58 protein-coding genes and 3 tRNA genes (1 of these 61 running past the window's edge) are annotated in these 55739 nt (G+C 63.4%); 31 read left to right on the forward strand and 30 right to left on the reverse strand.

What is annotated here, in order from left to right; translation table 11 throughout:
- A partial coding sequence (locus tag ACQUSY_RS04420; RefSeq protein WP_428903460.1) for an IS3 family transposase occupies positions 1-85 on the forward strand: 85 nt, incomplete at its 5' end.
- 81 nt (positions 86-166) lie between these two features.
- Here ACQUSY_RS04420 and ACQUSY_RS04425 read toward each other — a convergent pair.
- Together ACQUSY_RS04425 and ACQUSY_RS04430 are read right to left on the reverse strand one after the other, a co-directional pair.
- A complete protein-coding gene (locus ACQUSY_RS04425; protein WP_428903304.1) occupies positions 167-1021 on the reverse strand; it encodes a DUF3027 domain-containing protein in 855 nt (284 codons plus the stop codon).
- On the reverse strand, positions 1011-1394 hold the full coding sequence (locus tag ACQUSY_RS04430; protein WP_428903305.1) for a cold-shock protein: 384 nt from the start codon (positions 1392-1394) through the stop codon (positions 1011-1013). The genes ACQUSY_RS04425 and ACQUSY_RS04430 overlap by 11 nt, the downstream gene beginning before the upstream one ends.
- Before the next feature lie 102 nt (positions 1395-1496).
- Here ACQUSY_RS04430 and ACQUSY_RS04435 point away from each other — a divergent pair, with 102 nt between their 5' ends.
- From ACQUSY_RS04435 to ACQUSY_RS04460, 6 genes are all read left to right on the forward strand, one after another.
- On the forward strand, positions 1497-1781 hold the full coding sequence (locus tag ACQUSY_RS04435) for a hypothetical protein (RefSeq protein ID WP_428903306.1): 285 nt from the start codon (positions 1497-1499) through the stop codon (positions 1779-1781).
- Positions 1782-1790: 9 nt separating this feature from the next.
- Entirely contained in the window at positions 1791-3503 is a 1713-nt protein-coding gene (locus ACQUSY_RS04440) for a helicase-associated domain-containing protein (RefSeq protein ID WP_428903307.1), read from the forward strand.
- Positions 3504-4348: 845 nt separating this feature from the next.
- Positions 4349-5992, forward strand: coding sequence for a DNA repair helicase XPB (locus ACQUSY_RS04445; protein ID WP_428903308.1), 1644 nt, complete (start codon positions 4349-4351; stop codon positions 5990-5992).
- Between the two features lie 55 nt (positions 5993-6047).
- Complete coding sequence (locus ACQUSY_RS04450; RefSeq protein WP_428903309.1) at positions 6048-6734, forward strand: response regulator transcription factor; 687 nt, start codon at positions 6048-6050, stop codon at positions 6732-6734.
- A 66-nt stretch (positions 6735-6800) separates the two neighbouring features.
- Positions 6801-8525, forward strand: a complete 1725-nt coding sequence (locus ACQUSY_RS04455; RefSeq protein ID WP_428903310.1) for a sensor histidine kinase — start codon at positions 6801-6803, stop codon at positions 8523-8525.
- 120 nt (positions 8526-8645) lie between these two features.
- The gene (locus ACQUSY_RS04460; protein ID WP_428903311.1) at positions 8646-8936 is read left to right on the forward strand and encodes a WXG100 family type VII secretion target; all 291 of its coding nucleotides are present in this window, start codon (positions 8646-8648) and stop codon (positions 8934-8936) included.
- A 59-nt stretch (positions 8937-8995) separates the two neighbouring features.
- Here ACQUSY_RS04460 and ACQUSY_RS04465 read toward each other — a convergent pair whose 3' ends face one another.
- From ACQUSY_RS04465 to ACQUSY_RS04485, 5 genes are all read right to left on the reverse strand, one after another.
- Positions 8996-9964, reverse strand: coding sequence for a prenyltransferase/squalene oxidase repeat-containing protein (locus ACQUSY_RS04465; RefSeq protein WP_428903312.1), 969 nt, complete (start codon positions 9962-9964; stop codon positions 8996-8998).
- A 135-nt stretch (positions 9965-10099) separates the two neighbouring features.
- Complete coding sequence (groL, locus tag ACQUSY_RS04470) at positions 10100-11716, reverse strand: chaperonin GroEL (RefSeq protein ID WP_428903313.1); 1617 nt, start codon at positions 11714-11716, stop codon at positions 10100-10102.
- A 144-nt stretch (positions 11717-11860) separates the two neighbouring features.
- The gene (locus ACQUSY_RS04475) at positions 11861-12412 is read right to left on the reverse strand and encodes a LytR C-terminal domain-containing protein (RefSeq protein WP_428903314.1); all 552 of its coding nucleotides are present in this window, start codon (positions 12410-12412) and stop codon (positions 11861-11863) included.
- Positions 12390-12686 (reverse strand): DUF3263 domain-containing protein, encoded by a 297-nt coding sequence (locus ACQUSY_RS04480; RefSeq protein ID WP_428903315.1) that lies wholly within the window; start codon positions 12684-12686, stop codon positions 12390-12392. Before ACQUSY_RS04480 ends, ACQUSY_RS04475 begins: the two co-directional genes overlap by 23 nt.
- Positions 12687-12727: 41 nt before the next feature.
- Positions 12728-13711, reverse strand: coding sequence for a DUF2332 family protein (locus ACQUSY_RS04485; RefSeq protein ID WP_428903316.1), 984 nt, complete (start codon positions 13709-13711; stop codon positions 12728-12730).
- A gap of 72 nt (positions 13712-13783) precedes the next feature.
- Between ACQUSY_RS04485 and msrB the strand changes: the two genes are divergently transcribed.
- Together msrB and ACQUSY_RS04495 are read left to right on the forward strand one after the other, a co-directional pair.
- Entirely contained in the window at positions 13784-14200 is a 417-nt protein-coding gene (gene msrB, locus ACQUSY_RS04490; protein ID WP_428903317.1) for a peptide-methionine (R)-S-oxide reductase MsrB, read from the forward strand.
- Positions 14197-14727: a nitroreductase family protein gene (locus tag ACQUSY_RS04495; protein ID WP_428903318.1), complete on the forward strand. Its 531-nt coding sequence runs from the start codon at positions 14197-14199 to the stop codon at positions 14725-14727. Before msrB ends, ACQUSY_RS04495 begins: the two co-directional genes overlap by 4 nt.
- A 46-nt stretch (positions 14728-14773) precedes the next feature.
- Here the strand turns inward: ACQUSY_RS04495 and ACQUSY_RS04500 are convergent, their stop codons facing one another.
- The 3 genes from ACQUSY_RS04500 to ACQUSY_RS04510 all read right to left on the reverse strand — a co-directional run bounded on the left by ACQUSY_RS04500 (position 14774) and on the right by ACQUSY_RS04510 (position 17097).
- Positions 14774-15730 carry a DMT family transporter gene (locus ACQUSY_RS04500; protein WP_428903319.1) on the reverse strand — a complete coding sequence of 319 codons (957 nt, stop codon included), beginning with the start codon at positions 15728-15730 and terminating at the stop codon, positions 14774-14776.
- A gap of 161 nt (positions 15731-15891) precedes the next feature.
- Positions 15892-15964, reverse strand: a tRNA-Thr gene (locus ACQUSY_RS04505).
- A gap of 32 nt (positions 15965-15996) precedes the next feature.
- Complete coding sequence (locus tag ACQUSY_RS04510) at positions 15997-17097, reverse strand: thioredoxin domain-containing protein (RefSeq protein WP_428903320.1); 1101 nt, start codon at positions 17095-17097, stop codon at positions 15997-15999.
- Positions 17098-17391: 294 nt separating this feature from the next.
- On the opposite strand from ACQUSY_RS04510, the gene ACQUSY_RS04515 reads away from it, so the two are divergent.
- The 6 genes from ACQUSY_RS04515 to ACQUSY_RS04540 all read left to right on the forward strand — a co-directional run bounded on the left by ACQUSY_RS04515 (position 17392) and on the right by ACQUSY_RS04540 (position 23403).
- Positions 17392-18498 carry an ABC transporter ATP-binding protein gene (locus tag ACQUSY_RS04515; RefSeq protein WP_428903321.1) on the forward strand — a complete coding sequence of 369 codons (1107 nt, stop codon included), beginning with the start codon at positions 17392-17394 and terminating at the stop codon, positions 18496-18498.
- A gap of 69 nt (positions 18499-18567) precedes the next feature.
- Positions 18568-19881 carry a DUF4032 domain-containing protein gene (locus ACQUSY_RS04520; RefSeq protein ID WP_428903322.1) on the forward strand — a complete coding sequence of 438 codons (1314 nt, stop codon included), beginning with the start codon at positions 18568-18570 and terminating at the stop codon, positions 19879-19881.
- Positions 19882-19967: 86 nt separating this feature from the next.
- Positions 19968-20927, forward strand: a complete 960-nt coding sequence (locus ACQUSY_RS04525; protein WP_428903323.1) for an ABC transporter ATP-binding protein — start codon at positions 19968-19970, stop codon at positions 20925-20927.
- Positions 20927-21685 carry an ABC transporter permease gene (locus tag ACQUSY_RS04530; protein WP_428903324.1) on the forward strand — a complete coding sequence of 253 codons (759 nt, stop codon included), beginning with the start codon at positions 20927-20929 and terminating at the stop codon, positions 21683-21685. The genes ACQUSY_RS04525 and ACQUSY_RS04530 overlap by 1 nt, the downstream gene beginning before the upstream one ends.
- A gap of 18 nt (positions 21686-21703) precedes the next feature.
- Positions 21704-22798 (forward strand): sensor histidine kinase, encoded by a 1095-nt coding sequence (locus ACQUSY_RS04535; RefSeq protein WP_428903325.1) that lies wholly within the window; start codon positions 21704-21706, stop codon positions 22796-22798.
- Positions 22795-23403 (forward strand): response regulator transcription factor, encoded by a 609-nt coding sequence (locus ACQUSY_RS04540; protein ID WP_428903326.1) that lies wholly within the window; start codon positions 22795-22797, stop codon positions 23401-23403. The genes ACQUSY_RS04535 and ACQUSY_RS04540 overlap by 4 nt, the downstream gene beginning before the upstream one ends.
- Before the next feature lies 1 nt (position 23404).
- On the opposite strand, the gene ACQUSY_RS04545 is transcribed toward ACQUSY_RS04540, so the two are convergent.
- The 3 genes from ACQUSY_RS04545 to cysS form a co-directional block, all read right to left on the reverse strand.
- Entirely contained in the window at positions 23405-24043 is a 639-nt protein-coding gene (locus tag ACQUSY_RS04545) for an NAD(P)-dependent oxidoreductase (protein ID WP_428903327.1), read from the reverse strand.
- 87 nt (positions 24044-24130) lie between these two features.
- On the reverse strand, positions 24131-25132 hold the full coding sequence (rlmB, locus tag ACQUSY_RS04550; protein WP_428903328.1) for a 23S rRNA (guanosine(2251)-2'-O)-methyltransferase RlmB: 1002 nt from the start codon (positions 25130-25132) through the stop codon (positions 24131-24133).
- Positions 25125-26507 (reverse strand): cysteine--tRNA ligase, encoded by a 1383-nt coding sequence (gene cysS, locus ACQUSY_RS04555; RefSeq protein WP_428903329.1) that lies wholly within the window; start codon positions 26505-26507, stop codon positions 25125-25127. The genes rlmB and cysS overlap by 8 nt, the downstream gene beginning before the upstream one ends.
- A gap of 78 nt (positions 26508-26585) precedes the next feature.
- Here cysS and ACQUSY_RS04560 point away from each other — a divergent pair, with 78 nt between their 5' ends.
- On the forward strand, positions 26586-27074 hold the full coding sequence (locus ACQUSY_RS04560) for a GNAT family N-acetyltransferase (RefSeq protein ID WP_428903330.1): 489 nt from the start codon (positions 26586-26588) through the stop codon (positions 27072-27074).
- A 3-nt stretch (positions 27075-27077) separates the two neighbouring features.
- Here the strand turns inward: ACQUSY_RS04560 and ispD are convergent, their stop codons facing one another.
- Positions 27078-28247, reverse strand: a complete 1170-nt coding sequence (gene ispD / locus ACQUSY_RS04565) for a 2-C-methyl-D-erythritol 4-phosphate cytidylyltransferase (protein WP_428903331.1) — start codon at positions 28245-28247, stop codon at positions 27078-27080.
- Positions 28248-28322: 75 nt separating this feature from the next.
- The gene (locus tag ACQUSY_RS04570; RefSeq protein ID WP_428903332.1) at positions 28323-28805 is read right to left on the reverse strand and encodes a CarD family transcriptional regulator; all 483 of its coding nucleotides are present in this window, start codon (positions 28803-28805) and stop codon (positions 28323-28325) included.
- Between the two features lie 148 nt (positions 28806-28953).
- On the opposite strand from ACQUSY_RS04570, the gene ACQUSY_RS04575 reads away from it, so the two are divergent.
- Entirely contained in the window at positions 28954-29442 is a 489-nt protein-coding gene (locus ACQUSY_RS04575) for a DNA modification methylase (RefSeq protein WP_428903333.1), read from the forward strand.
- 57 nt (positions 29443-29499) lie between these two features.
- Here ACQUSY_RS04575 and ACQUSY_RS04580 read toward each other — a convergent pair whose 3' ends face one another.
- Both ACQUSY_RS04580 and ACQUSY_RS04585 read right to left on the reverse strand, forming a co-directional pair.
- Positions 29500-30186 carry a response regulator transcription factor gene (locus tag ACQUSY_RS04580; protein ID WP_428903334.1) on the reverse strand — a complete coding sequence of 229 codons (687 nt, stop codon included), beginning with the start codon at positions 30184-30186 and terminating at the stop codon, positions 29500-29502.
- Entirely contained in the window at positions 30183-31499 is a 1317-nt protein-coding gene (locus ACQUSY_RS04585; RefSeq protein ID WP_428903335.1) for a sensor histidine kinase, read from the reverse strand. The genes ACQUSY_RS04580 and ACQUSY_RS04585 overlap by 4 nt, the downstream gene beginning before the upstream one ends.
- A 188-nt stretch (positions 31500-31687) precedes the next feature.
- Between ACQUSY_RS04585 and phoU the strand changes: the two genes are divergently transcribed.
- Positions 31688-32359 carry a phosphate signaling complex protein PhoU gene (gene phoU, locus ACQUSY_RS04590; protein ID WP_428903336.1) on the forward strand — a complete coding sequence of 224 codons (672 nt, stop codon included), beginning with the start codon at positions 31688-31690 and terminating at the stop codon, positions 32357-32359.
- Between the two features lie 63 nt (positions 32360-32422).
- Here phoU and ACQUSY_RS04595 read toward each other — a convergent pair whose 3' ends face one another.
- Positions 32423-33175, reverse strand: coding sequence for a phosphoglyceromutase (locus ACQUSY_RS04595; protein WP_428903337.1), 753 nt, complete (start codon positions 33173-33175; stop codon positions 32423-32425).
- 75 nt (positions 33176-33250) lie between these two features.
- On the opposite strand from ACQUSY_RS04595, the gene ACQUSY_RS04600 reads away from it, so the two are divergent.
- Complete coding sequence (locus tag ACQUSY_RS04600) at positions 33251-34069, forward strand: class I SAM-dependent methyltransferase (protein WP_428903338.1); 819 nt, start codon at positions 33251-33253, stop codon at positions 34067-34069.
- On the forward strand, positions 34066-35475 hold the full coding sequence (locus ACQUSY_RS04605) for a phytoene desaturase family protein (protein WP_428903339.1): 1410 nt from the start codon (positions 34066-34068) through the stop codon (positions 35473-35475). The genes ACQUSY_RS04600 and ACQUSY_RS04605 overlap by 4 nt, the downstream gene beginning before the upstream one ends.
- A 62-nt stretch (positions 35476-35537) precedes the next feature.
- On the opposite strand, the gene ACQUSY_RS04610 is transcribed toward ACQUSY_RS04605, so the two are convergent.
- The 5 genes from ACQUSY_RS04610 to ACQUSY_RS04630 form a co-directional block, all read right to left on the reverse strand.
- Positions 35538-36959, reverse strand: a complete 1422-nt coding sequence (locus ACQUSY_RS04610; protein WP_428903340.1) for an HNH endonuclease signature motif containing protein — start codon at positions 36957-36959, stop codon at positions 35538-35540.
- Between the two features lie 97 nt (positions 36960-37056).
- Positions 37057-37197: a hypothetical protein gene (locus ACQUSY_RS04615; protein WP_428903341.1), complete on the reverse strand. Its 141-nt coding sequence runs from the start codon at positions 37195-37197 to the stop codon at positions 37057-37059.
- A gap of 46 nt (positions 37198-37243) precedes the next feature.
- Complete coding sequence (gene ygfZ, locus ACQUSY_RS04620) at positions 37244-38344, reverse strand: CAF17-like 4Fe-4S cluster assembly/insertion protein YgfZ (protein ID WP_428903342.1); 1101 nt, start codon at positions 38342-38344, stop codon at positions 37244-37246.
- On the reverse strand, positions 38344-38937 hold the full coding sequence (locus ACQUSY_RS04625; RefSeq protein WP_428903343.1) for a nitrobindin family protein: 594 nt from the start codon (positions 38935-38937) through the stop codon (positions 38344-38346). Before ACQUSY_RS04625 ends, ygfZ begins: the two co-directional genes overlap by 1 nt.
- 156 nt (positions 38938-39093) lie before the next feature.
- Positions 39094-39342: a hypothetical protein gene (locus ACQUSY_RS04630; RefSeq protein ID WP_428903344.1), complete on the reverse strand. Its 249-nt coding sequence runs from the start codon at positions 39340-39342 to the stop codon at positions 39094-39096.
- A gap of 151 nt (positions 39343-39493) precedes the next feature.
- Between ACQUSY_RS04630 and ACQUSY_RS04635 the strand changes: the two genes are divergently transcribed.
- From ACQUSY_RS04635 to pstB, 7 genes are all read left to right on the forward strand, one after another.
- Positions 39494-40180 (forward strand): response regulator transcription factor, encoded by a 687-nt coding sequence (locus ACQUSY_RS04635; RefSeq protein ID WP_428903345.1) that lies wholly within the window; start codon positions 39494-39496, stop codon positions 40178-40180.
- A gap of 43 nt (positions 40181-40223) precedes the next feature.
- The gene (locus ACQUSY_RS04640) at positions 40224-42392 is read left to right on the forward strand and encodes an RNA degradosome polyphosphate kinase (protein WP_428903346.1); all 2169 of its coding nucleotides are present in this window, start codon (positions 40224-40226) and stop codon (positions 42390-42392) included.
- Complete coding sequence (locus ACQUSY_RS04645; protein ID WP_428903347.1) at positions 42389-43327, forward strand: NUDIX hydrolase; 939 nt, start codon at positions 42389-42391, stop codon at positions 43325-43327. Before ACQUSY_RS04640 ends, ACQUSY_RS04645 begins: the two co-directional genes overlap by 4 nt.
- Positions 43328-43446: 119 nt before the next feature.
- Positions 43447-44580: a phosphate ABC transporter substrate-binding protein PstS gene (gene pstS / locus ACQUSY_RS04650; protein ID WP_428903348.1), complete on the forward strand. Its 1134-nt coding sequence runs from the start codon at positions 43447-43449 to the stop codon at positions 44578-44580.
- A gap of 67 nt (positions 44581-44647) precedes the next feature.
- On the forward strand, positions 44648-45601 hold the full coding sequence (gene pstC / locus ACQUSY_RS04655; protein ID WP_428903349.1) for a phosphate ABC transporter permease subunit PstC: 954 nt from the start codon (positions 44648-44650) through the stop codon (positions 45599-45601).
- On the forward strand, positions 45601-46725 hold the full coding sequence (gene pstA, locus ACQUSY_RS04660) for a phosphate ABC transporter permease PstA (RefSeq protein ID WP_428903350.1): 1125 nt from the start codon (positions 45601-45603) through the stop codon (positions 46723-46725). The genes pstC and pstA overlap by 1 nt, the downstream gene beginning before the upstream one ends.
- A gap of 37 nt (positions 46726-46762) precedes the next feature.
- Positions 46763-47542 carry a phosphate ABC transporter ATP-binding protein PstB gene (gene pstB, locus ACQUSY_RS04665; protein WP_217338127.1) on the forward strand — a complete coding sequence of 260 codons (780 nt, stop codon included), beginning with the start codon at positions 46763-46765 and terminating at the stop codon, positions 47540-47542.
- Between the two features lie 138 nt (positions 47543-47680).
- Here pstB and ACQUSY_RS04670 read toward each other — a convergent pair whose 3' ends face one another.
- Together ACQUSY_RS04670 and ACQUSY_RS04675 are read right to left on the reverse strand one after the other, a co-directional pair.
- Complete coding sequence (locus ACQUSY_RS04670) at positions 47681-48565, reverse strand: aminodeoxychorismate lyase (RefSeq protein WP_428903351.1); 885 nt, start codon at positions 48563-48565, stop codon at positions 47681-47683.
- A 272-nt stretch (positions 48566-48837) separates the two neighbouring features.
- Entirely contained in the window at positions 48838-49512 is a 675-nt protein-coding gene (locus tag ACQUSY_RS04675) for a fasciclin domain-containing protein (RefSeq protein WP_428903352.1), read from the reverse strand.
- Between the two features lie 149 nt (positions 49513-49661).
- Between ACQUSY_RS04675 and ACQUSY_RS04680 the strand changes: the two genes are divergently transcribed.
- Genes ACQUSY_RS04680 through ACQUSY_RS04690 form a run of 3 tightly spaced genes read left to right on the forward strand, consistent with a single transcriptional unit; the run spans position 49662 to position 52788 of the window.
- On the forward strand, positions 49662-51401 hold the full coding sequence (locus ACQUSY_RS04680) for a cytochrome c biogenesis protein DipZ (RefSeq protein ID WP_428903353.1): 1740 nt from the start codon (positions 49662-49664) through the stop codon (positions 51399-51401).
- A gap of 44 nt (positions 51402-51445) precedes the next feature.
- Entirely contained in the window at positions 51446-52033 is a 588-nt protein-coding gene (gene sigK / locus ACQUSY_RS04685) for an ECF RNA polymerase sigma factor SigK (protein ID WP_428903354.1), read from the forward strand.
- Entirely contained in the window at positions 52030-52788 is a 759-nt protein-coding gene (locus tag ACQUSY_RS04690; protein WP_428903355.1) for an anti-sigma factor, read from the forward strand. The genes sigK and ACQUSY_RS04690 overlap by 4 nt, the downstream gene beginning before the upstream one ends.
- Before the next feature lie 57 nt (positions 52789-52845).
- Here ACQUSY_RS04690 and ACQUSY_RS04695 read toward each other — a convergent pair.
- A tRNA-Lys gene (locus ACQUSY_RS04695) sits at positions 52846-52918 on the reverse strand.
- 331 nt (positions 52919-53249) lie between these two features.
- Here ACQUSY_RS04695 and ACQUSY_RS04700 point away from each other — a divergent pair.
- Positions 53250-53879: a DNA-directed RNA polymerase subunit beta gene (locus tag ACQUSY_RS04700; RefSeq protein WP_428903356.1), complete on the forward strand. Its 630-nt coding sequence runs from the start codon at positions 53250-53252 to the stop codon at positions 53877-53879.
- A gap of 202 nt (positions 53880-54081) precedes the next feature.
- Here ACQUSY_RS04700 and ACQUSY_RS04705 read toward each other — a convergent pair whose 3' ends face one another.
- From ACQUSY_RS04705 to ACQUSY_RS04720, 4 genes are all read right to left on the reverse strand, one after another.
- The gene (locus tag ACQUSY_RS04705; protein WP_428903357.1) at positions 54082-54654 is read right to left on the reverse strand and encodes an isochorismatase family protein; all 573 of its coding nucleotides are present in this window, start codon (positions 54652-54654) and stop codon (positions 54082-54084) included.
- A gap of 32 nt (positions 54655-54686) precedes the next feature.
- Positions 54687-55094: a hypothetical protein gene (locus tag ACQUSY_RS04710; protein WP_428903358.1), complete on the reverse strand. Its 408-nt coding sequence runs from the start codon at positions 55092-55094 to the stop codon at positions 54687-54689.
- A gap of 131 nt (positions 55095-55225) precedes the next feature.
- Positions 55226-55300, reverse strand: a tRNA-Thr gene (locus ACQUSY_RS04715).
- A 120-nt stretch (positions 55301-55420) separates the two neighbouring features.
- On the reverse strand, positions 55421-55739 hold the 3' portion of the coding sequence (locus ACQUSY_RS04720) for an alpha/beta hydrolase (RefSeq protein ID WP_428903359.1). 1235 nt of this gene lie beyond the right edge of the window; 319 of the gene's 1554 nt are visible here — the last part of the coding sequence; its start codon lies beyond the right edge, outside the window — the gene reads right to left on this strand; the stop codon is at positions 55421-55423.

Genomic DNA, 55739 nt, shown 5'->3' on the forward strand with positions numbered 1-55739 from the left:
CGCCTGGTACAACACCGAACGTGTCTCACTCACGCTCGAGGGCATGAGCCCAATGGAATATCGCGCTCATGCCCTCGCAGCGTAATGCTTTAATTAAGTTGTCCAACTTCCGGGGAGCAGTTCAACGAGAGGGCCGCCCTTTGTCGTTAAGTTCGTCGACGCTTGATCAGCGGCGAAGGCGACGCCAGCTCAGTCGGCGACGCTTCTTCTCTGGCGGCGCAGCGGCAACCGGTTCGTCGTCATCGTCATCGTTATCTGACTCGTCGTCATCATCCGACTCGTCATCATCATCGTCATCGTCGTCTGACTCGTCGTCATCGTCCTCGTCCGACTCGTCGTCGTCCGACTCGTCGTCGTCAGAATCAGCGTCACCGAGAGCGTCGATGTCGATGCCGTTCAGGTCGTCGCCGCCCTCACTGCGCATGTCATCGGGATCGAAGTCGAGTTCGTCGTCGTCTTCAAGATCGTCATCGGTGTCATCGTCGTCGGCGTCGTCATCCGCGTCTTCGCCAGCAAGCTCAGCAGCGGCCGCTTGAGCCGCCTGGTATTCAGCCAGTCGCACGGCCCACGGCACCCAGTCGGGAGCAACAAGCGCCTTTTCGCCGGGCAGTAGTTCGGCTTCAAGAACGGTGGGTTCTTCACCGGCAACGCGTGCCAGCGAGACCGTCCAGAACCAGCCCGGGTATCCGAGCAGCGTCGTCTCAAACATCAGCGACACCACGCCGTCGGGCTCGACAATGTGGCCGGCTGGCTTGCCAATCGTGGCTGCCGGAGTGATCTCCAGCAGCGCAGCGTAGGCAAGGTCGTGAGCGGCCAGCAGCGCCTCATCGGGTTCGGTGACAACCGCGGGTGCGGCGTCATCAGCCACGTCACCCGCGGGCACCTCCGTTGCCAACGTAACCGCAGGTTCCGCTTCGGCGCTCTTCGCGTCGTCAACCACCGGGGTTGCCTCGTCGGCTGCAACTACCGGCGTCGCCTCAGGCGTCTCCGGCGTTACGGCGTCATCTGATTCAAACGTCAAGCTCGTCCGCCACCTTGCGCAGTACCGTTGCGACCTTGCGCGTCTGGCTCGACGACGGGTACCGGCCGTGGCGCAAGTCGCCACCGAGGTTGTCGAGCAGCTTCACGAGGTCTTCAATAATGATTGCCATGTCATCGACCGGCTTGCGATTCTTCTTTGCGAGGCTGACCGGAGCCTCAAGAATGCGAACGGCGAGAGCCTGCAAGCCGCGCTTGCCTTCGGCGACGCCAAACTCGACACGCGTGCCGGGCTTGGGGGCAGGGGATCCTGCTGGCAACGCCGACGCGTGCAAGAACACGTCTTGGCCGTCTTCAGCCGCAATAAAGCCGAAACCCTTGTCTTCGTCGTAGAAACGGACCTTGCCCGCTGGCATAGCACCCTCACTGAACTCGTGCGCCTCTTCGGGCGCGCTATAGCCGGATCAAATGACCCACCCACCAGCCTACCCGGGTCAGGGCGAATACACTGGTGAGTGATGAGTAATGAAATTTCTGGCACCGAGGTTCCTGTCACGCGCCTAGACCGCATTCTGGCGGTGTCGTCGCTGACGCTCATCGTCGCGGCCGTCATCTGCTTTGTCGTGATGATTATCGGCTCGATGATCACGGTTGACTTCGGCACGCCTTTCTGGACGATCATCACGGGCGTTATGTACTACGGCCTGCCGTTGGGCGTTCTTCTCTTCTTCACGCTGCTCATTTCCAACACCGTGCGTCGGGCAAAGCTCGCGAAGGCGGCCCGCGGCAACCAGCAACGGTAGCTTCGTTCTATGACGACAGACGCACGGGGGCTTGCTGTTGCCCTGGCATCGCAGAGCGACGCGGCTCTCGATCAGCTCTTTAGCGAGCGCGACGTATCCGTGCGTGTTGTGTGGCGCGATTTTTTTGACGCCGCTGAGTCTTTTCTCGAACCCGCATCGATTGCCGCGGGGCTTCGTTTTGTCACGGCCGCGCAAGCTGAAGTGTTACGGCAGCTGGCTGCCGGTGCGATGCTGACGGCGGATGATTCGACTTTGAAGGCGGCTGGCTTCATTGCGGCAGACGGAACCATGTATGCGCCGGTGGCGAGCGTGGTTGCGGAGCTCGCAGTTGCCGGGTCAAATTCTGCCGATGCGGCTACGTTCCCGGCTCACGCCGAGCCCGCCGCTCGTGCTGCCGAGCGGGCATTCACCACGATCGGCAACATTGCTGACCTGCTGACGGTGCTGTTGACGAGCCCGCTCGCGCAGATCGGTACCGGTGCTGTCAGCGCCGCAGAGCGTCGCCGCCTGGCCGAGGCCAACGTCGTTGATGACCCTGATGACGTCGATACTCTGCTGCGTGTTGGGCAAATTTCCGGCTTGACCGCGACCGTCGACCGCAAGTGGATGGCAACGCCCGAGGGCGCCAGCTGGCTCGGAGCCTCCAACCGCGAGCGCTGGGATCGTATTGCCCACGCCATCGTCTCCTTCCTCCCTGCCGGTATGCGCGCGAGCGATGGTTCCGTGGTTCCGGCAGCCCACTGGCCCACTGCCTACCCGTGGGACCAAGAGTGGCCCGCTCGCGCGCAGCGCATTCGCACCGCGCTGTTCTTGCTCGGTCTTCTCACCGCCGACGGCTCTCCCACCCCGTGGGCCGAGCCTCTTCTTGCGGGTGGCGAGCCCGATCGCGCTGCGCTGTCGGAGCTGTTGCCGCACGAGGTCGACCAGATTTATCTGCAGCACGACCTCACCGCGATTAGCCCCGGTCCGCTTGAAGCCGGTCTCGATATTCGGCTGCGCTCGATGGCCGTGCGTGAGTCGCACGCCCAGGCATCGACGTATCGTTTCACCGCGTCATCGCTTATGGACGCTGTTACGGGCGGTGAAACCGAAGAGACCATCACCGAGTTTCTGACGAAGATCTCGCTTACGGGTATCCCTCAGCCCCTCGCCTACCTCGTCGGTGAATCGGCGCGACGCCATGGTTCCATTCGAGTCGGCTTCACACCCGACCGCGACCAGACGCTCGTGACCGCCGAGTCGAACGCGCTCATCGACACGTTGGCCGTTGACCAGGCGCTACGCCCGCTGGGTCTCACTCGTTCGGCGCTCGGACTCACGTCTCGCGTTGGCCGCGACACCGTCGGCGTCGCCCTCGCTGACGCCCACTACCCGGTGACTCTGGTGGCAGCGGACGGGTCGCCGGAGCGGTTGCAGCGACACCGGCTGGCGGAACCATCGGTTGCGTCCGCGACGCCGGCCTACACCGACCTGCTGGAGCGGTTGCGCGCCTCAGCTGCGGACAATTCGGAGAGCGCGTGGCTGGAGCGCGAGCTCGAACTCGCCGTTCGCAACCGCAACACCGTGACGGTGACGGTGGAGATTCCCGGCGCTGAGCCGCGCACCTTCACGCTGGAGGCCTCGGGCTTCGGCGGCGGCCGCCTGCGCGGGCGCGATAAGGCCGCCGACGTCGAACGCACTCTCCCGGTCTCCCACATCACCAGCATCGAGACGATCGCGTAGCCCTGGTTCCGACCCCCTCATCCAGTCGTTGAGCTTGGACGCGAAGCGCCCGAGGCGAAACGCCTTGGCCCTTCGAGCTGCGCCACTGGGTGTCTTCACGCCGTGCTCGCCGCGGTTCGCTGCGCATGACGGCCAAAATGCCCGTTACGTCGAAACGGACGGCCGCCGTCGCGGCGTGTTGGGCGCGACACGCCGGTGCCGCGGACGGCGGTTCCTGCATAACGGGTCGCTGCCTGCGGCGGTGTTTCGTGGTTCCGCTTTCCTGGCCACCTCGCACCCGGGGCCGAATTGCGGTGCGTGTCGTGGTTCCGCGGCTCCGATTCGCGTCCGGACCCACGGAGCGCGTGCCGTGGGTCCGCTGCTCCGATTTGATTCCGAAACCACGGGGTGCGGTGCCGGAGGTCGGAAGATTTGCGATTTGGGTGCGATCGGCGGCAGAATCGTGCGCGGTCGCCGTGTTTCCCCGACCTCCGGCGAAAATCCGTTACAAAGGGTCGGGCGCCTCGCCACGCCGTACTCGCCGCGACCGGCGGCCAGGACTGCCGTTACGTCGGAATGGGCGGCGACCTGTACGGCGTGTTGGGCACAACACGCCGGTGCTACGCGCGGCGGTTCCTGCATAACGGCATCGCCCACTCGTCGACGGCAGGGGAAGTGGAACCACAGGGCGGTTCCGGCATAACGGGCATCGCCCGCTCGTCGACGGCAGGGAAAGTGGAACCACGTGTCGTTTTGGATGACAGAGTCACCCGTTCGACGGCAGCGGCGACCGGAACCACGGGGCGGGCGACAAACTCGGTGGCTTTCGGCGCGGGGTACAGAAAGCGCGACTAGACTTGCTCGTTATGGCTAATGGCCCCCTGATCGTGCAAAGTGACCGTACCGTTCTGCTCGAGGTTGCACACCCCGACGCCGAAGCTGCTCGTCACGAACTGGCTGTGTTTGCTGAACTCGAGCGTGCGCCCGAACACATTCACACGTACCGCGTCACGCGGCTCGGCTTGTGGAACGCGCGTGCAGCGGGGCATGACGCCGAAAACATGCTCGACACGCTGAACCGGTGGTCGAAGTTTCCGGTGCCGCCGTCGGTGGCACTCGACATCACCGAAACCGTGGGTCGGTATGGCCGCCTCTCGATCGAGCGCGATGACGAGGGCACGCTCATTCTGCGCAGCGCCGACCGCGCCGTGCTCACTGAGGTTGCCCGCAACAAGCGCATCTCACCGCTGCTCGTTGGCCACCCCACCGAAGACACCTACGTCATCGACGCCTGGGCGCGCGGTCAGATCAAGCAGGAGCTGTTGAAGATCGGGTGGCCTGCTGAAGACTTCGCCGGCTACACGCCCGGCACCCCGCACGAAATCGCCATGGATGAGACGAGCGATTTCTCGCTCCGCCCCTACCAGCACGACGCGGTCAATACCTTCGTTGCCGGTGGTTCCGGTGTCGTCGTTCTCCCCTGTGGCGCTGGTAAGACGCTCGTGGGCGCGGGCGCGATGGCCGAGACCAAGACCACGACCCTGATTCTTGTCACCAACACGGTGAGCGCCCGCCAGTGGCGCGATGAGCTGCTCAAGCGCACGACGCTGACGCCGGAGGAAATCGGCGAGTATTCCGGGCAGGTCAAAGAGGTCAAGCCGGTCACGATTGCGACCTACCAAATCCTCACCGCGAAGCGAAAGGGCGAGTACGCGCACCTGGCACTGCTTGACGCGCTCGACTGGGGTCTCATCGTTTACGACGAGGTGCACCTGCTTCCCGCTCCCGTGTTCAAGCTGACCGCAGACCTGCAGGCGCGCCGCCGGCTCGGGCTCACCGCGACGCTCGTGCGCGAAGACGGCCGCGAAGGTGATGTCTTCAGCCTCATCGGCCCGAAACGTTTTGACGCGCCATGGAAGGAGATCGAGGCCCAGGGCTTCATCTCCCCCGCCGTTTGCTACGAAGTACGCATCGACCTTCCCGAATACGAGCGTCTCGAATACGCGGCTTCCGCCGACGACGAGCGGTATCGCCTCGCCTCCACGGCACCCGCCAAGATTCAGACGGTGCGCGACCTCGTGGCGAAGCACAAGGGCGAACAGATTCTCATCATCGGCCAGTACCTTGACCAGATCGACGCCGTTTCTGACGCTCTCGGCGCGCCCAAGATCACCGGCGCTACCCCCGTTGACGAGCGCGAAGTGCTGTTCCAAGCGTTCCGCACCGGCGAGGTTCCGGTTCTTGTCGTGTCGAAAGTCGCAAACTTTTCTATCGACCTGCCGGAGGCCTCCGTCGCGATCCAGATTTCTGGTTCGTACGGCTCGCGACAAGAGGAGGCACAGCGCCTCGGCCGCCTGCTCCGCCCCAAGAAATCAGGGCACACGGCGAGTTTCTACACCCTGATCGCTCGTGACACGGTCGACCAGGATTACGCCCAAAATCGTCAGCGATTCCTCGCTGAACAGGGGTACAGCTACACAATTTTGGACGCTGATTCGCTCGCGGCGTAGCGATATTTGCACGAGCCTTAGGCAATACATAGCCTCGGGTGGCAATAATGGGGGCATGACTGCACCGCGCATCCTCATCGTTGACGACGAGCCCAACATCCGCGACCTGCTCAGCACGGGTCTGCGTTTCGCGGGATTCCAGACCCGTGCCGTAATCAATGGCGCCCAGACCATCTCGGCTGTGCTCGAAGAAGAGCCCGACCTGATTGTGCTGGACGTCATGCTTCCTGACATGAATGGCTTCAGCGTGACCAAGCGTCTGCGCGAAGCCGGCTACACGGCGCCGATTCTGTTCTTAACCGCGAAGGACGACACCGAAGACAAGGTCGCCGGCCTCAACGCCGGTGGTGACGACTACGTCACGAAGCCCTTCGCGCTCGATGAGATCGTCGCCCGCATCCAGGCGATTCTGCGCCGCACGATGCAGGCCGACGAAGAGTCGATCATTCGCGCGGGCGAGCTCACGATGGACCAAGACACGCACGACGTCTACATCGGCGACATCGCGATTGACCTGAGCCCGACCGAGTTCAAGCTGCTGCGTTACCTCATGCTGAACCCCAACCGCGTGCTGTCGAAGTCGCAGATTCTTGACCACGTGTGGGAATACGACTTCAACGGCGACGCTGGCATCGTGGAGAGCTACATTTCGTACCTGCGCCGCAAGATCGATCCGCACGCTACCGAGTCGCTCATTCAGACGAAGCGCGGCTTTGGCTACATGCTGAAGACCTCCAAGTAAGACAAGGAGGCGGTCCTTCTGGACGGCTCACCCGATGCTCTGACGCGCTGGTGGCGCGGCGTCAGTTTGCGCGCGAAGGTCACGGGTGTCACCGTCGCGGTGCTGGCGATCGGCCTGTTTTCGGCCGGCGTCGGCGCCGTACCGTTTCTGCATTCCGCGTTTATTCAGCAGATCGATGACTCGCTGAAGCAACAGGCGTCGACCATAACGCCCGAGCAGGTTTTCACGATCTCTGAGGTCGATGGGCAGCTGGTGTTTACACCGCGCTCCACGATTCCCGGCACCATGCCGTTCACCGCGATCTATGTGAGCGACCAGCTCGTGGCCGTGGCGGGCGGGTACGGCTACGAAGACCCCGCGATTCCGTCAACGCTGCGCCTCGACATTGGCCCGCAGCGTGACAGCGCGTCTGATCTCGCTTCGGTCGAGGGGCGCAGCGATGCGTTCCGCGCCCGCGTCGAACTGACGACCGTATCGACGTCGCAGGGCGACGTGCTGGTCAGCCAGCTCGTGGCGATTCCGACGGCCGACGTTGACCGTTCCATCGGCACGTACCTCGGCATCTTCGGCATTCTCGCGACGGTCACGATCATCGCGGTCGGCATGCTGACGCGCTGGCTCGTCACGCTCACGTTCCGGAGCCTTGGGCAGGTCGAAGCGACCGCGATGGCGATTGCCTCCGGAAACTTCAGCCAGCGCATGGCAGGAGCGGAACCACGAACTGAGGTTGGCAGGCTGAAGACAGCCATCAACACGATGCTGGGGCGCATGGACGCGGCCCTCGCCCAGCGCGATGCCAGCGTGCGGCAAATGCGTCGCTTTGTGGGCGACGCGAGCCACGAACTGCGCACCCCGCTCGTGACGGTGCGCGGCTACGCCGAGCTGTATCGCATGGGCGCGATTCGCGGCGAAGAAGACACCGCTCAGGCGATGGATCGCATCGAGAAGGAGGCGATCCGCATGGCCGCGCTCGTGGAAGACCTCCTCGCGCTTGCCCGCCTCGACGAGAAGCGGCCGCTGACATTCGCCGCGGTCGATTTGCGGCCCATTGCCCGCGATGCCGCGATGGACCTCCGCGCGCAGGCCCCCGACCGCCCGGTCACGGTGTTCACCGAACGCCAGACGCCGACGACGCCGATTCCGGTGCAGCGGGGAACGACGAACGGAACCACGGGGCACGCCCGTAAGGGACGCACCCCCGCGACATCCGCACTATCGCTGGCCGAGGCGACGCTGCAGCGCTTGCGTCGTCGTCCGCGTCCGGCTGGTGTGCCCGGCGAGGTACAGCCGCTGGTTGAGGAGGCAATTCTGCCGCCGCCGGCGCGCGACCCGATCGTGCTCGGTGCTGAAGACAAGATCCGCCAGGTTGTTGCGAATATCGTCGGCAACGCCCGTCGGTACACGCCGGAGGGCTCTCCGATTGACTTCGCCGTGGGCGTTGACGACACCGAGACGCTGGGCTGGATTGCCGTGATTGACCACGGCGAGGGTATTCCCGACCAGATGAAGACGCAGATCTTCCAGCGATTCTGGCGTGCTGACACGTCGCGCACGCGTGAGACCGGTGGCTCCGGCCTCGGTCTTGCCATCGTGGCGTCGATTGTTGAGGCTCACCACGGCAATATCTCGGTGGAAGATACCCCCGGCGGCGGTGCAACCTTCCGCATCTCGTTCCCGCTGGCTTCCCGCCCGGAAGCGGCCGACCATCTCAACATCGAGACGCAGCCGCTACAGCGCCTTACCGAGGCAGACATCGCCGAGATGTCAGCCGAGATCAATAAGGATCAGTAGGAACGTCTTCCTCCCCATCTGGTCAACTTCCCGTTGTTCTCCACCGCACTCTTGGTTCCGCTCTTCTGAGCTTGCCGCGCTTCTAGCGTGGTGGCACACCAATCAGAAGGGACAACCCAAATGGCGATTTTTGCAGTAGATTCCGATGCCGTCGTCTCGGCAACCGCGACTGCGCGGGCCACGGCTGAGCGCGTGCGCACCGACGTGGCATCGCTCGTCGCAAACCTCCAGGCGCTCCAGGGGTCGTGGTCAGGCTCCGCCTCGATCGCGTTCCAGGAGATCTTGGAAATGTGGCGAGGCACCCAGCGAGAGGTTGATTCGGCGCTCGATCGCGTCAACCTCGCTCTCGACAGCGCCGCACGCCAGTACAGCGACGCTGAACAGGCAAACCTCAGCCTGTTTCGCATGTAGGCGAGCGACTGGCTCGGCTCATCCCCTCGAACCGGGCCAGTCTGCTTGTGTGTTTCGTGTCAGGGGTGATCGACGGCGTCGTCATCGATCCAACGGAGCACTCGCAAGGCTTGGAGCGTGACGTTGCGCGACGGCTCCCCCACCGGTTCGTCAATGGTGAACCATACGCGGCCCGGAAGATGGTGATCGTTGAGCCACCGTCCGTCAGGCTGTTGCTTTTCCCGCACGAGTTCAACGGCACCGGCGAGGCGTGCATCGGGGCTGGTGCCATCGTGCAGCGCCGCGAGGCGGAAGTAGTCGAGGGCGCGGAGTGCCGAGTAGGCATGGCGTGGGATCGCGAGAGAGCTCTCTGCCCAGACGCCAACGCGCTCGCCCGTGCGGAGCGAATACAGCAGGCGCCGCTCCAGGAGATACTCTTCGGCGCGTTTACGTACCGCCGTCAAATCCGAGGTTGCGAAGCCGGCCCGTTCGAAGGCGAGGAGCGCGAAGAGTGCGTTGATCGTGGAGTGAAAGCTTGAGCGTACCGAGCCGTTCTCCCACTCGCAGTTGAAGCCGCCATCGGGCAGCGAGTGCTCGAAAAACCACCCGGCGAGCGGCGCCATATCAACACCGAGCCAGAGCCCGTTCTCGAGTGTGAACGCGTTGATGCACACATCCACCTCGCCACCCCAGTAGGGCAGGTCGTCGTACTCCCAGCGGCTATTCGCGGCGAGCTTCTCGGCGGTGTCGCCCAGCGCTTCGGCATCGACGCCCCACATGCGCAGCATGTTGAGAGACCAGGTCGTTGCCGTCCAAGGCTGACCGGGCTCGCCCTGCCAGTCATTCGCGCGTGGAAAGTACGCGCCGCCTGCCCACTGGCCATCGGGATCTTGTTTCGCCAACAGCATCGCGCCGTATGCCTCGGTGGCGGTGCGCGCTTTTGTGCGTTGCCACACCGACACGGGCGCGTCGAGAAGATCGCGTTGCACCTGAAATTGCAACGACGGGTCGCTGTCAAGAAGCCAAGCCATCACGTCAACGTGCGCCATGCCAGCCATCGTACGCGCGTGGTTCGTCGAGCACAGTGCCCCTGCGTGCAGACGCTGGGTGCCGTGCGCCGACGCAAAAGAGCGAGGGCCCCGACTTTCGTCGAGGCCCTCGCCGTGATCTGTGTGATCAGAGACTTAGAAGTCCATGCCACCCGACGGGTCACCCATCGGAGCTGCAGCCTTTTCGGGCTTGTCAGCAACGACGACCTCGGTCGTCAGGAACAGACCGGCGATCGATGCAGCGTTCTGCAGTGCCGAACGCGTCACCTTGGCGGGGTCGATGATGCCCTGTGCGAACATGTCACCGTACTCACCGGTTGCAGCGTTCAGGCCCTGGCCGCTCGGCAGCTCAGCAACCTTGTGCGCAACAACGCCGGGCTCCAGACCCGCGTTGAGTGCGATCTGCTTGAGCGGAGCTTCAATTGCCACGCGAACGATAGCAACACCCGTTGCTTCGTCACCGGTCAGTTCAAGCGAGTCAAGAGCCGACGCTGCCTGCAGCAGAGCCACGCCACCACCGGGGACGATGCCCTCTTCGACAGCAGCCTTTGCGTTACGCACGGCGTCTTCGATGCGGTGCTTGCGCTCCTTGAGCTCAACCTCGGTTGCAGCTCCGGCCTTGATGACTGCAACGCCACCGGCAAGCTTTGCCAGGCGCTCCTGCAGCTTCTCGCGGTCGTAGTCGCTGTCGGTGTTGTCGATCTCGCGGCGGATCTGGGTAACGCGACCCTCGATCAGCTCTGCCTCGCCAGCGCCCTCAACGATGGTCGTCTCATCCTTGGTGATGATGACCTTGCGAGCACGACCCAGAAGGTCAAGCGTTGCGTTCTCGAGCTTAAGGCCGACCTCTTCGGTGATGACCTGGCCGCCGGTCAGGATAGCGATGTCCTGCAGCTGAGCCTTGCGGCGGTCACCGAAGCCGGGAGCCTTAACAGCTGCCGACTTGAAGATGCCACGGATCTTGTTGAGAACGAGCGTTGCGAGTGCTTCGCCCTCGACGTCCTCAGCGATGATAACGAGTTCCTTGCCGTCCTGGATGACCTTGTCAACGATGGGCAGCAGGTCCTTGATGTTACCGATCTTCTGGTTAGCGATCAGGATGTAGGGGTCTTCGAAGACCGCTTCCTGACGCTCAGGGTCGGTGACGAAGTAGGGGTTCAGGTAGCCCTTGTCGAAGCGCATACCTTCGGTGAGCTCCAGCTCGGTGCCGAACGTGTTCGACTCCTCAACGGTGACAACACCTTCCTTGCCGACCTTGTCGATAGCTTCAGCAATGAGCTGACCGATAGCCGGGTCTGCAGCCGAGATCGATGCGGTAGCGGCGATCTCTTCCTTCGACTCGATTTCCTTAGCGTTCTCGAGCAGCTGAGCGGTGATGGCCTGAACAGCCTTCTCGATACCGCGCTTCAGCGAGATGGGGTCAGCGCCGGCCGCGACGTTGCGCAGACCTTCGCGCACGAGTGCCTGTGCGAGAACCGTAGCGGTCGTGGTTCCGTCACCAGCGACGTCATCCGTCTTCTTGGCAACTTCCTTGACGAGCTCTGCACCGATCTTCTCGTACGGGTCGTCGAGCTCGATTTCCTTGGCGATCGAGACACCGTCGTTCGTGATCGTGGGAGCGCCCCACTTCTTCTCGAGCACAACGTTGCGACCGCGCGGGCCAAGGGTTACCTTGACGGCGTCAGCCAGGATGTTGAGTCCGCGCTCGAGGCCACGACGTGCCTCCTCATCGAAAGCGATGATTTTAGCCATGAGTCTTTCGTCCCTCCTGGACGTCGGCGAATCAAATTTTTAGCACTCAGTGATGGCGAGTGCTAAGAACCATTCTGGCACTCACCCCATGCGAGTGCAAGCCACACCGCTCAGCCCTGGGCGGACAAAAATCGTGAGGCGTACTTAGCCTGCGGGCGCGAAATCGGCACCGATGACAATGGTCAATTGCGCGGACTCCGCGACATCACCCATCTGGTAAACGTCGCTCTGCTCGATGAGCGCTTCATTCATGAGGCCGGCAACGCCCAGGGCGGGGCTCTGATCGCCGGGCAGCGGGTAGTACACCGTGGTGTGCTCGAAGTCTTTGTCGTCGGAGTCAATCGAGAAGATTTGCTCTTGCGTCCACCCGGCGGTCACGAGCAGTTGCGTGACTTCGGCAGTCTTCGCTTCGTCGGGCGTCGCGTTGAGAATTAAGATCGAGTAGCTCGTGTCAATGCGAGGCTCGACCGGTGCCTGCGTGATCGTCGTGTCGGGCTTGTCTTCACCGAACGTAATCTTGCCCATGACAACCAGAGAGCCAAAAACACCCCCGGCGAACAGCACGACAGCCGCAACCGATGCCCACAGGAACGTGGCCCACCCGCGACTGCGCGGCAACTCGGCGCGGTGCGCTCCGACGCGGCCCTTGTCGCGGGCTACATCATCGAAGCGATCACGCGGGAAGTTCGAGGGCACCCGATGATGCTATCGAACCCAACCCCGAATGCTCGGCAGATTCTCTCAGCAAAGGGGCTCTGCCCGCCCGCTGGCGTCTGATGCGTGCGACCAAGAATGGGTCGGCGGCGACAGCCGCCGGCGACGCGCTCACCCTCGCGAGCACCTGGTAATACCGCACCGCTGACAGCCCCCAACGGGCCTCGATTTCTTGCGCTTTGGCGGCCGAGTGTTGCGGCCACTTGGCTTCAAACAGCAAGAGGTCGTGCGCCGGAACCACGGGTGAAGTGCTCATGATTGCACCGTACGCGGGGCCTCAGACATTACGCCCGAGCATCACGATTCGGCGTCGTCAAACCAGTCGATCCAGCGCCCGAGCGGGTCAGCGGCCGCCAACACCACGCCATTGCGGGCGAGCGCAAAGCCATCGTCGGGCACGCGGTCGGTCGCCGTTGTCCACGCCGAGTGCAGGCCCGGGGCATCCAGCGTGATCCAATCATCTGCAAGCTCCTGAACGACTTCGATGAGTCGCTGTCTGCCCGCCCACGGAATATGCGGAAGTACACCAGGCGTCGTGATGACGATGCGAGCACCGGCGGGAGCCTCGGCGACCACCGCCGCGAGCACATTCGCGCCATCCCCCGCCACCAGGAGTGGAGGTTCCGCCGCCGCGATGTCGAGCGCCGCGGCGATACGCTCCTCGCGGCCCGTTTCTCCCGGCCACACCAGGGCGCGCAACCACGCGCGGTCGGCGTCATCGCGGGCATCGAGCGGGTTGATATCGACGCCGGCACGCCACACGATGTTGGGCGCGCGGAGCGGCGGAACCACGGCGCCGCGAAGCTCGGACTGCAGCGTCACAGAGCTGCCATCGTCGGGCGCCCAGGCCGCCACCTCACCCGTCGGTGCAACGTATGAGTAGGCGTATCGGTCGGGGTACAGGCAGAGGCCCGCCGACGCTCCGACTTCAACCAGCGCGATCGGACCGTCAATTGCGGCCAGCGCCGGCATGAGCGCCGCACACCGCAACGGCTCGTTGGTTTGCACCGAGCGCCCCTCGCCCGCCGCGAGAATTTCGGCGGCGTGACCCACCACCCAATCTCGCCACGGGGTTCCGCTCTCCTGGGGTGCTCCGGCCAGACGCATCACGGCGAACACGAGCGGCGGCTGGCGGCGTTGCGGCGCGAACTGCGCAATGACCGCCGCTACAGCATTGTCGGTCGCCGCCGTGTGTGCCCACGCCTCATACAGAGTGCTCCGTCCGGGAGCCTCCTCGGTCGCGAATCGGGCGTAGCGTTGTTGAACTTCGGCAATGCTCACTCCCCCATTCTGTCTGCTGGCCGCGCCAGCGTCGGCGGCAGGGGTGAGAATAGAAGGGAAAAGAGGAGCACCATGTCGTACAACGTGAATAAGTCCGAAGCAGAGTGGCGCGAGAAGCTCGACGCCAACCAGTTTGCCGTGTTGCGCGAGGCGGCGACCGAGCGCGCGTGGACGGGCGAGCTCCTCGACGAACACCGCGCTGGCCTCTACTCGTGCGCCGGTTGTGGTGCTGAGTTGTTCCAGAGCGGAACCAAGTTTGATTCGGGCTGCGGCTGGCCGAGCTTCTACGAATCGGTGCGCCCGGAGGCCGTCGAGCTCATTGAAGACACGTCGCACGGCATGGTGCGCACCGAGGTTCGGTGCGCGGCGTGCGGCGGGCACCTCGGCCACGTCTTCCCCGATGGTTTCGGCACCCCCACCGGCGACCGTTACTGCATGAACTCGCTGTCGCTGTCGTTCACGCCTGAGGCTCCCGGCGCCGCCGAATGAGCGTGCGCGACGCGGTGTTGGCGCGCCGTTCGTGGTCGAAGGTCACCGACGACGCGCCCACCCACGCCGAAGTGCTCGAGTTCGTCGCGGCCGCCAGCCGCGTTGCCGACCACTCGTCATTGAGCCCGTGGCGCGTCATTGAGTTACGCGGTGACGCCCGCGAAAAGCTGGGCCGCGCGATCAACAAGTCGAATGGCGACAAGGGGTCATCGTCGAAACCGTTGCGTGCACCACTGCTGCTCGCGATCGTTTTCTCGCCGCAGAAGAGCGGCAAGGTTCCGTCGTGGGAGCAAGAGTCCGTCGCATCCGGTGTCGCGCACACGCTCAGCCTGATGCTCGACGACGAAGGCTGGGGCGTCATCTGGCGCACTGGCGGCTACACGCGCTCGAAGGCCGTTGCCAAGATGCACAAGCTCGGTAAGCGGGAGCAGCTCATGGGCTGGCTCTACGTCGGCGGCAAACCCGAAGGCAAGCGCGAAGGGCGTCGCAAGACCGCCGACCCCCGCAAAAAGGTCACGACGCTGTAGCGAGCGGAACCACGGGCTTGCGCTGTGAGCTTCGCGTCGCTGATCGCTAGCGACGACGACGCAGGCGGTTCCACGGCACGGTTGCGGTGATCACCGCGGCCAGCGCCAGCACCACCATGAGCGTCGATTGCCACCACGCTGGTGGATTCGATGCCGGGAAGAAAATGTCGGTGACGACTGACGTCGCCAGCTGTCCGACCACACTCGCAAGCCCGAGCAGAAGCACGCCGATCTGGTGCACAACGGCGGCGGCAACAAAGATGTACACGACACCCATCACGCCGCCGATATAGAGCCAGGGTTCTGTCGGCCAGGGCTTGGTTGGGCCCATGATGCTGACCGAAATGATCGCGGCGATCGTGAGCACCGTCGTTCCGGCGATGAAGTTCATGAGCGTCGCTGTCATCGGGTCGCCGACGAGCATGCCAAGGCGTCCGTTCGTGGCCTGCTGATACGCGATACCGACGCCGACGCCAAACGGCATGAACAGGATCCACCACGGCGTCTGCTGAAGCAGATCACCGGTGAGGGCGACGCCGACCGACGCGAGGGCCAGCGCCGCGCCGCTCGCGCGGCCGATCGTCACGGCCACGGCACCCGCCGGGCCGTAGCCGATGCGGTCAATGATGAGTCCGGTGACCGCCTGGCCCGCGACAATGCCGACGGTGAACAGCGCGACGCCAATGATGCCGACGGTGAGCCCCTGCGTCGTCACCGAGAAAGCGCCAGCGAGCCCACCGGTGAGCAGGTACCAGGGAATGCGTCGATCGCGCACGCCGGTGAAGAGACGCTGCGCGCCCGCGCGGCCCGACTTCGTCAGCACGGTGATGAAGATCAGCGCGATAAGGCCGGAGGAGAACGAAATGAACCCCGCGACAATCCCGTTCTCGATACGGGTGCCGAGGTTGCCGTTGATGCGTGCCTGAATGGCCGTGAGCGCGCCGACCATGACGGCCGCGAGCATGCCCATCCAGAAGGTTCGGCGGCTCACCACCGAACTCATCGCACGCTCATTCTGTCCGCACTCCACACGTGTTCAACCGTATCGCTTCGCGCACGCCCGCTTATCCGCGTGCGGGGTAAATGAGGGGTCGCGCACCGCATACCTGGAATACCGAAGGCCCCGCCACTCAGAAACCTGAGATGACGGGGCCTTTTATCGAGAGCCGACTACGGGACTCGAACCCGTAACCCCCATATTACAAGTATGGTGCGCTACCAATTGCGCCAAGTCGGCAGAGCAACCAGCATACCGGTTGCTCACACGCCTCACGTACCAGGAGCGGGCGTAGCCTCTACCGTCGGCGTGGGCGCGGGCACCGTTGCGTCGGTCGTTTCCGGTGCCGGAGTTTCGGTCGACGAGGGCGTGGGCGTCGGCGTCGGCTTGTAGAACGCGTCAGACGACGCCTTCAGCACGGCCTGCGCAAACTCGGCGGGGTTGCTCGGGTTACCGACGTACTTCACACCATCGATGAGCGCCAAGAACGAGCCCTCGAGCTTGACCTTCGAGTCGGCAACCTTCTTGCCCGCGACCGAATCGGTCTGCTTTTTGGCCCAGGCCATGAAGGTTTCGTCTTCGATGCACGCGCGCACCTTCTTGGGCTGGTCCGCGCCGATCGCAATCGCGAGGTCAGCCAGTTCGGCGTCGGTGTAGCCCTCCGTTTCGGGGGCGGGCTGCGTTGCGAGAAGTTCGTGGTGGAAAGCGAACAGGCTCTGTGGTGCGTACGTGGCGACGCATCCAACCGAAGCCATCGCGCGCTGCGAGTACTTGGTTCCGTTCGACTGGCCCGTGACAGTCGCAATCGGGTAGTACGTCAACGTGACGGCGCCTTCGCGCACCCACTTCGCGAGTTGCACGGCGTTCGCGACCTGGAAGGCCGCGGCGTCGGCGTCGTGATAGTCCGCAAAAATCGCGACGTTCAGCGGAGGAGCGGTTGGCGTCGCATCGGGAGTCTCCTCAACCGGAACCTCTGGCGTCGCTTCCGGCGTGGCCGTCGGTTCGGTGATAGTTCCGTTGCCCGCCGAGGTTGACGACGACACCAGGTCAACGTCAACAACAAACCCGCCATTGACGAGGTTCTTCGGCTCAGACAGCGGTTTGCCGGTCTCGCTGGCAACGACGTTGGTGACCACAATGGCTGCTGCAGCGACGACGGCAATCACAACGGCACCGATCACGCTGCGCCAAATCAAACGCGAACGCTTCTGCTGCGCGGAGACCAAAAGGGCCTTCTCACGCACTGCCTCACGGCGCGACTCCGGGGTGGCCGGGGTAGCACCCGTGGTCGTCGGAACGATGCCGGTTTCTGGCTTCGCCTCGGGAGCGTTCTGCTCTTGCGCAGGCGTTCCTTCTGCTTCTTCGTTTGACATGACACCTCAATTTCAACCCGCCGGGCGCGGGCGGTTACCGATGTAGGCAACCTCTCGATGGTAGTCCGACACGCTGAGAAATGCCCAGAAGAGCGGCCCCATAAGCCTGAGAGCCGCGGAACTACGGGGCTTCGGAGCAACGAAAGTGCGTCTGAAACAAAGCCGAAGAAAAGCACCAGATCGGCTTTTGTCTGTAATACTGGTCGAGGCCCAACGACGGGCCACGGTGGGTAACCTCACCGCACTTCACAACGGATCGTCCGGCACGTACCTGCCGGTGAAGGAGAAAATGACATGGCATCTGTAACTTTTGACGCCGCAACCCGCGTCTACCCGGGAGCAACGCGCGCCTCGGTTGACAAGATCAGCCTCGAGGTCGCAGACGGCGAATTCCTCGTTCTCGTCGGCCCCTCCGGTTGCGGTAAGTCGACCACCCTGCGCATGCTGGCCGGCCTCGAAGAGGTCAACTCGGGTCGCATCCTCATTGGCGACCGCGACGTCACCGACGTTCCGCCGAAGGACCGCGACATCGCGATGGTGTTCCAGAACTACGCGCTGTACCCGCACATGACGGTCGCCGAGAACATGGGCTTCGCGCTCAAGATCGCCGGCGTCAGCAAGCAGGAGCGCGCACAGCGCGTGGAAGAGGCAGCCAAGCTGCTCGACCTCACCGACTACCTCAACCGCAAGCCGAAGGCACTCTCGGGTGGTCAGCGTCAGCGTGTTGCTATGGGTCGCGCTATCGTGCGTGAGCCCCAGGTCTTCCTCATGGACGAGCCGCTGTCGAACCTTGACGCGAAGCTTCGTGTGCAGACGCGTACGCAGATCGCATCGCTGCAGCGCCGCCTGGGTGTCACCACGGTTTACGTTACGCACGACCAGACTGAGGCTCTCACCATGGGTGACCGCATCGCCGTCTTGAAGGACGGCCTGCTGCAGCAGGTGGGCACCCCGCGCGAGCTGTACGAACGCCCCGCCAACGAGTTCGTTGCTGGCTTCATCGGTTCGCCCGCTATGAACCTGTTCGAGGCAAAGGTCACCGACGGTGGCGTTGTCTGGGGCAACGAGGTCGTCGCGGTTGAGCGCGACGTGCTCGCAAAGGCAACGGGCGACACCGTCAAGATCGGTATCCGTCCGGAAGACCTCGTTCTGGGTGGCGCTGCTGACGGCGGCCTGCCGGTCACGATCGACCTGGTTGAAGAGCTCGGTGCTGACGGTTACCTCTACGGTCGCGCAAACGCTGGCACCGACGCAGAGCACGAGATCGTTGCTCGCGTTGACGGCCGCAACCACCCGAACGCTGGCGAGACGGTGTCGCTTAAGCCGGTTCCTGGCCACCTGCACGTCTTCGATGCAACCACCGGCGAGCGCCTCACCGAAAAGGCCATCGCTTCAGCGTAAGTAGAACGCCGAAACAACGCGGCGCAGGGGTTTCCCTTGCGCCGCGTTGCTGATTTACCCGGAGGCATCGTGCCGGAATCTTTGACCATCACCGCCAGCGCCATCGACCCTGGCCTACTCGATCTGCCCTGGGCAACACCCCTGGGCGAGTGGCCGAGCAGCACGATTGTGTCGTTGCCGAAGGGGTTGTCGCGCCACCTCGTGCGCTTCGCGAACCTGTCGGGCCGCGTGGTCGCGGTGAAGGAGACGACAGAGGCGATGGCAACGCGCGAGTATGAAATGCTCGGCAACTTGCAGCGCCTTGATGTTCCGTGCGTGGAGCGCGTTGCGGTTATCGCTGGTCGTTCCGGAAAGAACGGAACCACGTTGCCTGCGGCTCTCGTAACGGCACATTTGCGTTTCTCGATGCCGTACCGCGCACTCTTCACGGGTGTGCTGAAGCCTGACACCGCCAACCGTCTCGTCGACGCTCTGGCCGTACTGATGGTCCGCCTGCACAACATCGGCTTCTACTGGGGCGACGTGTCGCTCTCGAACACGCTGTTTCGCCGCGATGCTGGCGCATTTGCCGCTTACCTCGTCGACGCCGAAACGGGTGAGCTCCACGAATCAGGACTCACCGAGGGCCAGCGCCTCTATGACCTCGACCTGGCACGCACCAACATCGCGGGTGAAATCTTCGACCTCGCCGCGGGTGGCCGCTTGGAAGAGTCTGTCGACGCCATTGCGATCGCCGACCGCCTCGTCAGCTCCTACCACTCGCTGTGGCACGAACTCACCGATCAGGAGACCTTCCCGCTCACCGAGTCGTGGCGCATCACCGAACGCGTCGCCCGGCTGAACGCGCTCGGCTTCGACATCGATGAAATGTCGATCCAGACGACGAACGACGGAACCACGGTGGTGATCCAGCCGAAGGTCGTTGACGCGGGGCACCACGCCCGCCGACTCCTCCGCCTCACTGGCCTCGACGTCGAAGAGAACCAGGCGCAGCGCCTGCTCAACGACCTCGATGAGTTCCGCGCCCGCTCAGCACGCGTCTCTTCCGACGAAGAGATGGCCGCGCACGAATGGCTGACGCGCGTCTTCGAGCCGGTCGTGAAGGCGATCCCATTTGAGCTGCGCGCCAAGCTCGAGCCCGCAGAAGTGTTTCACCAGGTGCTCGAGCACCGCTGGTATATGTCACAGGCCCGCGGTTCTTCTGTGCCGCTTGCCGAAGCGCTCTCCAGCTACATCTCCACGGTGCTACGCCACCGCCGCGATGAGGCCACCATCATGGGCCCGCCCACGGAAACGACGACGCTGCCTATGATCGACGTCGACGCACTCGGCGAGGCCGACGAGGATGACGAAGATACGGGCGACTGGCGCGACCGCGTCTGAGCACGAGGGTACCCATGACACTTGTCACGATGTGGTCGTGACACTGCCCTCTCGTCGGGGTGCGGCGAAGCCGACAGGCTTGAGCTATGCACACATCAGCACCGCATTCCACCCTCAGTCGCGAGAAGCCCACTGCCGCTGACACCGCCATCGACCTGCGCGACCTCCGCAAGGGCTTCGGCACGGGCGATCGCCGTGTTGTCGCTGTCGACGGAGTCAGCATCGCCGTCAGGCGCGGTGAAATCGTCGCCCTCCTGGGGCCAAACGGCGCAGGAAAGACAACCACGATCGACATGCTACTCGGCCTCACAAAGCCGGATAGCGGCAGCGTCAGCATCCTGGGTGCGTCACCCTCTGCGGCGACGTCAACAGGTTCCATCGCCGCGGTCCTCCAAACCGGAGGCCTTCTGAGCGACCTCAGCGTCGGTGAAACAGTGCAGCTCATTGCCTCGCTTTACGGTCGTGACGCCCTGAGTCGCGTGCCAGAAGTCCTGAAAAATACCGACCTCGAAGAGCTGAAACGCCGCCGCGTATCGAAGTGCTCGGGTGGTGAGCAACAACGCATCAAGTTCGCGCTCGCCCTGATCGCATCCCCCGATGTGCTCGTTCTTGATGAGCCGACCGCAGGCATGGATGTGAACGCCCGCCGCCGTTTTTGGACCGTCATGCGCGAACAGGCTGAGACGGGCCGCACCATCATCTTTGCGACGCACTACCTCGAAGAAGCAGAAAAGTTTGCACACCGCACGATCGTGATGAATCACGGCAAAGTGGTGGCAGACGCGCCCACAGCCGAGCTCCGCTCCAGCCTCGGTGCGCGACTCATTTCCGCGACACTGCCAAGCGAGGGACGCGATGACCTGCTCTCATCCTTGGCTGTTGCTGCGGGCATCAGCGATGTTCGCGTCGACGCTGACCGACTATTCTTGCGCGCTGCAGATTCCGACACCGTCGCCGTGCAGTTGATCACGGCAGGTGCGCACGATCTGGAAGTCATCGCCCCCACACTCGAAACGGCCTTCGCGGCTCTGACGGAGAACTCATAATGACTGCTATTTCCTTCACCATGCTGCGCCTGGAAGGCGTGCGCCAGCTCCGCAATCCGTACACGCTGGCGTTCACGCTCACGATGCCGGTCGTCATGTACCTGCTATTCGGCGCCAACGGGGGCTACGCTGACCTGTCAGCTGGCCATGGCAATGTCGCCTTCTACGTCATGATTTCGATGGCCGCTTACGGTACAGCCGTCGCCATGAGCTCCATGACATCCCTCGCCGCGAGCGAAGCTCAGCAGGGCTGGGGCCGTCAGCTCGCGATGACTCCGCTCAGTACGGCAGGGTACGCGCTCACCAAGCTCACCGCCGCCCTGTTTTTCGCCGCTCTGGCGCTCGTGCTGGTCTTTGTGGTCGGGTATCTGACGGGTGCCGCTGCCAGCGAGCCGTGGCGTTGGCTCGCTGCCGCCGCGATTATTTTGGGTCTAAGCCTGATGTTCGGACTCTACGGTTTAGGTGTCGGGCTCGTATTCAATCCCGATTCCGCCGCGGCACTCGCGTCAATTTCGATGACGTTCTTTGCGTTCTTCGGCAACGTGTTCATGCCCCTTGACGGCATCATGCTCGATATCGCTCGGTTTACGCCGCTCTACGGCTTTGTCGCGCTCAGCCGGTGGCCACTCACGGAGGGGCACCTGACGACCGGTCAGGTTGACCCCCTGTGGTTGCCCATCGTCAACGTCGTGGTGTGGATCGCACTGTTTGCACTCCTGGTGGTGGCCGGGGTGCGCCGCTCGCGCTCGCGTCGCTGATCTCAGTAGGTTGGAACCATGGCGAAGGTAGCGGCCGAGGTCGAACACAACCCGTGGGCGCGCTACGGCTGGCTCATGGCCGTTGTGTGGATGGTGTTCTTGGCGTACCCCGTCTTTGCGCTCACGCGGTCAAGCGCGGCTCCCGTCTGGATCATCGTCGGCTGGGCATCGCTCGTCTTGTTTGCCGTGGTGTACGTGGTCGGCTTCATGCGCGGGTTCCGCTCGGGTCGGGTGCCGGGAGATACACCCCCGATGTCGCAGTATGTCGTGCTCGCGATCTTGATCGCGCTTGTGCTGGCCTCGGTGCCAGCCACGGGAGCCTCCGCGTTGAGCTTCCTTCCCTTCCTGATGTCGTACGCGTCGTACGGTCTGTCGCGCGTCGCTCACTGGGCCGTGTCGAGCGTCGCCGTTCTCATCACTCTCGCGTGCGTCCTGTTCTTGCCCGATGGCATCAACAACTCCGGCATTCTCATGATTGTCGTGCTCTTGTTCGCCGTGAACTCGATCTCCACCTGGTTGATCCGCCGCGCAGCCGAGGCCGATGTGCTCAGCCGCGAATTGGCGACGAGCGAAGGACGCGAAGCCGTCGCGCGTGATGTGCACGATTTGATCGGACACTCACTCACCGTCATCAATCTCAAGGCGCAGCTCGCGGGGCGTTTGATGGATACCGACCCGGAAGCTGCCCGCGGTGAACTCCGACAGATTTCGGAGCTCGCAACGGAGGCGATCGCGGGAGTACGGCGCACTGTCGCGGGCGCTCGCGCTTCGTCGCTCGACGATCAGCTCGGGACCGTCAGCGAGACGCTTCGTTCTGCCGGCATTGCCGTCACGATCACCGGAGAGCCCTCAGTGTTATCGCCCGCCCAAGGCCTCACGGCAAGCTGGATTCTGCGCGAGGCCACGACCAACATTCTGCGTCATGCCGAGGCGCGCGCCGTCACCGTTCAGTTGCTCCCCGGAACCATCATCGTCAGTGATGACGGCCGTGGATTGACCAGCGGCGAGGGGAGCGGCATGCGCGGCATGCGCGAGCGCGCGGCCGCGGCGGGAGCGAAGATTGTGATGGGAACCTCGACCGCCGGTGGCGCACGTGTCGAGGTGGTGTGGTGAGCATTCGCATCGTGATCGCCGATGATCAGGCCCTCGTGCGCGGCGCCCTCGCGGCCCTCTTAGCGCTGGAGAACGACATTGACGTGGTAGCGGTCGCGGGTGACGGCGCCGAGGCCCTGCAAGTCGTGGCCGAGCACGAACCTGACGTGTGCCTGCTTGATATTCAGATGCCCGGCGTCGACGGCATCGAAGCGACCCGGCTGATCAGCGAGCAGCATCCCAATGTTCGCGTGCTGATCGTCACAACCTTTGCTCGGCCGGGGTATCTACGTAGCGCGCTCGAGGCCGGTGCGAGCGGTTTCGTTGCCAAAGACACGCCCGCGAATGAACTCAGCGATGCCGTGCGTCAGGTGCACGACGGGTTGCGTGTTCTCGACCCAAAGCTCGCTCAAGACGCGCTCATCGACGGAGCCAACCCGCTCAGCCCCCGCGAGCGCGAAGTTCTCGCGCTCGCGGGGAGCGGACGCTCGGCACCAGCGATTGCCGCCGAGGTTTTCCTGTCAGCCGGGACCGTGCGCAATGTTCTGTCTGCGGCCATCGGTAAGACCGGAGCGAAGAACCGCACGCAAGCGGTGCGAATTGCGCTGGAAAAGGGCTGGATCTAACTCAGTATCCGACGGTGAAGCGCTGCCCAATGTGGCGCGGGTTTTCGATTTCGTCCAGGACGGCGACGCCGAAGTCAGCGCCCGAAATATTGGACTCTCCGTCAGCATCGACAACCAAAACGTCGCCACCGTCACGGTAGGTTCCGGTGCGGGGGCCATCGTTCCACGGCCCAAAACCGCCAGCAGGGTGGATGAAAAACCAGTCGTGAGCGGCGTCAGTCTGCTGCAGATCATCGAGCACGTCGATCATTTCGAGGGCTTCTGCCTTGAACTCTTCGGGAAATCCGGAATCGACCAAGCGTGCGCCGCCCTCCGCAATCAGCGAGCCACCGGCGCCGCCGACAACTCCCACGCGAACGTCAGCCGGAAGCGCGTCGATGACATTTGCCACGGCAGTTCGGGTAGCGCCAGCCATGTCACCGCGCGGCGACGTCGCGAACACGACGACGTCAGCACCGTCCGCCGCGGCCGCAATACTCTGCGGGTCAAGAATGTTGCCCTCGGCGTAGAGCACACCGTCCTGTCGTTCGGTCGGCACCGAGCGCGCGATCGACACGGTCTGGTGTCCGAGTGCGACAGCCTCCGCCGCGATGTTCTTTCCGGCGTAGCCGGTTCCGCCAATGACCACAATGCGAGCCATGAGAGTCCCTTCGTTTGCTTGCACTCAACCAAACGCAGATGTGCCCCGGATCATTCCGATCCGGGGCACATCTGAAAAACTGTTCTGCTACTTTTTTGCTCCGCGCACGGTGGCCACCTGGTACAGCGCGACCGCTGCCGCGATGCCGGCGTTGAGCGACTCGGTTGCTGCCGAAATCGGGATCGACACGATCTGGTCGCAGTTCTCGGCGACCAAGCGCGACAGGCCCTTACCTTCGGAACCAACCACGATCACGACGGGGCGATCTGCGAGTTCCAGTGCGGGCAGCTGCACGTCGCCATCGCCGTCAAGACCCAGGACGAACACACCCTGCTTCTTGAACTCCTTGAGCGTGGTCGTCAGGTTCGGCGCCACGGCCACGGGGATACGAGCGGCAGCGCCGGCCGACGTCTTCCATGCGGCCGAGTTGACGTGTGCCGAGCGGCGCTGCGGCAGAATGACGCCCTGACCGCCGAAGGCTGCCGTCGAACGAATGATCGCACCGAGGTTGCGCGGGTCGGTGATGCCATCCAAAGCCACGAAGAGCGGAACCTGGTCGCGGCTGATGACCTTCTCGAGCAGATCCTGCGGGTGCGCGTACTGGTACGGCGGAACCTTCAGAGCCACGCCCTGGTGCACGCCATCGAACCCGGCCATGCGGTCAAGCTCCGGGCGAGTGACCTCGAGTACGGGAATGTTGCGGTTCGATGCGAGCGACAGCATCTCCTTGATGCGGTCGTCCATCTCCACGCGCTGGGCGATGTAGAACGCGGTCGCGGGGATCTTGGTGCGCAGAGCCTCAAGAACCGAGTTGCGACCGGTGACGGTCTCGGTGTCGTCGGTTGCCTTGGCGCGTGCGGCACGGTTCATGTCGGTCGGACGCTTCGCGCCGATCTTGCCCTGGCCGCCGGCAGCGGCATAGCGCTCCTGAGCGGCCTTGCGCTTACCCGCCGGGTGCCATGCGCGGTCTTCGGCCTTCGGGGTCGGGCCCTTGCCTTCGAGTGCCTTACGGCCGAGGCCGCCGGTACCCTTCGTTGCGCCCTTCTTCGAGCTCGACTTGCGCGCTCCGGGGCGTCCTGGCTTAGTCATTGATACTCCAGTGAGTTCCGTCGGCGGTGTCTTCGAGCACGATGCCCGCCGCCGCAATTGCTTCTCGGATGCGGTCTGCCGCACCCCAGTCTTTTTCAGCGCGAGCCTGGGCCCGCTGCGAAATCATGGTTTGCACGAGGGCGTCGAGCGCACACTCGGCGCGCGAAGCCGAACCGTGCGACGCGGTCAGCTCAAAGCCCAAAACCCGCATGGCTGCGTTCACGCCGCGCGCCAGGTCGATGGCTGCCGACGAATCAGACTCATCGAGCGCCGTGTTTCCGCGGCGAACCGCATCGTGCACGACCGCGAGCGCTTGCGGCACGCCCAGATCATCGTTCATCGCCGCCGCAAACTCCGCGACAATGGTTCCGCCCTCGAGCGACTGGCCGTTGCGCGTGACGCGCTCGATAAACGTGCGAATACGCCCCAACGCCGCTTCGGCTTCGTCGTATGTCGAGGGCGTGATGTCGAGTGTCGAGCGGTAGTGTGCGGCCAGCAACGCGTAGCGAACCACGGTGGCATCGCGTTCGGCGAGCACATCAGCCGCGAGGGTGAAATTGCCCAGCGACTTCGACATCTTTTGGCCACCAACCGTCACGAGGCCGTTGTGAACCCAGTAGCTGGCAAAGTCATCGCCAGCCGCGGCCGACTGTGCCAGTTCGTTCTCGTGATGCGGAAAACGGAGATCGAGCCCGCCGCCGTGAATATCGAAGGCCTCGCCAAGGTAGCGGCGCGCCATCGCCGAGCATTCGATGTGCCACCCGGGCCGGCCTGCACCCCAGGGCGACTCCCACACGGCAGAGCGAGGCTCGTCATCTTTCGCGCCCTTCCAGAGCGCAAAGTCGCGCGGATCCCTCTTGCCACGCGGGTCCGCGTCGGCTGCCGGTTCCATCGCGTCGATGGACTGGTGGGTCAGCGCCCCATATGTGGGCCACGACCGCACGTCAAAGTAGACGTCACCGGCCGCAGCATAGGCGTGTCCGTTATCAATCAGGATCTGAATCAGCTCCTGCATTTGGGGAACGGAACCCGTCGCGCGCGGCTCATAGGTTGGTGTTTGAATCCCGACGGCCGAATAGGCCGCCGCAAACTCTTGCTCCATGCGGTAGGCCAGTGCCCACCACTCTTCTTGGCTGCTGGCGTTCACGAGAACCTTGTCGTCGATATCGGTGACATTGCGCACGAACGTCACGCGGCCATAGACATGCTCCAGCCAGCGGCGCAAGACGTCAAAGCTCAACGCCGCCCGCACATGCCCGATGTGCGGCCCAGATTGCACGGTCGGTCCACAAACGTACATCGTCACGTTCGAGGCATCGAGCGGAACAAATTCGCGCAGTTCTTGCGCTTTCGTGTCGTGGAGGCGAATAGTCACCGCTCTAGCCTACCGGCGGATACCCGCGCGAACCTGTACGGCAACATGGCTGAAACACACACCAGAGACACTGATGGCATGCCCACGATCCGCGAAGACGACCTCACCGATCCGCAAACCCTGCAGCTCATCGCCGAGCATGTGGCTGCCATGCGCGCTGATTCACCCGAGGAAAGCTGTCACGTGCTCAGCGACGATGCGCTCCGCTCCCCCAATGTGACGGTCTGGACGGCATGGGAGGGCGACACGATTGTGGGTATGGGTGCGCTCGCCGCGCTGAGCGGAACGCACGCCGAAATCAAGTCGATGCGCACCACCGCGCAGTCCCGCGGCCTGGGCGTCGGTCGCCTGCTGGTGCGGTTTCTGATCGATGAAGCCGCATCGCGCGGCATCACAACATTGTGGCTGGAAACCGGGTCAGACGCGACCTTCCTGCCGGCGCGCTCCCTGTACGAAAGCGAAGGCTTCGTCGAATGCGACCCGTTTGGGACGTATCGCCCCGACCCCAACTCGACCTTCATGATGCGCGAGGTCGCCGAACCGACGATCAGCGCGGGATGGATGTGACGATCAACGCGGGGTAAGCGCGGCGACGGCGAACACCTGAACGCCCGCACCGGTTCCGACGAACCCGAGACCATCGGTCGTTGTCGCGGCGACAGAAACCGGTGCGCCGAGAATGTTCGAGAGCACACTTTGCGCTTCTTCGCGGCGCGGCGAGAATGTGGGGCGAGCAGCCTGAATCTGCACCGAAACGTTGCCGATTCGAAAGCCCGCCTGCTCAACTAGGCGCCGCGTCTCGGCGAGGAAAACGTCGGCATGGGCGCCGGCAAACTCAGGTCTCGCGGTTCCGAAGTGCATGCCAATATCCCCGAGACCCGCCGCCGACAGCAGCGCATCGACGATGGCGTGCGATGCCGCATCACCATCCGAGTGCCCGCTCAGCGCCTGTTCTCCCGGCCATTCCAATCCGGCAAGCCACAGGGTTCCGTCACCACCGAACGCGTGCACGTCTGTTCCGACGCCGATGCGCGGCAGAGAAACGGGCGGTTGTAGAACGGCTGCCGCCCGCTCCAGGTCTGCAGGGGTGGTGACCTTGAACCCCAGGGCATCTCCGGCAACCGTCAGCACCGTGTGACCGGCTGCCTGCATGAGTGCGGCGTCGTCGGTAAAGTCTTGCCCGACCGCGGCGTACGCGGTCAGCAGGACATCGCGGCGAAAACCCTGTGGCGTTTGCGCAGCAGCCAATTCAGAACGGTCGACGGCCGCCGTAATCACGGTGCCGTCAACACGCTTGATCGTGTCGACCACGGGCACCGCCGGGATAATGGCGTGGCCGGTGGACCGCACCGCCTCAATCACACGATCGACCGTTGCTGGCGGCACCAACGCACGTGCTGCATCGTGCACGAGAACGATCTCAATGTCACCCCAGAGCGCGGCGAGGCCCTGAGCGACCGACCCTTGACGCGTGGCGCCGCCTGTCACCACGCGAGCCAGATCGTGGCGCTCCCCGGCGACGCGGGCAATGTCAGCTTCGGCTTCGCCCTCGTACCCGGCCGGAACGACCACCACGACCTGCGCAGGCTCGGCAGTGGCAAAGACGCGCTCAAGGGCGTGCGACAAGATCGTGCGACCCGCCAACCCGACAAAGGCTTTCGGGGCGCCGGCGCCGAGGCGGGTGCCGGAACCAGCGGCAACGACAATGATGGCAACGCGCGGAACCGGAATGATGCTCACACACTCACGCTACCGCGCATGCTGGAAAACACGAATGCCGCCCGAATCATCGAGCGGCATTCGAAAAACAATGAGTTATGAAGCAAGAACCTCATCGAGCAGGATGCCGGCCTTCTCTTCGTCTGTCTTCTCGGCCAGAGCAAGCTCTGAAACCAGAATCTGACGGGCCTTGACAAGCATTCGCTTCTCACCTGCGGAGAGCCCGCGGTCTTGGTCACGACGCCACAGGTCGCGAACAACTTCGCTGACCTTGATCACGTCGCCAGATGCGAGCTTCTCGAGGTTCGCCTTGTACCGGCGGGACCAGTTCGTGGGCTCTTCGGTGAAGGGTGCGCGAAGCACGTCGAAAACGCGCTCCAGGCCTTCCTTACCAATGACATCACGAACACCAACGAGGTCGACATTGTCTGCCGGCACCTCGATGGTGAGATCCCCCTGTGCAACACGGAGCTTGAGATAGATCTTCTCTTCACCCTTGATGATGCGAGTCTTTACTTCGGAGATCGTGGCCGCACCGTGGTGCGGGTAAACGACCGTCTCGCCGACTTCAAAAAGCATGCAGTTATGTCCCTTCGGCAAACTCCAGGATACCACACGCCCTCTTACGCTAAGGTGTGCAGTTGCGCCGCGCCGACACACCGCGTTAGGCAGACTCGTAAGTGCGTCTAGACTAGAGGCGACCCCTTCATCGTCTTTGGGAGGACCTGTGACCTCGCGCGCACTCGCGTCTATCGCTCTCGGAGCTGCCGTCATTCTCGGCGCTACCGGATGCAACATGATCTCGCCCCAGGCGACGACCATTCCGTACTCGGCCGCGGAGGGCATCAACATTGATGACGCTTCGGGTCCCGTCAAAGTTCGCAACCTCTTCATCGTTGCGGACGAAACGGGCGAAAACGGCAACCTGGTCGGTAACTTCATTAACGACACCAATGAAGACCACACCGTCAGCATCCAGATCGGCGAGGGCTCTGACGCCATCTCCGTTGAGGTTGATGTTGACGCCAACTCGACCGTAGCCCTGGGCGGCTCGGGCGACAACGGCGAAGACCCGATCCTTCTGGAGGGCCTCAACGCTGACCTCGGCGCAACGGTTGTCTCGAACATCACGTCGGGTGGCGACACCGTCATGACGCACCTCATGGTGCTCGAGGGCAAGCTGTCATACCTGAAGGATCTCGCTCCTTCGGAGTAAATCTTCATAACGAAGGAGGGCCGCCCGATGATCGTGCGGCCCTCCTTCGTTTTTGTCTTAGTTTGCCTCGAAGCGGTAGCCAAGACCGCGAACGGTCACCAGCAGCACGGGCTGCGCAGGGTTCACCTCAATGCGCGAACGAATGCGCTTGATGTGCACGTCGAGCGTCTTGGTGTCACCGAAGTAGTCACTCCCCCACACCCGGTCGATGAGCTGACCACGAGTCAGAACGCGACCCGCATTGCGCATCAGAACTTCGAGCAGTTCAAATTCCTTCAGTGGCATACTGATTTCGTTGCCATCGACCGACACCGCGTGACGGTCTAGGTCAACGGTCACCCGCTCACTCTCCAGAATGCGCTCATCAAGCTCCGCTTCGACCGCGTCGTAGCGACGCAGCACAGCACGCATGCGAGCCAACAGCTCACGTGACGAGTAGGGCTTCGTGATGTAGTCATCGGCACCCAGTTCGAGGCCCACGACGATGTCGACCTCGGAGTCTTTCGCGGTCACCATGATGATCGGCGTCTGCGCACTCACCCGAATCTGACGGGCAACCTCGGTACCGGGCATGCCCGGCAGCATGAGATCAAGCAAGATGATGTCAGCACCACGGTCACGGTACGCGGCCAGCGCGGCCGGACCGTCTTCGGCGATCTCAACCTCGTAGCCTTCACGCTTCAGCAGGTATGCCAGCGGGTCGGCGAGGTCGGGTTCGTCTTCCACGAGGAGCACACGGGTCATTCCTGATCTTCTCTCTGCGGGGAGGCCATCTTGGCCGTCTTGGGGGGAGACTTCTTCTCTCGGGCGGGGGTACCGAGAGCGTTCTTCGTCGCGACCTTGCCGGCCACGGACTTCTTCCTTGCACCGTCAGCCGACTTCGACTTCTTGTGCCTGGTTCCGCCCCGCTTCTTGGAGTGCTCATCGGCGCCAGGCGACGGCGTGAGCGGCAGGGTGACGGTGAAAGTGGAACCACGCCCCGGTCGCGACCACAGGCGCACGTCGCCGCCGTGGCGCTGCACGGCGTGCTTCACGATCGAGAGTCCGAGTCCGGTGCCGCCGGTGCGACGCGAACGGGCCTGATCGGCACGGTAGAAGCGTTCAAAGATACGGTTCTGCTCAGACTCGTCAATACCGATGCCCTGATCGGCGACGGAGATCTCGACGGCATCACCCATCTTCTTGACGCCGACACCGACACGAGAGCCGGTGGGCGAATAGGCGATCGCGTTGGCGATGAGGTTGCCGATCGCGTCGCTGAGCACCTGTACGTCGCCGCGTACGAACAGGTTGCGGTCGCCACCGCGCACGACCTCAACGCCGCGCGATTCGGCGGCGACGGTGTGCATATCCATCGCGACGGCGACGACCTCGTCAATCGACACGGCGCGGGTCTCGGCCAGGCTGTCTGTCGACTGCAGGCGTGACAGGTTCATGATGCGGGTCGTGAGGTTGCCGAGCCTCAAGGCTTCGGCCTGAATGCGGGCGGCAAAGTGACGCACCTGCTCGGGGTCGTCTGCCGCCGACTCAATGGCCTCGGCGAGCAGGGTGACAGCTCCCACGGGCGTCTTCAACTCGTGACTGGTGTTGGAGACGAAGTCATGGCGCATGCGCTCAACGCGCTCGGCCTCGCTGGTGTCGCGTACCGACAGGAGTGTCAGCCGGCCACCCAGCGCAATGGCACGGGCCGATACGAGGCGGGTTTCGGTTGACACGTCGCCGATGCGCAGCCGCATTGAGTGGGTCTCGGGAACGCCAGACGATCGCGCCTCCTTCACGAGGGCGCGAAGTTCCTGGTCTTGCAAAGTGGCCCCGGTGCGGAAACCGAGCCAGCCGGCAGCCTTCGACGTCGCCAGAATGAGGTTTGAGGTGTCGATAACGGCCGCCGCGTCAGCCATCCCCTCCATCACGAGGGTGAGCCCGTCAGGCAGTTCCGTGCTGGACTCCTGCAAATGCTTGTCGCGCGTACGGTAGGCAACCACAATCAATAGGGCGACGCCACCACCGAGGATGAGCCCCAGACACAGCGACAGCAGCGAGAGCTCCAACGAGTTCATAACTCCAGCGTAGATTGTTCACCTGGCTCTCTGCGGCCAGTTTCCGCGATTTCCGGGGCCGTGCCGTCTACTATTCACGCAGAGGGCACCAATCGTTAACCTTTGGTCACCAGAATCGGATGCGACCTGCCGTGCCCGTGTGCACACCCGATTCAGTCGCGCACTGCGCGCATAAGAAAGGCGTTTTGATGCGCGAAGTATTCCACCAGTCTTTGGACGAGGTGCAGTCGCGTCTCGTCGAAATTTCCGAGCTCGTCGCCGATGCCATCGACAAGGCAACCCAGGCATTCGCCGGCAGCGACGTCACGTTGGCTGACGAAGTCATCACCAACGACCGCCGCATCGACGAACTCGCGGTCGCACTCGACGAACTGGCAATCGAGATCCTGGCTCGTCAGCAGCCGGTCGCCCGTGACCTGCGCACCGTGGTGACGGCGCTGCGGGTGAGCGCTTCCCTGGAGCGTATGGGCGACATGGCTGAGCACATCGCTCAGCTGGCCCGCTACCGTTTTCCGGAGCGCGCCATTCCCAAGGGTTTGAAGACGACCTTCACCAAGATGGGCGAACTCGACGTCGACATCGCGCGCAAGCTCACCGAACTATTGCGCACGCAAGACATTCGCCTCGCCGATGTCATCCGCAACGATGACGACCTGGTTGACGAACTGCACGCCACTGTCTTCGAGAAGGTGCTCTCCGAAAACTGGAAGGGCGAGGCAGGGGCGACCGTCGATGCCACCCTGGCCAGCCGCTACCACGAGCGCTTCGCCGACCACGCGGTCTCCGTGGCGAAAAAGGTTGTGTACCTGGCGACGGGTGATTGGGCCGCCGACACCGACGCGGTGACCGTAGCGGAGTAATCCCTGACAACGCGAGAGGCGGCTCGGTGAGTAATCACCGAGCCGCCTCTCGCGTTTCGAAACCTAGTGCTTTGCGCCCTGGTTTGCCACGGCGGCAGCACCCGCGGCTGCGGCCTCCGGGTCAAGATACTCGCCCGCACCGATGGGCTTGAGGTCGGCGTCGAGGCGGTAGACCAGAGGAATACCGGTCGGAATGTTCAGCGCCGCGATGTCATCGTCGCTGATTCCCTCGAGGTGCTTCACCAAGCCGCGCAACGAGTTCCCGTGTGCTGTGACCAGAACCGTCTTGCCTGCCTGCAGGTCGGGAACAATCGCGTTTTCCCAATAGGGCAAAAGGCGATCGATCACGAGGCTCAGCGATTCGGTGCGCGGCAGTTCGCCGTCGATGTCGGCGTAGCGTTCATCGCCAACTTGGCTGAACTCGCTGGCGTCATCGAGTGCGGGCGGCGGCACATCGAATGAACGACGCCACAGCTGGAACTGCTCGGGGCCGAACTCCTCCAGCGTCTGCGCTTTGTCCTTACCCTGCAGCGCACCATAGTGACGCTCGTTCAGTCGCCACGAGCGGGTCACCGGGATCCACAGGCGATCTGCCGCATCCAACGCGATGTTGGCGGTCTGAATCGCACGGCTGAGCAGCGAGGTGTGCAACACGTCAGGCAACAGACCCTTCTCAGCGAGCAGCTCGCCGCCGCGGCGGGCTTCGTTCTTGCCCTGCTCTGTGAGTCGTACGTCGACCCAACCGGTGAACAGGTTCAGCTGGTTCCATTCGCTCTGTCCGTGGCGAAGGAGGATAAGAGTGTAAGGCTCCGTCATGCTCACAGCCTACCGGCGCACGCGAACTCGTCGCGCCGCCCAATGTCACACTCCGACGCCTGGCAAGATTGAAGAATGGCACGGCGCACCGCCCCCACGGGGCACGCAACTCGCGGAACCACCGGAACCAACAGGTTGCGTCGCGTGGATCGCTGGATTGCCGCGCGCCGCGAGTTCACCACCGCCACTGCTCCCCTCGTCGTCGATCTCGGCTTCGGCGCCTCGGGCGTCACGGCGTTCGAGCTCTACGCCCGCCTCGTGAAGACGAACCCGACGGTCGAGGTGCTGGGCATCGAAATTGATGCGGAGCGTGTCGCTCGAGCAACCGAGCAACTAGCGGAAGTGCGTACCGGAACCACAGCTTTTCCGGCAAACGCACGCGTCAGTTTTGTTAAGGGAGGGTTTGAAACGCCCACGGCGCGCGCCCCACAGATCATTCGCGCCTTCAATGTTTTGCGCCAGTACGATGAAGCCGACGTGCCCGCGGCCTGGAAACTGATGGCGTCGCGCCTCAACCCCGGCGGCCTGCTTATTGAGGGCACGTGCGATGAAATCGGCCGCGTCTCGAGTTGGATCGATATCGACAACACCACAACGCCGCTCCGGTTCACGCTGTCACTGCGCTTAGCCGAACTCGACGCCCCCAGCATCGTCGCCGAACGCCTCCCTAAAGCCCTGATTCACCACAACGTGCCGGGCGAGCGTATTCACGCGTACCTCGCGGCACTCGATGACGCGTGGGAGCGCAAAGCACCGCTCGGAACCTTCGGTACGGTGCAGCGGTGGCTTGCGACCGTGCGTGCCGTGAAAGAAGCGGGGTGGCCGGTGCAGGGTACGTCGACGCGGTGGCGCCTCGGCGAAGTCACCGTCGACTGGGAGTCGGTAGCGCCATGACAACCGCCGCCATCGTGGGCTCCGGCCCGAACGGCCTCGCCGCCGCCATCCGCCTCGCGCAGGCGGGTGTCAGCGTCACGGTCTATGAAGCCAATGACCGCATCGGTGGCGGCGCCCTCACGTCAGAGCTGACGGTTCCGGGGCTCCTGCACGATGACTGCTCGACGGCTCTCCCTGCTGCCGTTGCCTCGCCGTTCTTTCAATCCTTGAATCTGGAACGCCACTGTCTGCAGTGGCGCCATGCGCCCATCGAACTGGCGCACCCGCTCCTCGGTCAGCAAACGGCAACCCTGTATCGAGACATCGATGACACGGCGGCGTCGCTCGGCGAGGATGGCTCACGCTGGCGCCGTTTGCTCGGCCCACTCGCCGCACACCCCGATGCCCTCGCCGCCACGTCGTTCGCCCCGCTCGTGAGTTGGCCGCGCCACCCCCTCCTGCTCGCACGTCTCGGGTTGCGTGCGCTTCCACCCGCGACGATGACGGCACGATATTTCCGCACGCCGCAGGCCGCCGCCCTGTTCGGTGGGATCGCCGCCCACGCTTTCATGCCGTTAACCTCACTCGTCTCCTCCTCAGTCGGCATCATGCTCGGCGCCCTCGCACACGCGCACGGCTGGCCGATGGCCCAGGGCGGTGCCGGTGCTCTCACCGCTGCGCTGGCAACAGAGTTGCTGAGTCTCGGCGGGCGCATTGAAACGTCGATGCGCGTCACCCGCACCCGCGATCTCGGCGCAGACATCGTGATCCTCACCGTGCCGCCCGCTGTCGCCCTCCCCCTCATCGGCGATGTGCCGCACCAAGTGGGTCGAGCGTGGCGCCGATTCAAGCACGGCCCGGCGGCCTACAAAATCGACCTCGCGGTCGAAGGGGAAGTGCCGTGGCTCGATGAGGAGTCACGCCGTGCGGGCGTGGTGCACGTTGGCGGAACCATGGCAGAAATGCGCGAGGCCGAGGGCGAGATGAGCCGCGGTCGTATGCCGGAGCGGCCCTTCATTCTCACCGCGCAGCCTCACGCCACCGATCCTTCCCGCCGCGTCGGCAACCTGGTTCCGTTCTGGCTCTACGCGCACGTCCCTCACGGCTGGCAGGGCGATGAAACCGAGCGAATTCTGGCGCGCGTCGAGCAATTCGCCCCCGGCCTGCGCGAACGAGTTGTCGGCATGAACGTGCGCGGACCCGCCGCGCTCGAAGCGCACAACGCGGCGTACGTCGGCGGCGACATCACGGGTGGTGCGACATCACTTCGACAGCTCGCCATGCGCCCCCGCCTCGGCGCGTTGGGGTACCGCACTGGCGTTAGCGGCGTCTACCTCGGTGGCGCGTCGACGTCGCCGGCCGCTGGTGTTCATGGCATGAGCGGAGTCCGGGCCGCCGAGTGCGCGCTGAAGGATTGGGCTCGCTAAGGCACCGAGGCCATCGTGCGCGCCCGGCTGCGCCTGCGCGGAGTCGCACCCGCCCAGGATGGCTATGCCGTGAGTTGGTAGCGTGCGCGGCCGCCGGGTCGTGGGGTTTGGGTGGGGTCCGCACTGGTGGGCGGGATGATCCACACCTTGGAGGAACGCGTTGTCCCGTCGACGTGGATGTTCCAGCCGTTGTCGTGGATGCGGTGGTGACAACTTGTGCAGAGTAGGACACCATTGCTGAGGTTGGTTGGTCCGGTGTCTCGCAGCCACCATCGGATGTGGTGTGCTTTGGTCATTTGCGGCGGCAGCCCACACATGACGCATCCGCCGTCTCGTTCGGCCAGGGCAAGTCGTTGGGCTCGGGTGAAGAGTCGTTTTTCGCGACCCCAGTCGAGGATTTCACCCGCGGACCCGAGGACGGCGGGAATGACGCCGCCGCTGGCGGCGATTTGTCGGCAGGTGGTGATGCTAATGGGTTGGTCCGCGCCGTCGATGGTGGCGTGGCCGGTGCCGCCTGTGAGGTCATCGAGGGAGACCCGCACGATCACGGTCGCTCCGGTCAGGGGGAGGCCATTGTTGTCGCAATCGGTGACGTGGTCACAGATCGCGGCGAGGGCATCGGCTTGGATCTGCGCGAGGGTGCGGTGATCTTCGCCGGGCAGGTCGATTGGTGAGGTGTCCGTAGCGTCGTTTGAGTCGCACGCGTCCGCACCGTTCGCGCCAGCGCCGTTCGTGGTGACGTGCGGGTTGCTCTTGCGGGCTTGGAAGGTGGCGGCGACCCATGCCTGGATCGCGTTTTTGATTGGTGCGCCGGAGGCGACATCGGTGCAGAGGTTGAGGAAGAAGGATCCGTCGCGTTCGTACATGGTGAGGGACCGGCGCGCACGGGTTTCTTCTTCACGGGGCTCAACTCCCTCGGGATGGAGGGTCGCTTCGGCATTCGTGATGAGTTTGCGGACGTCGTCGCCGGAGAGCCCCGCGGCACGGTCAACGAGTTGCTTCTCCGCCTCGACGATGCGGTCATTAGTCATGTGCAGGCGCACGCGGTCGAGCATCGTGACGATGAGGGATCCGGCGGCAGCTGCGATCGTGCCCTGTTCGAGGGCTTCTTTCACTGCGGGGTATTTCGCCGGCATCCGTTCACCGAGCAGATTCGACCGGGGCGCCGTCGCTTTCCCGAGCTTCGCGAGCCTCGTAGCTTCACTCGCCGTTCCGCCACCGGTGGTCGCGATCAGCGTTGCCGAATTTCGGAATCCGTGCTGTTTCGCGAGGCTATCCGCGCCGAGTTCAGGCCGGGACTCATGCTCAATCCCCGCAGCTACCTCCGCACGCAACCCGTCGAAGCGTCGCTGCAACGCCCCCATCGCCGCATTCACCGCGATCAATTGGGTGCGGCTTAAGTCGGCGCCGGATTCGGCATCACACCACGCGGTCTCGAGAGCCGTGACGGCCTCGAGGAGTGGGGTGAGATGCTGGTTGGCCATACCTCCATTTTAGAACGTGTATTCGATGAAGTCAAGAGTTCTATAGAACAGATTTACTATTCATTACGCCCTGTCTCACCACCCGACGCTTTGAGGTTCACGTGACGAACGGCCAGTCGTCTGGATACGAGAACGGCACGGCCACGACCTGAACGTCGTCTTCGTAGGTGATTCTGCCGGGCGTATTCGTGCGTAGCTCTACCCAACGCACGTCATAGCGATCCAACAGTTCGAGCACCCAGCACATCGCCGCCAAAGCCCCAAAAAGAGCCCCAGGATCTCGCCTAGTCTTGCTTCAGCGGGCGACGCGAAAGACGCGTCAAGCGTGGCACGTCGGCCGTCGCGCCAGCATCAGCCGGAACGATGACCTCTTGTGCTGCCGAAATAACAACCTCATCGAGGTGCACGCTGAGCGTGGCATCGGCGGGCACACGACGGCTCACGATCGCCAGGGCAATCGGCCCCAGTTCGTGGTGCATAGCTGCGGACGTCACGGTGCCGACCTCGTCATCACCGTTGAACACCGTGGTTCCGGGTGCCGGAATCACGCTGTCGCTACCGTCGAGGTGCAGCATCACGAGGCGACGCGGCGGGTGGCCGAGGTTGTGCACTTTGGCGACCGTCTCTTGTCCGCGGTAGCAGCCCTTGTTGAGGTGCACGGCAGAGCGCAGCCAGTCCACTTCGTGCGGAATCACGCGATCGTCGCGCTCATTCGCCCAGCGTGGGCGCCACGCGGCAATGCGGAGGGCGTCAACGGCCAGCAGGCCAGCGGCGGTGACGGAACCACGCTGTGCGATGAGAGCATCGCGTTGCGCGGGCGTGACAATGGCTTCGCGCCACGAACGCTCCGCGCCGGGGTGTTCGGTGGCGTGCGAATACTGCCAACCGCCGGGCGTCACAACGCTCCACGGGTCAACCCAAATGTGGGCGTCCTCACCCAGCACGGTCGTCACGATGGCCTCGGCAGCGCCGCTGGCGTTGTAGCCAACGAGTACCCAGTCAGTTTTCGCTACAATCTCAACCTGCGCGCGGAACCGCATGCGCAGCAACCACGTTGCCAATGGTTCCGCGTCGTCGATGTCGACAAGCAGGTAGGTGGTTTCGCCATCGTCAAAGACGCCGGCAGCATGCTCGACTCGGCCCTGCACGTCAAGAACGAGGAGCTCGGTTGATGTGCCAGCCGACAAGCGGTCAACTGCCTGCGATGTGATGGAGTTCAGCCACGTCAGTCGTTCCGGGCCGGTGAGGGTGACGACCGCACGGTCGGCAAGCTCAGCGAAAGCGGTGCCACGGTCGAGCGCGCGCTGTTCGCGAAGCGGTTCTCCGTAGTGGGCGACACCGTGGTCGCCGGCAACGGCGCCAGGAAGGGAAGCGAAGCGGCTCATTAAGACACCTTGGCTAGACGTGCAGACGCGTGGGATGCGAGGGGTGCGCCGAGTGCGGCAATGTCCCACGCCCACAACAGATGGGAATCAACCAGACCGTACATGCGCGAAGCCGCGCCGTACTGCTGGGCAGAAGCGGTGCGGACGACCGCATCAGTGGCGATATCAATGCGCGGGCCGGTGACCTGACCGAGGTAGAGCTCGCTCACGCCATCAGAGTGCACAAGACTTACTTCGATATCGAAACCACCGCTGGGCTGACGGAGCGACTCAACGTCATCAACGGTACGAACAATCGGTTCGGCAATGGCAGGCAACAGGCCCGGGCCAGCATCGGCATTCGTGCGCGGGCGGGCAAGACGCCAAAAGCCGACCTCGCTCACGAGAGCGCGATCAGTGTCGGTCGTCACCGCGGTCGCCGAATAGTTCAGGAAGTCGCCGCCATCGTGGCTGAAGCTCACGCGGTGCGTGAACTCGCCAGAGTAGTGGTCGTCACCAACGTGATAGTCGATGACACCAACACCCTCCCAGACTCCGAGAAGCCAGGAGAGCGGAACGAGATCCGCCGGGAGATCGCTCGGCAGCTCGATCATGCGCTTAGCGCTGGCCGCGGAACAGGTTCCAGAGGACGGCGCCAGACACGAATGCGATAGCCGCCGCCGCTAGTCCGAGGAGCCCTACGAAGAAGAGTTCAAGCGCAAGATAGTCCATGCCTTTACTCTAGCGCGCTCTGGCGGCGTTGTCGGCACTTACGCCCCGGTCATCACCGCTGCTAAGCCAAAACCAACCGAAACAACACCCATGACGATGAGCGCACCGAGCATGCTGAGCCCAACGCGGCGAATGAAGTCGGTGGGATGGCCGTAGGCAACCTGAATGCCAAAAGTCAGAATGAGGCAACCCCCGAGAGCAACGCTGAGCCACTGCGGGCGCGCTTCAATCGGAACGAAGAGTCCGATTGCGGAGGCCGCGACAAGCCCGGCGACCCACACAGCCACGATCCCAGGAAACGGCGATCGCGGAGCAAGTTCAGGTGTTGACACCCCGCCATTGTTACATGAGGACATCGAATTGACCCGAGAAACAGCGGCATTCTTGGGTCTGGTTATTATTAGAGCGAGGCGGCCAAGCCGCTAAAGAGGAGCGAGTGTGTCACAGATCTTGGTACTGAGCTCTGCCGCAGACACATCTGCCCCGTTGCCTGCGCTCGAGCTTCTGAACCATGCTGTGCGCGTTATTCCCGCCTCCCCCGCGCATCTCGTTTCGGCGCCCGACGCTGATCTTGTCGTGATCGACGCACGTGGCGACCTTCTCGCCGCCAAATCGTTGTGCAAGATTCTGCGCACCACGGGACTCTCCAGCCCGCTCATTGCCGCCGTCAGCGAGGGCGGTCTCACCGCTATCTCCTCCGACTGGGGCATCGACGATGTCATCCTGATGACCGCGGGCCCCGCTGAAATCGACGCCCGCGTGCGGCTCGCGCTGGGCCGCGTCGCGGCAACCGCACCGGCCACCCGCGTGCAAACGAGTGGCATCTCGATCGATGAGGCAAGTTACTCCGCGAAGGTCAACGGCAAGCCACTGGACCTCACCTACAAAGAGTTCCAACTGTTGCATTTTCTCGCGACGCACCCGTCCCGCGTGTTTACCCGCGAACAGTTGCTGAGCGAAGTGTGGGGCTACGACTACTTTGGCGGTACCCGCACGGTCGACGTGCACGTGCGTCGGTTGCGCGCCAAGTTGGGTGATTTGGAACAATTGATCGGCACCGTGCGTAACGTCGGCTACCGCTTCAATAACGCCGAAGACGAAGCACTGAATTCGTCCCCCGCCTAACGGGGTTTACCTGCCGGACATTGATGCCTGACATGATGTTGACATGATCGAGCAGACGATCCCCTTTGCGGGCTTCAACGATGACGACGACGATGACTTCGATGCCATGGCACCCGACGCCGACGACCGTTTTCCTGATGAACGCTACCTTGACCGCGAACTGAGCTGGCTCGCGTTCAACCAGCGCGTGCTTGAGCTCGCCGAAGATCCGGCCACGCCACTGCTTGAGCGTGCCAATTTCCTGGCGATTTTCGCGAGCAACCTTGACGAGTTCTTCATGGTGCGTGTCGCCGGGCTCAAGCGCCGCATTCTGACCGGACTTGCTGTTCCCTCGAACGTCGGCCGCGCTCCCCTCGACGTGCTCGCTGACATCTCAGATGAAGCGCATCTCCTGCAATTGCGCCACGCGGCGGCGTGGAAAGAGCTGGTGCAGCCGGGTCTGGCCGAGGCCGGCATCGAAGTCGTCGGCTGGGATGACCTCACCGGCGATGAACAAGAACGCCTCACCGAGTACTTCCAGAACCAGGTGTTCCCGGTACTGATGCCGCTGGCGGTCGACCCGGCTCACCCGTTCCCCTACATCTCCGGCCTGTCGCTCAACCTCGCTATTCGGGTGCGCAACGCCCGCACCGGACGCCAAGACTTTGCGCGTCTCAAAGTGCCACAAATGATGCCCCGCCTTGTCGAGGTTCCGACTGCGGGCACGGCGCTGCGCTTCATTTCGCTCGAAGAGCTGATCGCCAATCACCTCGGCGACCTGTTCCCGGGCATGGAGGTCATCGACCACCACCTCTTCCGCCTCACCCGCAATGAAGACATGGTGATCGAAGAAGACGAGAGCGAAAACCTGATTCAGGCGCTCGAAGCCGAGCTCATGCGTCGCCGCTTCGGCCCGCCCATTCGTCTGGAAATCACCGACGACATGGACGACCTGACGCTCGATCTGCTGCTGAAAGAGCTCGGTATCACTGACCAAGAGGTCTACCGTCTACCCGGCGCGCTCGATCTGCGTTCGCTGTTTAGCCTGTCGCGTATTGAACGCCCCGACCTGCACTACCCGCCACATCTGCCACGTACCGCCGTGGCTTTCCAGCCTGTGGAGCAAAACGGTCGCGCCGATCTGTTCGCCGCCATTCGCCGTGGCGACGTACTCGTGCACCACCCGTACGAGTCGTTTGCGACGAGCGTGCAGGCCTTCCTTGAGCAGGCCGCTCGAGACCCGCACGTGCTCGCTATCAAGCAGACGCTGTACCGCACGTCGGGCGACAGCCCCATCGTGCAGGCCCTCATTGACGCCGCCGAATCGGGCAAGCAGGTGCTCGCGCTCGTCGAGGTGAAGGCGCGCTTCGACGAAGCCGCCAACATCGTATGGGCACGCAAACTCGAGAAGGCGGGCGTGCACGTTGTGTACGGTCTCGTCGGCCTCAAGACGCACTCGAAACTCTGTCTCGTTATTCGCGAAGAAGAGGGCACGCTGCGCCACTACAGCCACGTCGGAACCGGTAACTACAACCCGAAGACGTCGCGCCTGTACGAAGACTTCGGCCTGTTTACGACCGACTATCAGGTCGGTAAAGACCTCACGCGCCTGTTCAACGAGCTCAGCGGCTATGCGATCGAGAAGAAGTTCAAGCGTCTGCTTGTCGCGCCGTTGCACTTGCGCAAGGGCCTCATCCGGCTCATCGAGAAGGAGCGCCGTAACGCCCTCGCTGGCAAGCCGGCACGCATCCGCATCAAGGTGAACTCAATGGTCGATGAGCAGATCATTGACGCGCTGTACCGCGCGTCGATGGCCGGCGTGCCCGTTGAAGTCTGGGTGCGTGGCATTTGCTCGCTGCGCCCGGGCGTTCCGGGTCTCAGCGAGAACATTACGGTGCGTTCAATCCTCGGGCGCTACCTCGAGCACTCCCGCCTGTTCCTTTTTGAAAACGACGGCGACCCGCAGGTGTACATCGGTAGCGCCGACATGATGCACCGCAACCTCGACCGCCGCGTTGAGGCGCTCGTGCGTGTCACCGCCCCCGACCACCTCAACGAGCTGGCGACACTATTTGACCTCGCGATGAGCAACGCGACGAGCTCGTGGCACCTCGACGCCGATGGCATCTGGACCCGCCACTCGGTCGACAGCGACGGTCAGCCACTCATCGATGTGCAAGATGCGACGATGGCAGCCGTTGCGCGCCGTCGCCGGTCACGGACGGTGCGATGAGCGATAAGGCCGTCTACGCCGCAGGCGCCCTGGTCTGGCGCGTCGTTGAAGGCAAGCTTCGTATTCTCGTCATTCACCGCACGAAGTACGCCGATGTGACGCTCCCCAAAGGCAAGGTCGACCCGGGCGAAACTCTGCCCGAGACCGCCGTGCGCGAAATCTTTGAAGAGACCGGAATCCAGGTGAACCTGGGTGTTCCCGTCGGTGTCTCGCACTATCGCCTGCCCAGCCGCAAGCAAAAGATCGTGCACTACTGGGCCGCGCACGCCACCGAAGGGGCCGTTCGCCGATCGGCGTTCGTGCCGAACAAAGAGGTCGCCGGCTTGGAGTGGGTCTCCCCCACGCGCGCCCTCAAATACCTCAGTTATCCCGTTGACATTGAGATCGTGGAAAACTTCTTGCGGCTCGAGAGCGACGGCGTGCTTGAAACCTTTCCGATCATCGTGCTGCGTCACGCGAAGGCGCTGTCGCGCTCCGAATGGACCGACGCGGACGCCGCTCGCCCGCTGACGGATCGCGGAACCAAACAGGCACAGAAAATCAGCGGAACGCTGGCGAGCTTCGGCGTGCGCCGCGTCGTCTCGTCAACCGCCGTCCGCTGTGTCACTACCGTGGTTCCGCTCGCCACCTCGCTGGGACGCGACATCGTGCGCACCGACGACCTGTCGCAGGACGCATTCGAAGCCGGCACCGCCGACGTGCGTGCCGTGGTCGGCAAGCGCGTGCGCTCGCGCAAAGCGGCCGTACTGTGCAGCCACCGCCCGGTGATTCCCACGATCATGCGGGAACTAGCGTTGGCGACCGGAACCATCGAGGGACAGTATCTCGCGGATGCCGCGACACTCGAGCCCTCGGGTTTCAGCGTTGTTCACCTGTCGGCAACACACCCGGGCGCCGGAATCGTCACAATCGAAACGTACGACGCCCGCGATTAGATTGTTCCGGTCGTTCACCTTCCGTTCACCTGATTTCCCACTTCTCGTTAAGAAGAGACTCTTAACGTCTGTGTTGTCCCTGCACCGGGACATCTCCGACACAGTGAAGGATTCACCCCGTGAAGCTCACCCGCATTGCCCAGATCGGCGCGATCAGCGCTATTGCTGCTCTTACGCTGACGGCTTGTGCAGCGAACGAAGGCGCACCCGCCGATTCGGCAGCCCCCACCGACTCGAGCGCTCCCTCGGATGCTCCGGCACTCTCGGGCGAAATCGCCGGTTCCGGCGCATCGTCACAGGAAGTCGCCGTGCAGACGTGGACTGCCGGCTTCCAGACGGCAAACGCAGACGTCACCGTCACGTACGACCCGGCCGGTTCGGGCGCTGGTCGCGAGTCGTTCGCCGCTGGTGCTGTGGTCTTCGCCGGCTCGGACCGCGCGTTCAAGACCGACGAGCTCTCGGGCACGTTCGCTGCATGTGCTGAGGGTTCTAACCTCATCGAGCTGCCCACCTACATCTCGCCGATCGCGATCATCTTCAACCTTGAGGGTGTTGACTCGCTGAACCTCGACGCCGCCACCACGGCGAAGCTCTTCACCGGTGAGATCAAGAACTGGAACGACCCGGCCATCGCCGCACTCAACCCGGACGCAACGCTCCCCGACCTCGCCGTGAACCCGGTTCACCGTGCCGACAAGTCGGGCACGACTGGCAACTTCACCGACTACCTCGCAGCAGCTGCTCCCGAGGCATGGACCTTCGACTCGGTCGAAGAGTGGCCGGTACAGTCTGGTGAAGCTGCTCAGGGCACCTCAGGTGTCGTGAACGCGGTCAAGCAGGGCGTTGGATCGATTGGCTATGCCGACGCATCACGTGCTGCTGAAGAGGGTCTGTCAACGGTCGCCATCAAGGTCGGCGACGAGTTTGTTGAGTACTCCCCAGAGGCTGCCGCTGCGATCGTCGAGAAGTCGCCGTTCGCTGAGGGCCGCACCGAGGGCGACCTCGCTATCGAGCTCGACCGTACGTCGGCTGAGGCTGGCGTCTACCCCATCGTTCTGGTCAGCTACCTCATCGCTTGCCAGGAGTACGGCGCAGACTTCGCTGACCAGGCTCCGATTGTGAAGTCGTACCTCCAGTACATCGCGAGCGAAGAAGGCCAGAACGCAGCCGCTGCTGCAGCCGGAAACGCTCCGATCACCGCTGACCTGCGTACCAAGATCAACGCAGCGATCGACCTGATCGTCACCAACTAAACGCTGTCGCCCGGCTCGGTCCCTACCGAGCCGGGCACAATGCCGTATCAGCCGAGAACAGGACACCATGACCTCTTCCACCCAGACAGCACCGCGAGCGCCCCAAGCCAAGCCACCCGTTCGTGTTGGCGACCGCGTGTTCTCCGGGACCGCCCTGTTCGCTGGCTCCATGATTCTGGTGACCCTCGCGGCCGTCACCATCTTCCTTGTGGTCCAGTCGCTGCCAGGAATCACCGCCAGCAGCGAGAAGGCTTCACTGCTGGACACCAATTTCTGGGACTATGTCTGGCCGCTCACCTTCGGCACCGTCTGGGCGTCGTTCCTCGCCATCATCATCGCGGTTCCGCTCTCTGTGTCGGTCGCGCTGTTTATCTCGCACTATGCGCCGCGCAAGCTCGCGCAGGCGCTCGGTTACGTCGTAGACCTGCTCGCTGCGGTTCCGTCGGTCGTCTTCGGCCTCTGGGGCATCATGGTTCTTGCCCCCTCGGCACAGCCGATCTACAGCTGGCTGATGACAAACATGGGTTGGTTCCCCCTGTTCGCCGGCGAAACCGCGGTTGGCCGCTCGATCTTCACTGCCGCCATCGTGCTCGCTGTCATGATTGTTCCGATCATCACCGCGATCTGCCGCGAGATCTTCCTGCAGACACCGCGTTTGCATGAAGAAGCGGCCCTCGCGCTCGGCGCCACCCGCTGGGAAATGGTCAAGATGGCCGTCTTTCCCTTCGGCCGCTCGGGTATCGTCTCGGCCTCGATGCTGGGCCTCGGCCGCGCGCTCGGCGAGACGATGGCGGTCGCGATGGTGTTGTCGGCAACCGGCGCGATCAGCTTCAAGCTGTTCACGAGCCAGAACCCCTCCACGATTCCGGCGAACATCGCCCTCACCTTCCCCGAGGCCTACGGCACGAACGTTAACGTGCTGATCGCGACCGGCCTCATCCTGTTCATTGTCACCTTCGCGGTCAACGCACTCGCGCGCTGGATCGTCAGCCGCCGCAAGGAATTCTCGGGAGCCAACTGATGTCGATCACCGTTTCTCCCACGACCTCACCGGAGACACCCCAAGGCGCTCCTGTTGCCGCCTCAGCGTCTCCCATCCGCCTCACCAGCGGCCAGCTCCCCCGTTGGACGCCGTGGGCGCTCCTCGGAGGCACAGGCGTCGCCATGGCGCTCGTCTTCCTCATCCTCGCGCAGAGCGTGCAAGACGAGTTCAACGTCGCCGGGTGGGCCATTATCACCGCGCTCGTGTATCTGACCCTCATCACGGTCATGTCCGCCACGGTCGAAGGTCGCCGCAAGGCAACAGACCGTCTTGTCACAGGAATCGTGACCAGCGCATTCGCCCTTGCCATGGTTCCGCTCGTCTCGGTCGGTATCACGGTGGTCAGCAACGGCGTCGCCGGTATCTCTGCCGAGTTTTTCTCTGAATCAATGCGCAATGTTGTCGGCGAGGGCGGTGGCGCATTGCACGCCATCATGGGCACGCTGCTCATCACGCTGGCGGCCGCGGTGATCTCGATTCCGATTGGTATCTTCACCGCGATCTACCTGATCGAGTACGGCAACAACAACCGTCTCGCTCGTGGCATCACGTTCTTGGTTGACGTGATGACGGGTATTCCGTCGATCGTTGCCGGCCTGTTCGCGTTCGCGCTGTTCGCACTGTTCTTCGGCCCCGGCGTGCGCATGGGCATCATGGGCTCGATCGCCCTGGCGGTACTGATGATTCCGGTCGTCGTGCGCTCGACAGAAGAAATGCTGCGCCTCGTGCCGAACGAGCTGCGTGAAGCGTCGTACGCGCTCGGCGTGCCGAAGTGGCGCACCATCGCCAAGGTGGTGCTGCCGACGTCAATCGCCGGAATCACGACCGGTGTCATGCTCTCGATCTCCCGCGTTATCGGCGAGACCGCGCCGTTGCTCATCACCGCCGGTGTCGCGACGAGCATGAACTATGACCTGTTTGACGGCCGCATGATGTCGCTGCCGGTGTTCGTCTACAACCAGTACATGAACCAGGGCATCCCGGCGCAGGCGTTCGTTGACCGCGCTTGGGCAGGCGCGTTGACGCTCATCGTCATCGTGATGGTGCTGAACCTCATCGCCCGCCTCATTGCCAAGATCTTCGCCCCCAAGATGGGCCGCTGACGCGGCGTACCTCTGCAGATAAGAAATTGAGAAACCCGTGTCTAAGAGCATCGAAGTAAACGACCTGAACGTCTACTACAGTGACTTCCTCGCTGTTGAAGGCGTCTCCATGACGATCGAGCCGCGTTCGGTCACCGCTTTTATCGGCCCGTCGGGTTGTGGCAAGTCCACGTTCCTGCGCACGCTCAACCGCATGCACGAAGTGATCCCCGGCGCCCGCGTCGAGGGTGAAGTGTTGCTCGACGGCGAAGACCTCTACGGCGCCGCTGTTGACCCCGTGCTCGTGCGCCGCCAGGTCGGCATGGTGTTTCAGCGCCCGAACCCGTTTCCCACGATGTCGATTCGTGAAAACGTGCTCGCCGGCGTGAAGCTCAACAACCGCCGCATGGCGAAGAGCGACCAGGACGCCCTCGTTGAGAAGTCGTTGCAGGGTGCGAACCTCTGGAACGAGGTCAAGGATCGCCTCGACAAGCCCGGTTCGGGCCTCTCAGGTGGTCAGCAGCAGCGTCTGTGCATCGCGCGTGCGATCGCGGTCTCCCCCGACGTGATTCTGATGGACGAGCCCTGCTCGGCCCTCGACCCGATCTCGACGTTCGCGATCGAAGAGCTCATCAACGAGCTCAAGAACGAGTACACGGTCGTCATCGTGACGCACAACATGCAGCAGGCATCGCGTGTGTCTGACAAGACCGCGTTCTTCAACATCGCCGGCACCGGAAAGCCCGGCAAGCTCATCGAGTTCGATGACACCACCACGATCTTCACGACGCCATCTGTGCAGGCGACGGAAGACTACGTGTCGGGCCGTTTCGGGTAGCCCACCCGTTCTGCGAGGTTAGGGACCCTCGCCCAAAACCGCCGCCGGCGCTCTGCCGCGGCGGTTTTGCGTTTGTGGGGTGTGGTTCCGGAACCACGGCGCGGGGTGCGGAACCAGTGGTTCCGCCGTCGTGGGGGGCTAGTCGCGGGGCGAGAGCAGATACGCGTTGAGCTCGGCGGTGAGGGCCGAGTCGATCTCGAGCGGCGTGCCGTCGACCGAGTTGATCGGGGCGGCCAGGCGCACCGACGACACCAGCCACGCCGCGTCGACGCGCGGTAGGGCCGACGCGGGCAGCGTTTCGTACGCGACGTCGTAGCCCTTCTCCTGCAGGAAGGTAAAGACGCTGATCTGAGTGGTGCCGTGCAGGATTCCGGCGCCCGGCTTCGGCGTGACGAAGCGGTCACCCACGCGCATCACGAGTGACGCGGTCGGTGCCTCGAGCAGAATGCCATCCGACGATACGAACACCGCGTCATCGGCACCGCGGCGCTTCGCTTCGCGGATCGCGGCCATGTTGACGGCGTACGACAGGGTCTTTGCGCCCAGCAGCAGCCACGGTGCGCGGTCGGGGGCGCCGCTGTCGAATCCGCGGTCGAGGGTCACGACCGAAACGCCATCGCGGCGCACCTTGGCGAAGTCTCCGGCTGGTGCGGCGGTGACCCACGCGGTCGGCGTCGGACCGTGCTCAATACCCCGGCTCAGGATGAGCTTGATGACCCACTCGCCCTCGCCGCACGCGTCGGCGGCTACAGCAATAGCCTCTCGCCACTGCGCCGTGTTCGGCGCCGGCAGGTCGCACAGTCGCGCTGAGTGCGCGAGACGCTCGAGGTGCGGCATGACCTCTTGCGGGTGCTTCTCAGAGACGCCAATCGACTCAAAAATGCCATCACCCCGCTGCGTCGACAGTTCACCCACGCTCAGTGCGGGTGCCGACGCGTCGATCACGCTAAACGTGTCGGCATAGCTGTCACGAATGTCGAAGTCGGCAACGGGCGTAATGAGAAGCGCGAAAGTGCTGGCCATGCACCGAGCCTAAAGCCTTCCCAGCCCGGCATCCGTCGTTTGGGGCATCCGTATTTCTGTACCCGTTGGTTCCGGAACCATGTCTCGCGTCGTGCGCCGTGGTTTTGTTGTCGACACCGTATGTCGGAGAAATCCGCCGAACCTCACGTAAACCGCCAGCGATCGCACTCAGGCGGCCATTTCCCCGACCTCCGGCGCCGGATCCAGGGGATCGAACACGCGAGCGGGGCAGGAGGAGTATTCCCTCCTGCCCTGCTTCGGCGTGTGCCGCGTTACCCAGCCGGCGGCATCAGCACCGAGTCGATGAGGTAGACGGTGGCGTTTGCCGTCTGCACGCCACCGCAGATCACCATCGCGTCGTTGACCATCCAGTTGTCACCTGATCCGGTGACCTCAAGGTCAGCGCCCTGAACCGTGGTGTGCATGCCCGCGATGTCATCCGGCTCGATCTGCCCCGGAACCACGTGGTACGTGAGGATCGACGTCAGCAGGTCAGAGTCGGTCTTGAGTGTGTCGATCGTTGCCGGGTCGATCTTTGCGAAGGCATCATCGACCGGAGCGAACACCGTAAACTCCGCGGAGTTCAACGTGTCGACGAGATTGACGTCTGGGTTGAGCTGACCGCTCACCGCCGCGACGAGCGTGGTCAGCAGCGGGTTGTTTGATGCCGCGACGGCGACGGGGTCTTGCGACATGCCCTGAATTGAGCCGGCGCCCGACGGAACGGTTTCGGCGTATGAAGCGCAACCCGGGCCAACGAGGTTGGCGGCGGGATCCATCGTCATTTCTTCGGACTCCATCGGCGTCGGCGCCATGGACTCGGTCGCCTCTGGCGCCGCAGACTCCATCGTGTCGTCAGCTGCCCCCGTCGTGCAGCCAGCGAGTGCAAAAGCTCCCGCAACCGTCAAAGCGAGAACTGCGGTGGTCTTCTTTGTGATGCTGAACATCTCTACCTCCGAGGTGTAGCCACTCGCGTGGCACTGTTGCCGCGATTTCTCCGCGGTGTTGCATGGTGTTCGGAGCCCTCCGACAACCGGATGGGAAGAATCTCAGAAAAGTTTTCGCCATCCATTTACGCTGCGGCAACGAACCTCCCGTGACAGAAACGAGGATCGAGATGGACCAGATCATTATTGGGCTCTTGGGCGGGCTCATCACCGGAATATCGCCCTGCATTCTTCCGGTGTTACCGGTCATCTTCCTCACCGCGGGTGCCCAATCAGCACAGTTCGACGGCCAAGATGACGCGGTTCCGGCTCGGCGGAGCCGTCCTTTCTTTGTGATCCTCGGTCTGATGCTCAGCTTCACTCTTGTCACACTGGTCGGCTCGCTCGTGCTGGGTGCCCTCGGCCTCCCCCAAGACATCATTCGATGGTTGGGCATCATCGTGCTGATCTTGATCGGCGTCGGCCTGCTGGTTCCGCAGGTCGAGCGTTTGTTGGAGAAGCCATTCGGGTGGATTCCGACTAAGAACGTGAAGAACCGTGGCAACGGTTTTGGCGTTGGGCTCGCCCTCGGGGCCGTCTTCGTGCCGTGCGCGGGGCCGGTGCTGGCGGCGATCATTGTGGCCGGTTCGACCGGGCAGATTGGGGTCGGAACCATTATGCTGACGGTTTCGTTCGCCGTCGGCGTCGCGATTCCGCTGCTGATCTTTGCTCTTGCAGGCCGTGGGGTCGTGGAGCGAATCCGCGCGTTCCGCACGCGCGAACGCGGGCTGCGCATCGCCGCCGGTGTTGCGATGCTGGCGTTGGCCGTTGGTCTCATCTTCAATGTTCCGCAAGCTTTGCAGCAGCTCCTTCCGGACTACACGGCTGGTCTCCAGAAAGATCTGTCGGAGTCAGACGCCGGTGAATCCGCGCTCGGCCTGGGCGGACTCGTGACCGATGAGAATCGACAGCTCGACAACTGCGAGAGCGGTGCCGACGAGCTCGCTGAGTGCGGTACAGCTCCTGCCATTCGCGGGATCGACCAGTGGCTTAACACGCCCGGCGGAGAGGCCATCGACCTCGCCGACCTCAAGGGCAAGGTGGTTCTCATCGACTTCTGGGCCTACTCCTGCATCAACTGCCAGCGCGCCATCCCCCACGTCAATGCGTGGTACGAGGCTTACGCCGACAGCGGGCTCGAAGTGATTGGCATCCACTCTCCTGAGTACGCCTTCGAGAAGAACCCCGACAATGTGGCTGCTGGCGCAAAAGACTTCGGCATCGCTTACCCCGTCGCACTCGACAACTCGCTGTCCACCTGGACCGCATATCGAAACCGCTATTGGCCAGCCCACTACCTGATCGACGCGAATGGCGTCGTGCGAGCGATTTCCTTCGGCGAAGGCAACTATGCCACCACCGAAAAACTCATTCGCGAGTTGCTCGAAGACGCGAACCCGGGCATTGAGCTGCCGCCGGCCACCGAGACGGCCGATGAGACTCCCGATATTGGCGAAACCACGCGCGAGACGTTCCTCGGATCCAGCAAAGACGTCAACTACGGCGGCGCGGAACCCTATCGGGCGGGAGAAGGCACCTTCACTTTTCCGAAGAAACAGCCCGCCGACTCCTTCGCTCTCGACGGTGACTGGACGATCGAAACGCAGTTCGCGACTCCGACAACCCAGTCTGCGAGTGTACGACTGAACTACCGTGCAGCCGAGGTTCGGATGGTGCTCGCGGGGAGTGGAACCATCACCGTGCGGGATGAGAATGGCAAAGAACGCACGATCACCGTCGACGGAACCCCGCGGTCCTACGCACTTGTCGATGGTTCCGACCTCTCCTCCGGCCAACTCACCGTCGAGGTCTCCCCCGGCGTCCAAGCGTATTCCTTCACTTTTGGGTGATTCTTATGGCCGGAAGTGCGACCGCGTGGTGCATGCTGGAGGGGATGGTCATCGACGGCGCGGAGATTGACGAGGACTCTCCGGCGAGAGATCTGGTCGGGGAGCTTCTGGTGCGCGTCGCGGCCGGCGACCAGGGAGCTTTCGCCGAACTCTACGACATGCTGTCACCGCGCGTGTTCGCCCTCATTCTGAAGGTTGTTATCAACCGAGCACAGAGCGAAGAGGTGCTGCAAGAGGTCTTTTTGACCGTGTGGCAATCCGCTGCGCGGTTCGCTCCGAACAAAGGACAAGGACGCACCTGGATCTTCACAATCGCCCACCGGCGAGCCGTTGACCGGGTGCGCTCGTCACAGTCCAGTAGCGACCGCGATATCGCCGCTGGCTTGCGAGACCTGAGTGTCGATCACGACAGCGTCGCGGAGCAGGCCGAACTCAGCATCGAAGGCGAGAAAGTCGTTCACGCACTATCGACACTGCCCGATGCCCAACGCGAAACAATCGTGTTGGCCTACTACGGCGGCTACTCTCAGAGCGAGATCGCCGTGCTGCTGCGAACGCCGCTCGGAACAGTGAAAACCCGCATGCGCGACGGTATTGCCAAACTTCGAACCACTTTGAGGGTGACGTTATGACGGAGAACGAGTTTGCTGAGCTCGCGGCCGGTCATGCCCTCAATGCGCTCTCGGTCGAAGACGAGCATCGCTTCCGCACGGCGCTCGCAGAGCACCCTGAGTGGGAGCTTGTCGCAACTGACGCGGCGGCAACCGTAGCGGGCCTTGCCGCGGGCGTTGCCGAGGTTCCGCCACCCCCCGCGCTCCGCAGCGTACTGCTCGACCAGATTGCGGTGACGCCGCAAGACAGCGCGGCTGTAGACAGCCCCGTAGTCGAAAGCCTCGTCGCTGAGGCGCCCGGTGATGAGAAGCCGCGCGCGTGGCGCCGTCGTCTGTTCGCGCTGGCGGCGAGCGTCGTACTTCTCGTCGGCATCGGAGTCGCCACCAGCACGCTCCTGACCAATATGAACCGCCCCGCAGCGGTCGTCGCGCTCGAAGAAGTACGGGCCGCCGACGATGCCGCCCAGGCCACGGCTGAGTTGCCATCGGGGGCGCAGGCAACCGCGTACTGGTCTGCTTCGCTCGCTAAAGCGGTGTTGGTCACCGAGGGCTTGAAAGAGTTGGAACCAGGTCAAGCGTACGAACTGTGGTTGGTGCGTGGCGAGACGCCGATTTCTGGCGGTGTTTTCACGACGAGCGGTGACGGCGAGGCGACGGCCGTCGTCGACGAACCGATGCACGACGGCGATGTCATTGCGGTCACGATCGAGGAGGCTGGCGGCTCCCCCACCGGCCTGCCAACGACCGATCCCATCATTGTGATCGCGACGACCTAGTTACGAGATGGCACGAGGAAACGACGAAGGGCGCACCAGGAGGTGCGCCCTTCGTCGTGGGCCCCATGGGGCTCGAACCCATGACCCGCGGATTAAAAGTCCGATGCTCTGCCAACTGAGCTAGAGGCCCGTAGGTCCTAGCTTAGCGGGGCTCGAGACCTCCTCGTGACGCGTGTCGATGTTGTCGCCGGGAAAAGCGGTAGCACTGTGCCGTTCCATCGCAACAACGAGCGCGCAGAGCACTCCGATTCCCACAATTCCTGCAAACACAATTTCAGCCATGACGTCCCCCTTTTTGAGCGTCTGCGCCGTGTCCCCTCGGCGCTTGATCAGTATTGCGTATTGGGGCACACCGAGTTCAAAAGATGTGCCTTGTCTCATGAAGTGTTCACGAAATGGCATTCGTCTCACACTGCCGTGAGCAAGGCTCCCACCTCAGCAATCCCGCGTACGCTGGAAGGATGCCCGAAGCATTCCACAAACCCGTCAAACGCCCGAGCTCCATGTTCGACGTCGCCTTCGGAAGCATCGACCCCGCCGAGCATGCCCGCATCGCCCACGCGACCGCCACGGCCCTGCTGAGCCGCGTTCGCGCCGAGGCAGACCCCGACACCGTCACGAAACTCGTCGAGTTTACTGCGGTGCACGGCATCGAGACGATCGCCGAGCTCTGGTCGCAGTCCCCCGCCCGCTCCCTGCCGGGCGCACTGTGGCGCATCTACCTACTGCAGCTCATGGTGCACAACGACCCCACGACCTCGGCACTCTTGTACGAGCGCGGCCGCGTTGAGTTCGCCTCGGCTGACCCGGTGATCGCCGGCGCTCCGACCCCCGCGGGCCCCACTGAACTCATCAACCTCGCCGACACGATCCTGCGCGGCGTTTTCGACGGCGACTTCGCCAGCGCCCTCGAGCGTGCGGCATCGTTCTGCCGCGTCGAGGCCGCTGGCGCAACCCACGTCGCCGACGATTACGAAGCCACCGAGCCGCAGCGCGCGAGCGATCTCACGACCCGCGCCCTGCGCTTGTCGACATACGCCGCAGATTTGTCGACGACGGCACGGCTGTGGCGTTCGGGCCTGCTGATCTGAGGTTTTCTGCATTTGCAGAGCGGAACCATCGGCTGACACGCGCGATCACGCATCGTTTCTGAGAATCTCGGGAATACATCCGGAGGTCAGGCGCGTTATGCTTTATTGGCCGGGCCGCTAACCCCGGGCTCCAAAACTTGCCGCCGAGAGCGGCCTTCCGCCGAGAGGCGTTCAGCGGCTCGGTCTTAATTTTTTCTGCGGGCTATTCCGCAACGATCTCGGCGCCCGCGTGGCCCATTTCTTCGATCGCGTGTTGCGAGCTCTCGACGCCAACACCAGCGATCATCGCCGTCAGCACGCGCACATCAACGCCGTGCTCAATCGCGTCCAGTACCGAAGCACGCACGCAGTGGTCGGTGGCGATGCCAACCACGTCAACCGACAGTACTCCGTGTGCGCTGACCAGCGAGGCAGCGGTCTCTCCCGCGTCGGTCTGGCCCTCAAATAGCGAGTAGGCGGGCTTACCCTGCCCCTTCTTCACGTGGTGCGTCACCGCCGAAACATCGAGGTCGGGGTGGTACGCCGCACCGTTCGTGTCAGCCACACAGTGCACGGGCCAGGTGTCGACGTAGTCAGGCTCGGCGGCAAAGTGTCCGCCGTTGTCACCTTCGGCGTTGTGCCAATCGCGTGACGCGATGATGAGTTCGTAATCCCCGGCGTGCGCTGCAAGGTGTGCGCTCACCGCTGCCGCAACGGCGGCACCACCATCAACGCCGAGAGCACCGCCCTCAGTGAAGTCATTCTGTACATCGACGATAAACAGTGCGCGAGTCATGCTCTGAGCCTACGCGCAACCAATCCGATTGGTCAGCCGTCGATAATCATCAACGCAACAGACGTGCCCACGCTCAAGACGAGCAGCGTCGCACTGGCTACGAGGGCTGCCATCGCGGGTCGGCGGGCGGGCGAGGCGGCCGTGAGCCGCACCGCACCGGTGCGCCCCGGTTGCACCCAGATCGTGGCCCGATCAACCGCACCCAACTCCGCCGCCTGCGCGGGCGTCAAGATTGCCGCGCCCACGGTTCCGGCTCCGTCATCAAACCAGCGAGCAACGCGGGCCGGCCCTTCGGTCTCGAGCATCGCGTCAACCTGAATCCAGGTTTTCTGCTGCATCACGATGACCAGCACCATGATCGCGAAGAACCCGGTGGCGAGGGCGCCCAGCCATGTGAAAACGTCCGTCACGGCACCGAGCACATTGAGGGCATTATTCACCTGTAAATCGTATCGGAGCACGAGGTGTTACCCCGAAACGCAGAGCGGCGGCGGCACGTTTCGGCTCGCTCCGGCGCTCGATCGAGCGGCCGGGAAAAGCAAAGACCCCCGGCGGACCGGGGGTCTTTCTGTGGAGCCACCTATCGGGTTCGAACCGATGGCCTTCCCATTACGAGTGGGATGCTCTACCACTGAGCTAAGGTGGCGTTCCGGTTCACAACTCACGTGGCGAACCTGAAATAGCCTAGCGCATATTTTGAACGTAGTTGAACACGACCTGCGCCCCGGGCGGGTCGAGGCGATCAGCCTCTCCCCGCTCGCAGCGGCTACTTGCAGGTGGTCTGGTCTGCGGGCGGCGTACCTTCCAGTAAAAACGTGTCGACGGCGGCATCGATGCAGGAGTTGCCCTGCCCGTAGGCGGTGTGACCTTCGCCAACACGCGTCAGCAGAACGCCACTGGAGAGCTGCTCAGCGAGGGATACCGCCCACTCGTACGGCGTTGCGGGGTCATTCGTGGTTCCGACCACCAGAATCGGCGGTGCACCCTCAGCGGCAATTTCGCCGCGGGTACCCGACGGCGGGTAAGGCCACGCCGCACACACATCGCCACCCGACCAGTACGGCGCAATCGTGGGCGCGTTCTCC

Source organism: Microbacterium daqui, assembly GCF_050408675.1.
Classification (GTDB): domain Bacteria; phylum Actinomycetota; class Actinomycetes; order Actinomycetales; family Microbacteriaceae; genus Microbacterium.

Excerpts from the sequence above, each read along its gene's own strand:
- msrB (WP_428903317.1), top strand. The coding sequence starts at position 13,784 with ATGTCGTACAACGTGAATAAGTCCGAAGCAGAGTGGCGCGAGAAGCTC.
- ACQUSY_RS04560 (WP_428903330.1), top strand. The coding sequence starts at position 26,586 with ATGCCCACGATCCGCGAAGACGACCTCACCGATCCGCAAACCCTGCAG.
- phoU (WP_428903336.1), top strand. The coding sequence starts at position 31,688 with ATGCGCGAAGTATTCCACCAGTCTTTGGACGAGGTGCAGTCGCGTCTC.
- ACQUSY_RS04610 (WP_428903340.1), bottom strand. The coding sequence starts at position 36,959 with ATGGCCAACCAGCATCTCACCCCACTCCTCGAGGCCGTCACGGCTCTC.
- ACQUSY_RS04440 (WP_428903307.1), top strand. The coding sequence starts at position 1,791 with ATGACGACAGACGCACGGGGGCTTGCTGTTGCCCTGGCATCGCAGAGC.
- ygfZ (WP_428903342.1), bottom strand. The coding sequence starts at position 38,344 with ATGAGCCGCTTCGCTTCCCTTCCTGGCGCCGTTGCCGGCGACCACGGT.
- ACQUSY_RS04600 (WP_428903338.1), top strand. The coding sequence starts at position 33,251 with ATGGCACGGCGCACCGCCCCCACGGGGCACGCAACTCGCGGAACCACC.
- ACQUSY_RS04675 (WP_428903352.1), bottom strand. The coding sequence starts at position 49,512 with ATGTTCAGCATCACAAAGAAGACCACCGCAGTTCTCGCTTTGACGGTT.
- ACQUSY_RS04605 (WP_428903339.1), top strand. The coding sequence starts at position 34,066 with ATGACAACCGCCGCCATCGTGGGCTCCGGCCCGAACGGCCTCGCCGCC.
- ACQUSY_RS04670 (WP_428903351.1), bottom strand. The coding sequence starts at position 48,565 with ATGGCCAGCACTTTCGCGCTTCTCATTACGCCCGTTGCCGACTTCGAC.
- ACQUSY_RS04515 (WP_428903321.1), top strand. The coding sequence starts at position 17,392 with ATGGCATCTGTAACTTTTGACGCCGCAACCCGCGTCTACCCGGGAGCA.
- ACQUSY_RS04585 (WP_428903335.1), bottom strand. The coding sequence starts at position 31,499 with ATGAACTCGTTGGAGCTCTCGCTGCTGTCGCTGTGTCTGGGGCTCATC.
- ACQUSY_RS04595 (WP_428903337.1), bottom strand. The coding sequence starts at position 33,175 with ATGACGGAGCCTTACACTCTTATCCTCCTTCGCCACGGACAGAGCGAA.
- ACQUSY_RS04640 (WP_428903346.1), top strand. The coding sequence starts at position 40,224 with ATGATCGAGCAGACGATCCCCTTTGCGGGCTTCAACGATGACGACGAC.
- ACQUSY_RS04700 (WP_428903356.1), top strand. The coding sequence starts at position 53,250 with ATGCCCGAAGCATTCCACAAACCCGTCAAACGCCCGAGCTCCATGTTC.
- pstA (WP_428903350.1), top strand. The coding sequence starts at position 45,601 with ATGTCGATCACCGTTTCTCCCACGACCTCACCGGAGACACCCCAAGGC.
- rlmB (WP_428903328.1), bottom strand. The coding sequence starts at position 25,132 with ATGACTAAGCCAGGACGCCCCGGAGCGCGCAAGTCGAGCTCGAAGAAG.
- ACQUSY_RS04465 (WP_428903312.1), bottom strand. The coding sequence starts at position 9,964 with ATGGCGCACGTTGACGTGATGGCTTGGCTTCTTGACAGCGACCCGTCG.
- ACQUSY_RS04480 (WP_428903315.1), bottom strand. The coding sequence starts at position 12,686 with ATGAGCACTTCACCCGTGGTTCCGGCGCACGACCTCTTGCTGTTTGAA.
- pstC (WP_428903349.1), top strand. The coding sequence starts at position 44,648 with ATGACCTCTTCCACCCAGACAGCACCGCGAGCGCCCCAAGCCAAGCCA.
- ACQUSY_RS04500 (WP_428903319.1), bottom strand. The coding sequence starts at position 15,730 with ATGAGTTCGGTGGTGAGCCGCCGAACCTTCTGGATGGGCATGCTCGCG.
- ACQUSY_RS04495 (WP_428903318.1), top strand. The coding sequence starts at position 14,197 with ATGAGCGTGCGCGACGCGGTGTTGGCGCGCCGTTCGTGGTCGAAGGTC.
- ACQUSY_RS04625 (WP_428903343.1), bottom strand. The coding sequence starts at position 38,937 with ATGATCGAGCTGCCGAGCGATCTCCCGGCGGATCTCGTTCCGCTCTCC.
- ACQUSY_RS04535 (WP_428903325.1), top strand. The coding sequence starts at position 21,704 with ATGGCGAAGGTAGCGGCCGAGGTCGAACACAACCCGTGGGCGCGCTAC.
- ACQUSY_RS04445 (WP_428903308.1), top strand. The coding sequence starts at position 4,349 with ATGGCTAATGGCCCCCTGATCGTGCAAAGTGACCGTACCGTTCTGCTC.
- ACQUSY_RS04530 (WP_428903324.1), top strand. The coding sequence starts at position 20,927 with ATGACTGCTATTTCCTTCACCATGCTGCGCCTGGAAGGCGTGCGCCAG.
- ACQUSY_RS04510 (WP_428903320.1), bottom strand. The coding sequence starts at position 17,097 with ATGTCAAACGAAGAAGCAGAAGGAACGCCTGCGCAAGAGCAGAACGCT.
- ACQUSY_RS04705 (WP_428903357.1), bottom strand. The coding sequence starts at position 54,654 with ATGACTCGCGCACTGTTTATCGTCGATGTACAGAATGACTTCACTGAG.
- ACQUSY_RS04580 (WP_428903334.1), bottom strand. The coding sequence starts at position 30,186 with ATGACCCGTGTGCTCCTCGTGGAAGACGAACCCGACCTCGCCGACCCG.
- ACQUSY_RS04525 (WP_428903323.1), top strand. The coding sequence starts at position 19,968 with ATGCACACATCAGCACCGCATTCCACCCTCAGTCGCGAGAAGCCCACT.
- ACQUSY_RS04460 (WP_428903311.1), top strand. The coding sequence starts at position 8,646 with ATGGCGATTTTTGCAGTAGATTCCGATGCCGTCGTCTCGGCAACCGCG.
- ACQUSY_RS04450 (WP_428903309.1), top strand. The coding sequence starts at position 6,048 with ATGACTGCACCGCGCATCCTCATCGTTGACGACGAGCCCAACATCCGC.
- sigK (WP_428903354.1), top strand. The coding sequence starts at position 51,446 with ATGGTCATCGACGGCGCGGAGATTGACGAGGACTCTCCGGCGAGAGAT.
- ACQUSY_RS04690 (WP_428903355.1), top strand. The coding sequence starts at position 52,030 with ATGACGGAGAACGAGTTTGCTGAGCTCGCGGCCGGTCATGCCCTCAAT.
- ACQUSY_RS04645 (WP_428903347.1), top strand. The coding sequence starts at position 42,389 with ATGAGCGATAAGGCCGTCTACGCCGCAGGCGCCCTGGTCTGGCGCGTC.
- ACQUSY_RS04545 (WP_428903327.1), bottom strand. The coding sequence starts at position 24,043 with ATGGCTCGCATTGTGGTCATTGGCGGAACCGGCTACGCCGGAAAGAAC.
- ACQUSY_RS04430 (WP_428903305.1), bottom strand. The coding sequence starts at position 1,394 with ATGCCAGCGGGCAAGGTCCGTTTCTACGACGAAGACAAGGGTTTCGGC.
- groL (WP_428903313.1), bottom strand. The coding sequence starts at position 11,716 with ATGGCTAAAATCATCGCTTTCGATGAGGAGGCACGTCGTGGCCTCGAG.
- ACQUSY_RS04570 (WP_428903332.1), bottom strand. The coding sequence starts at position 28,805 with ATGCTTTTTGAAGTCGGCGAGACGGTCGTTTACCCGCACCACGGTGCG.
- ACQUSY_RS04435 (WP_428903306.1), top strand. The coding sequence starts at position 1,497 with ATGAGTAATGAAATTTCTGGCACCGAGGTTCCTGTCACGCGCCTAGAC.